General features: G+C 66.5%; 53 protein-coding genes (2 of these 53 running past the window's edge). 27 read left to right on the forward strand and 26 right to left on the reverse strand.

What is annotated here, in order from left to right; translation table 11 throughout:
• On the forward strand, positions 1-605 hold the 3' portion of the coding sequence (locus tag LVB87_RS12710) for a DUF2167 domain-containing protein (RefSeq protein WP_232898323.1). It extends 250 nt beyond the left edge of the window; the window shows 605 of its 855 coding nt (coding positions 251-855); its start codon lies off the left edge, out of view; its stop codon occupies positions 603-605.
• Between the two features lie 14 nt (positions 606-619).
• On the opposite strand, the gene LVB87_RS12715 is transcribed toward LVB87_RS12710, so the two are convergent.
• Positions 620-2,779: a hypothetical protein gene (locus LVB87_RS12715; protein ID WP_232898324.1), complete on the reverse strand. Its 2,160-nt coding sequence runs from the start codon at positions 2,777-2,779 to the stop codon at positions 620-622.
• A 119-nt stretch (positions 2,780-2,898) separates the two neighbouring features.
• Here LVB87_RS12715 and LVB87_RS12720 point away from each other — a divergent pair, with 119 nt between their 5' ends.
• The 3 genes from LVB87_RS12720 to LVB87_RS12730 are packed head-to-tail and all read left to right on the forward strand — an operon-like array spanning position 2,899 to position 4,744.
• On the forward strand, positions 2,899-3,753 hold the full coding sequence (locus LVB87_RS12720) for a DUF2167 domain-containing protein (RefSeq protein WP_232898325.1): 855 nt from the start codon (positions 2,899-2,901) through the stop codon (positions 3,751-3,753).
• Positions 3,750-4,412, forward strand: coding sequence for a hypothetical protein (locus LVB87_RS12725; protein ID WP_232898326.1), 663 nt, complete (start codon positions 3,750-3,752; stop codon positions 4,410-4,412). The genes LVB87_RS12720 and LVB87_RS12725 overlap by 4 nt, the downstream gene beginning before the upstream one ends.
• Positions 4,409-4,744 (forward strand): J domain-containing protein, encoded by a 336-nt coding sequence (locus LVB87_RS12730; RefSeq protein ID WP_232898327.1) that lies wholly within the window; start codon positions 4,409-4,411, stop codon positions 4,742-4,744. Before LVB87_RS12725 ends, LVB87_RS12730 begins: the two co-directional genes overlap by 4 nt.
• A 52-nt stretch (positions 4,745-4,796) precedes the next feature.
• Here the strand turns inward: LVB87_RS12730 and LVB87_RS12735 are convergent, their stop codons facing one another.
• Positions 4,797-5,591, reverse strand: a complete 795-nt coding sequence (locus LVB87_RS12735; protein ID WP_232898328.1) for an OmpA family protein — start codon at positions 5,589-5,591, stop codon at positions 4,797-4,799.
• A 449-nt stretch (positions 5,592-6,040) separates the two neighbouring features.
• Between LVB87_RS12735 and LVB87_RS12740 the strand changes: the two genes are divergently transcribed.
• Both LVB87_RS12740 and LVB87_RS12745 read left to right on the forward strand, forming a co-directional pair.
• Positions 6,041-9,550 carry a cytochrome c peroxidase gene (locus LVB87_RS12740; RefSeq protein WP_232898329.1) on the forward strand — a complete coding sequence of 1,170 codons (3,510 nt, stop codon included), beginning with the start codon at positions 6,041-6,043 and terminating at the stop codon, positions 9,548-9,550.
• Positions 9,547-10,134: a hypothetical protein gene (locus LVB87_RS12745; RefSeq protein WP_232898330.1), complete on the forward strand. Its 588-nt coding sequence runs from the start codon at positions 9,547-9,549 to the stop codon at positions 10,132-10,134. The genes LVB87_RS12740 and LVB87_RS12745 overlap by 4 nt, the downstream gene beginning before the upstream one ends.
• Before the next feature lies 1 nt (position 10,135).
• Here the strand turns inward: LVB87_RS12745 and LVB87_RS12750 are convergent, their stop codons facing one another.
• Positions 10,136-11,164, reverse strand: coding sequence for a diguanylate cyclase (locus tag LVB87_RS12750; protein WP_232898331.1), 1,029 nt, complete (start codon positions 11,162-11,164; stop codon positions 10,136-10,138).
• A gap of 229 nt (positions 11,165-11,393) precedes the next feature.
• Here LVB87_RS12750 and LVB87_RS12755 point away from each other — a divergent pair, with 229 nt between their 5' ends.
• Positions 11,394-13,499 (forward strand): M13 family metallopeptidase, encoded by a 2,106-nt coding sequence (locus LVB87_RS12755; RefSeq protein ID WP_232898332.1) that lies wholly within the window; start codon positions 11,394-11,396, stop codon positions 13,497-13,499.
• A 78-nt stretch (positions 13,500-13,577) separates the two neighbouring features.
• On the opposite strand, the gene LVB87_RS12760 is transcribed toward LVB87_RS12755, so the two are convergent.
• From LVB87_RS12760 to LVB87_RS12805, 10 genes are all read right to left on the reverse strand, one after another.
• The gene (locus LVB87_RS12760) at positions 13,578-14,258 is read right to left on the reverse strand and encodes an OmpA family protein (protein WP_232898333.1); all 681 of its coding nucleotides are present in this window, start codon (positions 14,256-14,258) and stop codon (positions 13,578-13,580) included.
• Between the two features lie 127 nt (positions 14,259-14,385).
• Positions 14,386-15,801, reverse strand: a complete 1,416-nt coding sequence (locus LVB87_RS12765; protein WP_232898334.1) for a wax ester/triacylglycerol synthase family O-acyltransferase — start codon at positions 15,799-15,801, stop codon at positions 14,386-14,388.
• 76 nt (positions 15,802-15,877) lie between these two features.
• Positions 15,878-16,588 (reverse strand): hypothetical protein, encoded by a 711-nt coding sequence (locus LVB87_RS12770; RefSeq protein WP_232898335.1) that lies wholly within the window; start codon positions 16,586-16,588, stop codon positions 15,878-15,880.
• A gap of 63 nt (positions 16,589-16,651) precedes the next feature.
• The gene (alr, locus tag LVB87_RS12775; RefSeq protein WP_232898336.1) at positions 16,652-17,743 is read right to left on the reverse strand and encodes an alanine racemase; all 1,092 of its coding nucleotides are present in this window, start codon (positions 17,741-17,743) and stop codon (positions 16,652-16,654) included.
• 19 nt (positions 17,744-17,762) lie between these two features.
• Positions 17,763-17,951: a hypothetical protein gene (locus tag LVB87_RS12780; RefSeq protein ID WP_232898337.1), complete on the reverse strand. Its 189-nt coding sequence runs from the start codon at positions 17,949-17,951 to the stop codon at positions 17,763-17,765.
• 47 nt (positions 17,952-17,998) lie between these two features.
• Positions 17,999-19,411, reverse strand: coding sequence for a replicative DNA helicase (locus tag LVB87_RS12785; protein WP_232898338.1), 1,413 nt, complete (start codon positions 19,409-19,411; stop codon positions 17,999-18,001).
• Between the two features lie 209 nt (positions 19,412-19,620).
• Positions 19,621-20,073, reverse strand: coding sequence for a 50S ribosomal protein L9 (gene rplI / locus LVB87_RS12790; protein WP_232898339.1), 453 nt, complete (start codon positions 20,071-20,073; stop codon positions 19,621-19,623).
• A 14-nt stretch (positions 20,074-20,087) separates the two neighbouring features.
• A complete protein-coding gene (gene rpsR / locus LVB87_RS12795) occupies positions 20,088-20,318 on the reverse strand; it encodes a 30S ribosomal protein S18 (RefSeq protein ID WP_036164458.1) in 231 nt (76 codons plus the stop codon).
• 12 nt (positions 20,319-20,330) lie between these two features.
• Entirely contained in the window at positions 20,331-20,747 is a 417-nt protein-coding gene (rpsF, locus tag LVB87_RS12800) for a 30S ribosomal protein S6 (RefSeq protein WP_232898340.1), read from the reverse strand.
• A 165-nt stretch (positions 20,748-20,912) separates the two neighbouring features.
• Positions 20,913-21,251: an iron-sulfur cluster assembly accessory protein gene (locus LVB87_RS12805; RefSeq protein WP_232898341.1), complete on the reverse strand. Its 339-nt coding sequence runs from the start codon at positions 21,249-21,251 to the stop codon at positions 20,913-20,915.
• 111 nt (positions 21,252-21,362) lie between these two features.
• Between LVB87_RS12805 and asnS the strand changes: the two genes are divergently transcribed.
• Genes asnS through LVB87_RS12855 form a run of 10 tightly spaced genes read left to right on the forward strand, consistent with a single transcriptional unit; the run spans position 21,363 to position 28,772 of the window.
• Entirely contained in the window at positions 21,363-22,760 is a 1,398-nt protein-coding gene (gene asnS, locus LVB87_RS12810; RefSeq protein WP_232898342.1) for an asparagine--tRNA ligase, read from the forward strand.
• A gap of 9 nt (positions 22,761-22,769) precedes the next feature.
• Entirely contained in the window at positions 22,770-23,075 is a 306-nt protein-coding gene (locus LVB87_RS12815; protein ID WP_232898343.1) for a hypothetical protein, read from the forward strand.
• Entirely contained in the window at positions 23,068-23,397 is a 330-nt protein-coding gene (locus LVB87_RS12820; RefSeq protein WP_232898344.1) for a hypothetical protein, read from the forward strand. Before LVB87_RS12815 ends, LVB87_RS12820 begins: the two co-directional genes overlap by 8 nt.
• A gap of 6 nt (positions 23,398-23,403) precedes the next feature.
• Complete coding sequence (locus tag LVB87_RS12825; protein WP_232898345.1) at positions 23,404-24,027, forward strand: FMN-binding negative transcriptional regulator; 624 nt, start codon at positions 23,404-23,406, stop codon at positions 24,025-24,027.
• A gap of 2 nt (positions 24,028-24,029) precedes the next feature.
• The gene (locus tag LVB87_RS12830) at positions 24,030-24,815 is read left to right on the forward strand and encodes an SDR family oxidoreductase (protein WP_232898346.1); all 786 of its coding nucleotides are present in this window, start codon (positions 24,030-24,032) and stop codon (positions 24,813-24,815) included.
• Positions 24,816-24,824: 9 nt separating this feature from the next.
• A complete protein-coding gene (locus LVB87_RS12835; protein WP_232898347.1) occupies positions 24,825-26,246 on the forward strand; it encodes an aldehyde dehydrogenase in 1,422 nt (473 codons plus the stop codon).
• Positions 26,243-26,908, forward strand: a complete 666-nt coding sequence (can, locus tag LVB87_RS12840) for a carbonate dehydratase (RefSeq protein WP_232898348.1) — start codon at positions 26,243-26,245, stop codon at positions 26,906-26,908. The genes LVB87_RS12835 and can overlap by 4 nt, the downstream gene beginning before the upstream one ends.
• Positions 26,905-27,333 carry a RidA family protein gene (locus LVB87_RS12845; protein ID WP_232898349.1) on the forward strand — a complete coding sequence of 143 codons (429 nt, stop codon included), beginning with the start codon at positions 26,905-26,907 and terminating at the stop codon, positions 27,331-27,333. Before can ends, LVB87_RS12845 begins: the two co-directional genes overlap by 4 nt.
• Positions 27,334-27,337: 4 nt before the next feature.
• Positions 27,338-27,868: a 3-hydroxyanthranilate 3,4-dioxygenase gene (locus LVB87_RS12850; RefSeq protein WP_232898350.1), complete on the forward strand. Its 531-nt coding sequence runs from the start codon at positions 27,338-27,340 to the stop codon at positions 27,866-27,868.
• 13 nt (positions 27,869-27,881) lie between these two features.
• The gene (locus tag LVB87_RS12855) at positions 27,882-28,772 is read left to right on the forward strand and encodes a hypothetical protein (protein WP_232898351.1); all 891 of its coding nucleotides are present in this window, start codon (positions 27,882-27,884) and stop codon (positions 28,770-28,772) included.
• A gap of 7 nt (positions 28,773-28,779) precedes the next feature.
• Here the strand turns inward: LVB87_RS12855 and LVB87_RS12860 are convergent, their stop codons facing one another.
• From LVB87_RS12860 to LVB87_RS12895, 8 genes are all read right to left on the reverse strand, one after another.
• Complete coding sequence (locus LVB87_RS12860; protein WP_232898352.1) at positions 28,780-29,664, reverse strand: hypothetical protein; 885 nt, start codon at positions 29,662-29,664, stop codon at positions 28,780-28,782.
• A gap of 74 nt (positions 29,665-29,738) precedes the next feature.
• Positions 29,739-30,788, reverse strand: coding sequence for a sulfate/molybdate ABC transporter ATP-binding protein (locus tag LVB87_RS12865; protein ID WP_232898353.1), 1,050 nt, complete (start codon positions 30,786-30,788; stop codon positions 29,739-29,741).
• Between the two features lie 6 nt (positions 30,789-30,794).
• Positions 30,795-31,637 (reverse strand): sulfate ABC transporter permease subunit CysW, encoded by an 843-nt coding sequence (gene cysW / locus LVB87_RS12870; protein WP_232898354.1) that lies wholly within the window; start codon positions 31,635-31,637, stop codon positions 30,795-30,797.
• On the reverse strand, positions 31,630-32,484 hold the full coding sequence (gene cysT, locus LVB87_RS12875) for a sulfate ABC transporter permease subunit CysT (protein WP_232898355.1): 855 nt from the start codon (positions 32,482-32,484) through the stop codon (positions 31,630-31,632). Before cysT ends, cysW begins: the two co-directional genes overlap by 8 nt.
• Positions 32,484-33,506, reverse strand: coding sequence for a sulfate ABC transporter substrate-binding protein (locus LVB87_RS12880; RefSeq protein ID WP_305067740.1), 1,023 nt, complete (start codon positions 33,504-33,506; stop codon positions 32,484-32,486). Before LVB87_RS12880 ends, cysT begins: the two co-directional genes overlap by 1 nt.
• Before the next feature lie 77 nt (positions 33,507-33,583).
• On the reverse strand, positions 33,584-34,027 hold the full coding sequence (locus LVB87_RS12885) for an Rrf2 family transcriptional regulator (RefSeq protein ID WP_232898356.1): 444 nt from the start codon (positions 34,025-34,027) through the stop codon (positions 33,584-33,586).
• Positions 34,028-34,089: 62 nt separating this feature from the next.
• The gene (locus LVB87_RS12890) at positions 34,090-36,732 is read right to left on the reverse strand and encodes a LuxR C-terminal-related transcriptional regulator (protein WP_232898357.1); all 2,643 of its coding nucleotides are present in this window, start codon (positions 36,730-36,732) and stop codon (positions 34,090-34,092) included.
• 39 nt (positions 36,733-36,771) lie between these two features.
• The gene (locus tag LVB87_RS12895) at positions 36,772-37,263 is read right to left on the reverse strand and encodes a nuclear transport factor 2 family protein (protein ID WP_232898358.1); all 492 of its coding nucleotides are present in this window, start codon (positions 37,261-37,263) and stop codon (positions 36,772-36,774) included.
• Positions 37,264-37,438: 175 nt separating this feature from the next.
• Between LVB87_RS12895 and LVB87_RS12900 the strand changes: the two genes are divergently transcribed.
• Complete coding sequence (locus LVB87_RS12900; RefSeq protein ID WP_232898359.1) at positions 37,439-40,003, forward strand: adhesin; 2,565 nt, start codon at positions 37,439-37,441, stop codon at positions 40,001-40,003.
• A gap of 771 nt (positions 40,004-40,774) precedes the next feature.
• On the opposite strand, the gene LVB87_RS12905 is transcribed toward LVB87_RS12900, so the two are convergent.
• Positions 40,775-41,005: a hypothetical protein gene (locus LVB87_RS12905; protein ID WP_232898360.1), complete on the reverse strand. Its 231-nt coding sequence runs from the start codon at positions 41,003-41,005 to the stop codon at positions 40,775-40,777.
• A 385-nt stretch (positions 41,006-41,390) separates the two neighbouring features.
• Between LVB87_RS12905 and LVB87_RS12910 the strand changes: the two genes are divergently transcribed.
• Positions 41,391-42,905 (forward strand): arylsulfatase, encoded by a 1,515-nt coding sequence (locus tag LVB87_RS12910; protein ID WP_232898361.1) that lies wholly within the window; start codon positions 41,391-41,393, stop codon positions 42,903-42,905.
• 205 nt (positions 42,906-43,110) lie between these two features.
• Complete coding sequence (locus LVB87_RS12915; RefSeq protein WP_232898362.1) at positions 43,111-43,419, forward strand: hypothetical protein; 309 nt, start codon at positions 43,111-43,113, stop codon at positions 43,417-43,419.
• 202 nt (positions 43,420-43,621) lie between these two features.
• Here the strand turns inward: LVB87_RS12915 and LVB87_RS12920 are convergent, their stop codons facing one another.
• Positions 43,622-45,133: an arylsulfatase gene (locus LVB87_RS12920; protein ID WP_232898363.1), complete on the reverse strand. Its 1,512-nt coding sequence runs from the start codon at positions 45,131-45,133 to the stop codon at positions 43,622-43,624.
• 251 nt (positions 45,134-45,384) lie between these two features.
• Between LVB87_RS12920 and LVB87_RS12925 the strand changes: the two genes are divergently transcribed.
• Positions 45,385-45,801, forward strand: a complete 417-nt coding sequence (locus LVB87_RS12925; RefSeq protein WP_232898364.1) for a hypothetical protein — start codon at positions 45,385-45,387, stop codon at positions 45,799-45,801.
• 183 nt (positions 45,802-45,984) lie between these two features.
• On the opposite strand, the gene LVB87_RS12930 is transcribed toward LVB87_RS12925, so the two are convergent.
• A complete protein-coding gene (locus LVB87_RS12930; RefSeq protein ID WP_232898365.1) occupies positions 45,985-47,601 on the reverse strand; it encodes a sulfotransferase in 1,617 nt (538 codons plus the stop codon).
• A gap of 149 nt (positions 47,602-47,750) precedes the next feature.
• Between LVB87_RS12930 and LVB87_RS12935 the strand changes: the two genes are divergently transcribed.
• From LVB87_RS12935 to LVB87_RS12960, 6 genes are all read left to right on the forward strand, one after another.
• Complete coding sequence (locus LVB87_RS12935) at positions 47,751-49,424, forward strand: M4 family metallopeptidase (RefSeq protein WP_232898366.1); 1,674 nt, start codon at positions 47,751-47,753, stop codon at positions 49,422-49,424.
• A gap of 189 nt (positions 49,425-49,613) precedes the next feature.
• Positions 49,614-49,946: a hypothetical protein gene (locus LVB87_RS12940; protein WP_232898367.1), complete on the forward strand. Its 333-nt coding sequence runs from the start codon at positions 49,614-49,616 to the stop codon at positions 49,944-49,946.
• Positions 49,947-50,169: 223 nt separating this feature from the next.
• Positions 50,170-51,402 carry a site-specific integrase gene (locus LVB87_RS12945; RefSeq protein ID WP_232898368.1) on the forward strand — a complete coding sequence of 411 codons (1,233 nt, stop codon included), beginning with the start codon at positions 50,170-50,172 and terminating at the stop codon, positions 51,400-51,402.
• A gap of 84 nt (positions 51,403-51,486) precedes the next feature.
• A complete protein-coding gene (locus tag LVB87_RS12950; protein WP_232898369.1) occupies positions 51,487-51,864 on the forward strand; it encodes a hypothetical protein in 378 nt (125 codons plus the stop codon).
• Positions 51,864-54,101 carry a phage/plasmid primase, P4 family gene (locus tag LVB87_RS12955; protein WP_232898370.1) on the forward strand — a complete coding sequence of 746 codons (2,238 nt, stop codon included), beginning with the start codon at positions 51,864-51,866 and terminating at the stop codon, positions 54,099-54,101. Before LVB87_RS12950 ends, LVB87_RS12955 begins: the two co-directional genes overlap by 1 nt.
• 100 nt (positions 54,102-54,201) lie before the next feature.
• Positions 54,202-55,965 (forward strand): hypothetical protein, encoded by a 1,764-nt coding sequence (locus tag LVB87_RS12960; protein ID WP_232898371.1) that lies wholly within the window; start codon positions 54,202-54,204, stop codon positions 55,963-55,965.
• A 96-nt stretch (positions 55,966-56,061) separates the two neighbouring features.
• Here the strand turns inward: LVB87_RS12960 and LVB87_RS12965 are convergent, their stop codons facing one another.
• Positions 56,062-57,120, reverse strand: coding sequence for an alpha/beta hydrolase (locus LVB87_RS12965; RefSeq protein WP_232898372.1), 1,059 nt, complete (start codon positions 57,118-57,120; stop codon positions 56,062-56,064).
• A gap of 104 nt (positions 57,121-57,224) precedes the next feature.
• On the reverse strand, positions 57,225-57,350 hold the 3' end of the coding sequence (locus LVB87_RS12970) for an aldo/keto reductase (RefSeq protein WP_232898373.1). Its footprint extends 954 nt past the window's final position; 126 of the gene's 1,080 nt are visible here — the last part of the coding sequence; its start codon lies beyond the right edge, outside the window; the stop codon is at positions 57,225-57,227.

Genomic DNA, 57,350 nt, shown 5'->3' on the forward strand with positions numbered 1-57,350 from the left:
AGGACAACCAGTGGATCGCGTTCTTCTCCTTCAGCGACGTGGGTTACGTGAAGGACGAAGACAAGCTCGATGCCGACGATCTGCTCAAGAGCACGACCGAAGGCACCGAGGTATCGAACAAGGAACGCAAGGAGAACGGCTGGCCCACGCTGCACGTCACCGGTTGGGCGTTCAAACCGCAATACGACAAGGACCTGAAGTCGCTCGAGTGGGCGATCCGTCTCAAGGGCGAAGGCCAATCGGAGGAAAGCATCAACTACAACACGCGCCTGCTCGGTCGCCGCGGCGTCATCGAGGTGTTGGTGTTGACCTCGCCGCAGGACCTGCAGGCGAGCGTGGTCGACTTCAAGACCAAGCTTCCGGGCTTCGCCTTCAATCCGGGCGAGAAGTACGCCGAGTTCCGTGATGGCGACCGCATCGCCGAGTACGGGCTTGCGGCGCTCGTCACCGGCGGCGCGGCGGCGATGGCCGCAAAGAAGGGACTGTTCGGCGTGATCGGCCTGTTCCTGCTGAAAACGTGGAAGCTGGCGCTCATCGGCATCGTGGCGGTCGGCGCGATCGTGATGAAGCTCTTCCTGAAGAAGAAGCCGGGCACGGTGGAGTGAGCGACGGCACCGCGCTAAGGCATCAACGACAAGCGCTCTGCCGCCAACGTTTTTGCCAGCCCCTCCCGCTGCGCCCGGTACATCCGATGCAACTCCGCATTCCGCGCAACGATGCGCGGATCGTCCGCGATCCCCAACCAACGTTGCCGCGCTTCGCGACCCACTTGTTCGGCGTACGGCGCGGCGATCTCGGCGCGGACCAGCGCTTCGCGATCCGAACCCAGGAACGCGAAATACCGTGCATTCCATGGCTTGCGCATCCACGTCTCGCCTCTGAACGCAGTCACGGTGGCCAGCAACTCGGCGCGTCGCGCGTTCCAGTCGCCCGGATCGGCCAGGCACGGCGCCAGCGTCGAGAGTCGCCGGATCTGGGCGTTGACCGAAACGCCATTGGGGACCAGTGCACGAAAGCCGGCCACGTCGTAGTGCGCAGGCAACACGCCCGCCCGCACGAGCGCCTGGCGCATGTCCTCCGTCCGCCCGAGTTCCACCGATGCCAGGCAACCAGCACCCACCGCGTCGGTCCAATCCCAGCGACGTTCTTCGGCGGCGCGCGGGATCAGCGCGATGGCACCGTCATACGCCGCCTGCGCGTGACCGCGCGAGTGATCGAGCACCACGCGCGTGCTCTCCGCGAACAGGTTGCCGGGCGCGAGGCGCTGCGACAGCGCGAGCCACGCATCGGCGGCCGCGGGCTCCCCCAGGTCCTCCAGCGACGGCGCCATGTCCGCGGCGATCTCGTGGTCGTCCGGGTCGATGCGATGGGCGATCAGCGACCAATGGACGAACCCGGCGGGATCGTTCCGGAATGCCGCGACGTTCCCCATGGACGTCGCGGCATTCGGATTCCGGGGTTGCAGTTCCCAGGCGCGCTGCGCGCTGGCCTGCGCCTCGTCGAGCCGCCCCATCCACGACAGTGCACTGGTCTTGAAGAAAAGCAGCGAACCGTTGAGCGGATCCAGTCGCACCACCGACTCGATCTCCGCGAGCGCCGCTTCGAACTCCATGTCGTACATGTGCAGCCGCGCCTGGGACATGCGCAGCCCCATGTCGTTGGGCGCACGCGCGATCGCCTGCGCCAACAGGCGTCGCGCGAGGTCGCCGTCGCCCGCTTCTTCCGCCTGCACGGCCCGGAATCCGAGCAACTGGCCGTTGTCCGGATCGATGCGTGCGATGCGATCGAGCCAGGGCCGCGCACGCAATGCGGCGGTGCGCCGCGAAATCTTGCCGGTCTGCGCCATCGACATCCACACGCGCACCAGGCCGACCATCGCGTCCAGGTAATTCGGATCGCGCGCGAGTGCCTGTTGCATCGCGCGCTCGGCGATGTCGAGCGAACCGAAACTGTCGATCGCGATCTGTTGCAGGCCGTGGACGTAGGCATCGTAGGCGGCCACGTCATGCGTGCCGCCCTGCACGATCGCGGCGCGCTCGCCCGGCAGCACCTCGCCCACCAGCGCCCTGGCGACCTCCGAGGCGATCTCGTCCTGGATCGCAAACAGATCGGACATGCGGCGGTCGTAACTGCGCGACCACACTTCCGAGCCATCATCGGTGCGCACCAATTGCGCGGTGATGCGGACCATCTCGCCGGAACGTTGCACGCTGCCTTCCACCACGGTCGCCACGCCGAGCAATCCGCCGATGTGGCGCACGTCATCCTGCTTGCCGCGGAAGGAAAACGAGGAAGTGCGCGCAGCGACCTTGAGCTTCGGCACCTGCGCGAGCTTGTGCAGCAGGGTCTCGCTCAACCCATCGGAGAAGTATTCGTCGCCGGGGCGCGAGGACAGATTGAGGAACGGCAGCACGGCCGTGGACGCGTCGCCAAGCCGCGCATGCGATCCGCGCAGGCCGACGTCGCCGGACAGCACATGCACGAACCAGCCAAGGGTCGCGGCGACCAGCAGGGCCGCAATGCCGAACACGCGCTTGTTTCCTTTCGGCGCACGCTCGAGCCGCAAGCCACCGGGCGTCAGTTCCATCAGCCACGCGAGCACCACCGCCACCGGCAGTCCCAGCAACGCGAGCAAGGTGATCAGGCGCGGCACCCAGTCGGGCAAGCCCAGCTGCGGCGCCACCGTCGCGCCGACCTGGATGACCAGCCAGGCGACGACCAGATAGCCCGCCGCGACCTTGAAGACCTTGCGACGCCTCAGCTCCGCGAACAGCGACATCGCGCTCTCCGGCCCGGGTCAGGCGCGGGCGGCCTCTTGTTCCAACGCGGCGCGTCGGTGGGACCGGTCCTGCTAAAATCCCTCCACCGGCCGTGGGGACGGCCGAAGAAGGGAATCCGGTGATCAAACATTTGATGGCGGCCACGCTGGCCGCTGCGTGCCTGTTCGTGTCCACGGTGTCCGCACAGGAAAGCAATCCCATCGACGCGCTGCCGTGGCAGGCCGGTCCGATGACGGGGAAGATCGGCAACAACGCCACGATCGAGGTGCCGGCGGGCTACAAGTTCCTCGGCCCGGCGGGCGCGAAGGAGTTCAACCGCCTCACCGAGAACCCGAGCCCGGACGTGGATGAGTACCTGCTCGCCAAGCAGGACTACCAGTGGATCGCGTTCTTCTCCTTCAGCGACGTGGGGTACGTGAAGGACGACGAGAAGCTCGACGCCGACGACCTGCTCAAGAGCACGACCGAAGGCACCGAGGAGTCCAACAAGGAGCGCAAGGAGAACGGCTGGCGCCCCGTGCACGTCACCGGTTGGGCGTTCAAGCCGCAATACGACAAGGGCCTGAAGTCGCTCGAATGGGCGTTCCGCCTCAAGGGCGAGGGCCAGTCGGGCGAGAGCATCAACTACAACACGCGCCTGCTCGGTCGCCGCGGTGTCATCGAGGTGTTGGTGCTGACTACGGAACAGGACCTGCAGGCGAGCGTGGCCGACTTCAAGACCAAGCTTCCTGGCTTCGCCTTCAATCCGGGCGAGAAGTACGCCGAGTTCCGCGACGGTGACCGCATCGCCGAGTACGGCCTCGCGGCGCTCGTCACCGGCGGCGCGGCGGCGGTGGCCGCGAAGAAGGGACTGTTCGGCGTGATCGGCGTGTTCCTGCTGAAGATGTGGAAGCTGGCGCTCATCGGCATCGCGGCGGTCGGCGCGGCCGTGAAGAAGTTCTTCCAGAAGAAGCAGCCGGGCACGGTGGAGTGATCGACGGCACCGCGCTCGCGCTCGTCGCCGGTGCGATCGCGTTGTACGTGTACGACGCGAGCCTGATGTTGTTCCGCGACGAGGTCGTGTTCACGCATGGCGCGCGCGGTTGGCGCGCCACGCTGGGCAGCGGGCTCGTGCTCGGCGGGCGTTACCTGGTCGTGCCGGGCGCATGGGCGCCCGGGCGGCCGATCTTTCGCGCAGGCTGGTCGGACACGGTGCCGCGCGACCGCCCGCGTGCGCCCATGCGCGCGGTGTTGCAGGCGCTGCGTCCGTTGCAATGGGCGAGCCGCACGCTGGCCGTGTTGCTGTTCGTCGGCATGCCGCTCGGCTTGTTCCTGCAGGTGGGCCCCAGGTGGATGCTCGCGCTCCTCGTGGGCCTGTACGGCATCGCGGCGGCGTGCGTTGCGTGGACGTGGCGATGCCGGCGTGTGTTCGGCCTCGACCGCAAGGCCTTCGCCGCACTCGCCTTCGACGTGCTCGCCTGCCCGCCGTTCGCGATCAACATCGTGATGAAACTGACCCTGCACATCGGCTTGCCGAATCCGCCCGGGGATTTCGCGCGTCGCCTGCTGCCCGCGACCGATTGCGCGGCGCTGCTGCAAGCGGCCCACGCGCGCATGTACCCGGATGCATCGAACGAGGAGACACTGCGATGACGTTCACCGAAGGCGGCGCGATCGTGAGCGGTCTGGTCGTCGGGTATTGGTTGATCTCGGTGTTCCTGCCGAACGTGCGCGACGAGTCGGATGCGTCGTCGGACGACGTCGACCCGCCCACCCCGGCCCCACCGGCCTGGCATGACGTGCTCAACGTCGCGCCGCACGCCTCGCGCGCGGAGATCGACCTGGCGTATCGCCGCGCGATCGCGCAATACCATCCCGACCGCGTCGCCAACCTCGGACCGGAGATCCGCGCCGTCGCCGAAGCGAAATCGCGACAGATCAACGAAGCCTACGACCAGGCGATGCGCAGCACGGTCGAACTCTGACGCAACGAAAAGCCCCGCCGAAGCGGGGCTTTCATCGAGCGAAGCGCGAAGCTTACTTCGTGTCGCCAACGACGCCCTTGCTGACGACGACCTTCACGTCCACCTTGCGCGCATTGGCATTGCTGCCACTGCCGGCATCGGCCGCGACGCCCATGCCATCACCCTGCTGCACGCGCCCGGGCTGCAGGCCACCGGTGGTCTGCAGGTAGTGCGCCACGGCATCCGCGCGCGACTTGCTCAGGCGCTGGTTGGTGGCGGCGTTGCCGGTGGAGTCGGTGTAGCCCTGCATCACGACGACGTAGTTCTTCACGTCCTTCGCTTTCTTCGCGAGCGCATCCAGGTCGGACTTGCCCTTCGAGGAAATCTTCGTGCTGCCCGAGTCGAACAACACCGAGGCCTCGGCGACCGCTTCGAGCTTGCCGAAGTCGTCCATGCGCTTGCCCATCGCATCGACCTTCGTCGACGTCGGCGCAACGCCGGCCTGCACCTGCTGCGCCGTGCGGAAGTCATCCGAACGGAACGAGATCGCGGTGGCCTGCTGTTCTTCGCCCTGCGCGACCAGGTCGGCCACGATGGGCAGCCCCGGAATCAGCGAACTCGGCTGCATGCGATCGAAACGCACGGCCGCCAGACCTTCTTTTTTCTTGATCTCGGTGGTCGAGGTCAGGGTGACCTTGTGGTCGACGTTGTTCGCGTCACGCACGGTGACGACGTTGCCGTCGATCGCGGTGATCAGGCCCTTGACCGTGCTCTTGTCGCCATCGGCGGCGAGGGCGGAGAACGCGGCCAACAAACCGAACAACGCGGCGATCCACAGCGAATGCTTCGTACGCTTCCTGTCGGACATGGCCAGAGCCCTCCTGGCTGGGATGGGAGGGCAAGCGTCGCGCGCGCAAGCGGCGGCGGCAATTGGACGTTCGGGACACGGCGCCGCGAATGGATGAGCTTCGCTTGCGCCCTGCACTCGAATGGACCACCGCGAGTACTTCGCACATCTCGAGGCGGCGCGCGAGCGAGACGATCGCGACGTTGTGCAGGTTGGCGAGCGAAGTAATCCCGCAGCGTGTTCATGTTGCTCAGCAGCGCTACATCGTCACGACGCAACGATCACCCTGAATTGCACGCGACGAATTTTTTACGTTTTGACCGACGAAACGCGTCGCCGACGTTGCATGCATCAGGACATGTCGTATCACGACGACGACACATTGCTCACTCGCAGCGGAATAGCGTCGCCTCCCGAGGAATCGGATGTCGGACGACACCGACTGCAACGATGCTGAATGGCGGTGCCGCATGAACGCTCGACGTAGTTTGGTGTTGTTCGCGGTCGGCGTGGCGTCGGGCACGTTGCTCGCCGCCGCGGGGGACATCATCGTTTCGCCGACGGCGGGCATCGCGCCGGAGTTCGCCTTCAAGGCGGACGTGCCCATGCAATCGCTGAAGGACGTGCCGACCTGGCCCGAGATCGAGCAGATGCTCGACAACCCGTATGCCGTCGGCGCCTGCCCTGCGGATGGCTCCGGGCAAGCGTCGCTCGGCAACGGACAGGGCTTCGCTGCACTGTGCTCGACGGCGGCGCGCCGGCGCTCCTTCCTGCCGCACGGCTGTACTTACGATCCCACGACGGGTCTGCCGCCCTGCAACGATGCATTGCTTCCGCGCTTTGCGGTGCATCCGCTCAACTACAACCCGCTGACCGGCGAGCAATTGCGCGTGCTCGATCCTGCTTTCCCGGGCGTGGCGAACTTCGCGAACCGCGGGGCGATTTCCTCCGGTGCCTCGCGCATTGCCGCAGGCGCGATGCCTGCCATCGACTACAACAGTCCCCTCGCCTCCGACGGCTCTGATCCGGGCGAACCCGCCGGTTACGCGGTGGCGGCGGTTTGCGGCAACGACCCGCGCCTGGGCTGGGTGGAAACGCGCCCCGGCTGCGCAAACAACATCGGCCGCCTGTTCGATCCGACGTTCCGCGCCGGCACGACGCAACCGCGCGGTGTAGTGTTGCGCCTGGCCAAGCCTTCGATCGGACAGGCCTATTTGTTCAATTCGCCCGGCCAGATCGGCGCCGCGCCGCAAAACCTGCGCCCGTCCATCCCGAGCGATTACATCCGCAACCGCGCCTTTGCCCAGGTGCTGGGCAAGGCGCTGTTCTGGGACATGCAGGTGGGCAGCGACGGCGTGCAGGCCTGCGCGACCTGCCACTTCTCCGCCGGCGCCGATACGCGCCTGCGCAACCAGATCAACCCGGGCATCCTCGCCGGCGACACCGAACTCGGCATCTTCCGCAACCGCCATCCGGATACGCCGCCGAACACCACCGACGATGTCGACGTCAACCGCGACCTCGCCGCGAGCGACTTCCCCACGCACCGGCTGACCAACAACAGCCTCCCCGGCGAACCGCTGCTCAATCCGGGCAACGTCACGCGCGACACCAACGATGTCGTGTCTTCGATGGGCGTGCGCCTGCGCCGTTTCATCGACATCCCGACGCCGGGCACCACTGCGTTTGGCGGCGCGAACAACGGCGTGCGCGCGCTGCTACCGGACCAGGGCGCCTTCATCCTCGACGAGATCCCGATCTATCGCGGGCGCCGTCGCGTCGAACCGCGCAATGCGCCCTCGATGATCAACGCAAGCCTGAACTACGACAATTTCTGGGACGGCCGCGCGCGCCACGACTTCAACGGCGGCAGCGTGTTCGGCGCCTCCGATCCGCAGTTCCATGTCTTCGTCGACAACGGCGGTGCACTCGTTCGCACGCGCCAGCTCATCCGCTTCTCGAGCATCGCGTCCTTGATGGTCGGCCCGGCGATGTCGGATTTCGAAATGTCCTTCCGCGGGCGCAACTGGGACAAGCTCGGCAAGAAACTGCTGCAGGGCGACGGCAGCGCCGCGCGTCCGAACGTGGTGCCGCTCGCCAACCAGTTGGTGTCGACCAGCGACAGCATCCTCGGGCCCTGGTCCAACCAGGGCGGCTCGCAGTGCGTCGCGCTCGGTCGCCCCACCGCAGTCGGCCGCCCCGGCCTGTGCCTGAGTTACCGCGAGCTCGTGCAGAACGCCTACTTCCCCACGCTGTGGCAGAACGGCGCGCAACACCTGACCGGCTTCGCGGCACCGTGCACGAGCGCGGTGGACGGCGTGCTGACACCCACGGGATGCGATCCGTTCGACGGCTTCGTCGAAGCAGTCACCAATGGCGCAGCGGTGCCGACCGACCGCAACCAGTTCACGCAGATGGAAGCGAACTTCAGCTTGTTCGCGGGGCTGGGCATGCAGGCCTATGCCGACCTGCTGATTTCCGACGACACGCCGTTCGATCGCTTCCTCGACGCGAACCCGCAGGCCTTCCGCGCCTTCAGCGGCGCCGCGATGCCGCTGTGCACGACCACCGGCAACCGCCAACCGTGCCTGACGCAGGTCGAAGGCTTCAACCGGCCGCTGCCCCCCGACGGCGTGCCCGATCGCCTGCTCGGCCTGGACATGTTCTTCGGCACCAACCTGAGCAACCGCAACACGAGCTTCCGCTCTGCGCGCTGCGGCAATTGCCATTCCGGCGGTACGCTCACCAACAATGCCCTCGCGCTGGCCTCGCGCATCATCGAGCCCGACTTCGAACGCGAGTTCAGCACGCCGGGCACCAAGCTGGATCGCAAGCCGCTGGGCGAACCGCGCGTGGTGACGGGCTTCATGCTCGAAGCGATGGTCAACAGCAACGCGCAGGGCGCGGTACAGCGCCAGTTGATCTCGCCGCGGATCCTCGCCACGGGCGGGCTGTCGACGCCGCAAGGCGCGGCCTTCTTCGACATGGGGATGTACAACATCTCCGTGCGGCCGTTCGACGAAGACCTGCTGCGCGGCGGCAACGACGCGTTCGGTTGGCCCTTGTCGCTCGCCGCGCTGGGGCTGAAGAACCTCGGTGGCGTCGCCATGGTGCCTGGCACGCGCCTGCCCACCTTCAATCCGAACTTCAGTGCCGCGTGCTCACCCCGTTGCACGACCGGCGGGCTGTTCGCACCCACGGCGCAGGACCAGCGCATCAATCCGGGCGCCAGTGCGCGCATCCTGCGTCCGCTGCTGCCGCCCTCGCTCGCGCCGTGGATCCCACCCTTGACGCTGGGTCGCGCACATCCCGAACTCGACGAAGTCGAAGGCGGCTTCAACACGCAAACTTCGGTGCCGGTGATGGACAGCCTGCTCGACCAGACCGGCCCGTTCAATCCGAACGCGCGGCTCAACCAACAGTTCAACGCAACGCAAGGTCCGCTGCTGGGCACCTTCCCCGCCGTCAACCGCATCGGCGAGATGGGCAGCGCGAAGGTCCCGCAATTGCGCAACGTCGAACTCACGGGCCCCTACATGCACAACGGCGGCAAGCTGACGCTGCGCCAGGTGGTGAACCTCTACGCGCACGGCACCGATTTCCCGCGCACCAACATCAACCATCGCGATTTCAACGCGATGGACCTGGACCGCTCCGGCGACGTGGTGCTCTCGACCCGCCACCGCGTGTCGCTGACCTCCTTCATGCTCGCGCTCACCGATGAGCGCGTGGCGCGCGAACAGGCCCCGTTCGATCGTCCGGAACTGTTCCTGCCGGTCGACGGCCGTGCGCCCGACAACACCGGCGGCCGCAGCGGCTTGCTGTCGCAGAGCGTCAACACGAGCACCTGCGGCACGGCGCTGTGCTTCCGTCGCCTGGTGCCGGTCGGCGCCGGCGGCAACGCGGCGCGCCTGCCTGCCTTCCTCAACGTGAGCAACACGCCGCGCAACGGCACCAACAACGACCACTTCGACCAATGAACCGTGCAGCGCTGGTCCTGGCGGGCGGGATCCTGGTCGGACTGCTGGCCACGATGGCCTGGCGCCACGTGCACGAGCGCACCGGCGCGGCGGCGTCGGACGAAATGCCCATTACGAGCGCGACGCCACTGCAGGCGACGGACGACGACGAAGAGGATGCGTCGCCTGCAGGGAGCGAGGATGGCGCGGCCGCAGGCATGGGAACGCCGAAGACACCGGCGACCAAGCTGGTCGTCGCGTTCAAGATGGATCCTGCGATCACGCGCGGCTTGTACCTCGGCGATCGTTGGGTGTCGCCACCGAGCTATGCGTTCTCGCAGGAAGGCGACCGTTACGTGGTGCGCGCGCGTGCGCAACTCGTCGATGGCAGCACCGGCGAACGCGTGGACCTGGACACGGCGCAATGGGCCACGACGGATCCGGACATGGTCGGCATCACGCCGGGCAGCAATGGCGAGGTCGAGATCGCCGTCGATCGCCCGGGCACGGCGCAGCTGCGCATCAAGGCGGCCGGCGAAGAGAAGATCGTCCAGGTCGCGTCGAAGAAACTCCCCGACGCGATGGAAGTCGATTTCAGGCAGTAAGTCAGGGGCGCGCGGGGCTGCGCGGCCGGCGGATGCGCGAGCGATTGCTGCGCAAGGCCGCCACCGCCTTCGGCAAGGCCCCACCCCGCTCGCGCTCGCGTGCGAACGCGACGACGCGATCGCGCCCGCGCGACTTCGCGAGATAGCACATCTCGTCCGCGCGATAGAGCAGTTCGTAGGCGCTGAGCTTCCCGTCGGCGAACTCCAACTGCCCGATGCTGGCGCCGATGCGGAAGATCTCGCCCTGCCATTCGAACTGGTAGTTGGCGATGCCGCGCCGCACCTTCTCGGCGACGTAGGCCGCCTGCTCCGCCGTCGCATCCTCGAGCAGGATGCCGAACTCGTCGCCGCCGAGCCGCGCGAGGGCATCGTGTTCGCGCAATTGCGTGCGCAACAGCTTGGCGAGCTGGCGCAGCAACTCGTCGCCCGCTGCATGGCCCGCGGTGTCGTTGACCGGTTTGAAGTGATCGAGGTCGAAGTACAGCAAGGCGTGGCGGCAGCCCTGTTCCTTCGCCGAGATCACCGCACGACGCAGGCGGGATTCGAAGGCGCGCCGGTTCGGCAGGCCCGTCAGGGGATCGTGGTGCGCCTGGTGCGTGAGCTCGTCGGTGAGGCGCTTGGCCGCGGTGACGTTGCGGAAGGTGATCACCGACCCGAGCACGCGGCGTTGTTCGTCCACGATGCTCGACACGCTGCCGTCCACCAGCACCACGTGGCCGTCGCGCCGCCGCAGCATGGTGAAGTGCCAGCTCGCGTCGGGCGCCAGCGGGTCGATGCCGTTGCCCTGCTCGTCGACGATGCGCACGACATCGCCCAGCGGACGTTCGAGCGATTCGCCCTCGGTCCAGCCGGTCAGGTGCGCCGCCACCGGGTTGAGCAGGACGACGTTGCCCTCCAGGCTGACGATGACCACGGCGTCGGAAATCGCGCGCAGCGCGGCATCCGCGAACCGGCATTGCTGCCGGCACGCGGCCAGTTCGCGCTGGGCCAGGCTCAGCGCGTCGTTCGCCGCGTCCTGCGGCGCAGCCATCTCTACTTCCACGGTTCGGGGGATCCGGGGGCTGGTCGGTGGTCCGAATCTAGGGACGGCAATGCAAAGGTCAGGTGACGTTCATGCCGATCAAAGCGCCAGTGGGTTCACATGGCGCCCCCTTCACATTCCCGACTGGGGAAACGATGCGGCCCATGACGATTGGTCCATGCATTTCCCCTGCCGCTGCGCGCTATGTTGGCGCCTCCTCGACCCCAGAGCTCCTCCAATGCAGCGCAATGCCCCGCTGATCCCCTTGGTCCTCGCCTCCGCGCTCGTCGTGGGTTGCACCCAGAAGGCGCCCACCGCGCCCGAAGGCGGCACGAAACCCGCGGCCGCCACCACCGCCAATGCCACGCCCACCATCGGCGTCGACCTCGTCGGCGTCGACAAGAACGTGAAGCCGGGCGACGACTTCGAGGAATACGCCAACGGTGGTTGGCGCAACAAGACCGAGATCCCGGCCGACCGCGCGGCCACCGGCACCTTCCTGACCGTGTTCGAACTGGCCGAGAAGCGCAACGCCGAAATCATCCAGAACATCGGCAAGGACAATCCGGCCGCCGGCACCGACGCGCGCAAGATCGCCGACTTCTACGCCGCCTACATGAACGATGGCGCCATCGAATCGCGCGGCCTGGCCGCCATCGACCCCGACCTCAAGGCCATCGACGGCATCGCCGACAAGACCGCGCTCTCGCGCGTGCTCGGCGAACAGGTGCGCGCCGACGTCGACCCGCTCAACTCCACCAACTTCGACACCGAGCACCTGTTCGGTGTGTTCGTCGCGCAGAGCATGAGCGAGCCGAACACCGTCGTGCCCTACGTGCTGCAGGGCGGCCTCGGCATGGGCAACCGCGATTACTACCTCGCACCCGACAAGGAGATGCAGGCCAACCGAGACGCCTACCTGGCCTACGTGCAGAAGTTGCTCGAACTCTCCAACACGCCGGATGCAGCGGCCAAGGCGAAGTCGATCCTCGCCCTGGAAATGAAGATCGCCAAGGCGCAGGCGGACCTGATCACCAGCGAAGACGTGCACAAGGCCAATAATCCTTGGGCCGCGGCCGACTGGTCGAAGAAGGCGCCGGGCATCGACTGGCCGGTGTTCTTCGAAGCCGCCGGCCTGAAGGGCCAGCCGATCGTGTACGCGTGGCAGCCGGAAGCGACCGCGAAGCTCGCCGCGCTCGTCGCGTCGGAACCGCTGGAGACCTGGAAGGACTACCTGCGCTTCCACACGATCAACCACGGTGCGGGCCTGCTGCCCAAGGCCTATGCGGATGCTTCGTTCGACTTCTACGGCAAGCAGTTGCAGGGCACGCCGAAGCAGCAGGATCGCTGGAAGCGCGGCATCGCCGCGACCAACAACGACCTGGGCGACGCGGTCGGCAAGATCTACGTGGACCGCTTCTTCCCCGCCTCGTCGAAGGCCGAAGTCGAAAGCATGGTGAAGGGCATCGTCACCGCGTTCGACGAACGCCTGGCGGGCCTTGACTGGATGACGCCGGAAACCAAGGCGAAGGCGCGCGAGAAGGTCACGCACATGCGCGTGATGGTCGGCTATCCCGATAGCTGGCGCGATTACTCGACGCTCGAGATCAAGCCCGACGACGCGCTGGGCAACCGCCTGCGCGCTGAGAAGTTCGAGTACGAGCACCAGCTCGCGAAGCTCGGCAAGCCGGTCGATCGCAACGAGTGGTGGATGACGCCGCAGACGGTCAACGCGGTGAACCTGCCGCTGCAGAACGCGCTGAACTTCCCCGCCGCGATCCTCGAAGCGCCGTTCTTCGATCCCAAGGCCGACGCCGCTGCGAACTACGGTTCGATCGGTGCCGTGATCGGCCATGAGGTCAGCCACAGCTTCGACAACACCGGTGCGGAGTTCGACGCCGAAGGCGGCCTGCGCAACTGGTGGACGAAGGAAGACATGGCGCACTTCAAGGCCGCGTCCGATCGCCTCGTGAAGCAGTACGACGCGTACGAGCCGCTGCCGGGCATCCACCTCAAGGGCCAGCAGGTGCTGGGCGAGAACATCGCCGACGTCGCGGGCCTCACCGCCTCGTATATCGCCTACAAGAAGTCGCTCAATGGCAAGGAAGCGCCGGTGATCGACGGGCTGACGGGCGACCAGCGTTTCTTCCTCGCCTTCGCGCAGGCCTGGCGCACGAAGGTGCGCGACGCCGCGCTGCGCGCCGCCATCATCGGCGACGGCCACGCGCCCGCCCGCTACCGCGCGCAGACGGTGCGCAACATCACGCCGTGGTACGACGCCTACGGCGTCAAGGCCGGCGAGAAGATGTACCTGGCGCCGGAGGATCGCGTGCAGGTGTGGTGATCGCACGCGACAGGCAATGAAAAAACGGGCCGCGCGAGCGGCCCGTTTTCGTTTCGGCGCGTTCGACGCGAGGTGCGATCAGCTGCCCTGCTCGACCGGCACCAGCGTGATTTCCACGCGGCGGTTCTGCGCACGGCCCGACTCGGTGTCGTTGCTCGCGATCGGGCGCGATTCGCCCGCGCCAACCGTCATCACGCGCTGCTGCATCACGCCGTGCGAACCGAGGTAGCCGGCAACCGCATTCGCGCGACGCTGCGACAGCGCCTGGTTGTACGAATCCGAGCCGACGCTGTCGGTGTGGCCGGCCACTTCGATGACGGTCTGGTTGTACTGCGTGAGCGTGGACGCGACGTTGTCCAGCACGGGCTGGAACTGCGGCTTCACCGTGGCGCTGTCGAAGTCGAAGGTCACGTTGCCCGGCATGTTGAGCGTGATGTTGTCGCCTTTGCGCACCACGTCCACGCCGGTGCCGGCCATCTGGCGGCGCAGTTCGGCTTCCTGGCGATCCTGGTAGGCGCCGACGGAACCGCCCGCGAGGGCACCGATGCCTGCGCCGACGAGCGCGTGCTGGCGGCGTTCCACTGCGTCATCGCCCGTGAGCAGGCCCGCGGCCACGCCGATCGCCGCACCGATCAGTGCACCACGCTGCGTGCGGTTCGGATCGTCCGGGGCATTGGTCTGGCCGGTATAGCTGGCGCAACCGGAAATGGTGATCGCAAGGCCGGCCGCGACGAGGCCGGCGATCATGGACTTCTTCATTACGTAACTCCTTGGCGAGGGGGTGCCCTTGTTCGAACAGGCTGAATACGGTCGCCAAGCTAATGCAGTTGTGCGTGCAGAGGCAGTGGTCGCGCACTCGCGCGTTCAAGCGCGAGTCAGTCGACGATCACACGATCAATGCATCCGCGGCGACGGAGCTGAGCTCGTTGTCCCAATCGCCCATCAACGCGAGATACAGCATCTTTTCGAACTCGGGCCCGAACCGGCGGATCACGTCGTCCGGATCCGGAATGAGCTTCGCATCCGCGATCAACCCGAAATGCACGCGGCCGTTGTAACTGAGGATCGAAACGCCGAGGCCGATCGACCCCGTCTGCGGCACCCAGAACATCATCTCGCGCACGGTGCAGCCGGCCATGTACAGCGGTTGCTGCGGGCCGGGCACATTCGTCGCGACGGCCGTCGCCTTGCGGCTGAACAACTCCAGCGCCAGCGATTGCACCGCCGGAGGTGCGACACCCAGCGCGGCGAGCAGTCCGTACGCGACGATCGCCTGGCGCGACGCTTTCAATTGGTGCATGCATTCGCCGACGAACTCCAGGCGGCGAATCGGATTGGATTCGCCCACCGGCAGGTCGAGGAACACCAGACCGAAGTGGTTGCCGAGTTTTTTCGCGTGTTCCAGCGGGCGCAGGTTGACCGGGACGGTCGCGCGCAAGGTGACGCCCTGCAGGTCCGCGCCGCGTTCGAGCATGTAGCTGCGCAACGCGCCGGCGGCCGCGGCGAGCAGCACGTCGTTGACGGTGAAGCCGCAGGCGCGTCCCACCGCTTTCACTTCATCCAGGTCGAGCGGTTCGGCCCACGCCACGCGCTTGGTCGTGCCCAGCGCGCCACGCAGCAACGACGGCGGATCGTCCGGCAAGGCGAGCGCCTGCAACAGTTCGCGCGCGATCTCGCCGCCTTCCTTCGCCAGCAAGGCACCAAGCGAAGGATCGCGATAGATCGCCATGCCCTGCCCCACGAGCTTGCCGCCGAGTTTCATCGCACGCTCGGCTGCGCCCACGCGACGCGCGACGGGCGCGGCCTGTTCCTTCAGCCAGGCCTTGGACAATTCCTTGCCCCTGGTCGGCGCGGTGTCGGTGAGCGAGAGCAACACCTGCACCAGGGCCATGCCGTCCGCATAACTGTGGTGGATGCGCGCGATGAGCGCGGAACCGCCGTCGTACTTTTCAACGAGATGGAATTGCCACAGCGGCTTGCCCGCATCCAGCGGACTGGATGCGAGCTGGCTCACAAAGCGTTCGAGCGCGCGCTTGTCGCCCTTGCCCGGCAGCGCGGTGAGCTGCACGTGCCAGTCCAGGTCGAAGTGTTCGTCGCGCTGCCAGTACGCGCCCGCGGGCGTGTCGATCGGCTTCTGCCGGAAGCGCTTGTAGGCGAGGAAGCGTTCCTTCACCACCTGCCGCAGCGCCGCCAGCGACATCGGCTCGGCGAACATCAGCACGCCGGTGATCATCATCGGGTTGGTGCCGCGTTCCATGCGCAGCCACGCGGTGTCGACCCGCGACATCGGTTCGCGACGCATGCGCCTGCGCGCTGTCTTCGCCATCGGCGGGCCCTCACGTGGGGGCCGCCAGTGGATCACGGGGCCTCGATAAGGGTCAACGCGTCGCGGCGAGCGCGGCGGTCGCGCGTGACCGGCGCGCGGCCCACCCGCAGGCCAGCACGAGCAACGCGGCCACGCCCGCTTCCACCGCCCAGACCGACCACGGCACGCCAAAAAACGCCGGCAGGGACTGCGTGCCCGCGATCCAGTCGCCATAGAGCGCGCGATCGACGAAGGGCACGGGCAACACGGGCAGCATCGGCAACAGGAACGCGCCCGCAAAGACGCGGCCGCGATGGCGCGGCGCGAGCGCGCGCCAACACACGATGCACGGCGGCAGCGACAAGGCGATGACGGTGGCGGTCGCGATCCAACGTCCGGCATCCGGCGATACCAAATCCCACAACACACCTTCGTCGCCGCCGCCCATCGCCGCCGTGAACAGGCGGAGGAACGGTTTGTTCGCGATCACGAGCGCGAATCCCCACCAGGGATCGCGCCCATTTCGCATGGCCGCGATCACCCAGCCCATGCCGATCCACATCAGCAGGTAGCTCAAGGCGGGCCCGACCGCGGTCGTCCAGGGCCAGCGCGTCCCGCAGTCCGCGTCGTTGGCGAACAGCGACAGGCTCATGCGCCCTACCTGCCCGCAGATCAGCGCGCCGCTCGCGTGGTGCGAGAACTCATGGGCGAAGGACGCCAGCCAGGCCAGTGCGACCAGCGCGACGAAGTGCCGCGCATCGAAGGGAAAGCGGTACGAGCCCATGGCGCGTCCATCCGGTGGGAAGCGACATCGGATGCGGCGACCACGCCCGCGGTTGCGCCCGGCTCAGGCCTCGGTGAAGCGCACGCGCCGCGTGATCGAACAGACGAGTTCGTAACCGATGGTGCCGGCGCGGGCGGCCACGGATTCGACCGGCAGGCCTTCGCCCCACAGCACGACCGGGTCGCCGGGCTTCGCGTCGGGCTGGCCGCGCAGGTCGAGCGTCATCAGGTCCATCGACACGCGACCGATGATGTCGGTGGGCTTGCCGTTCAACAGCACCTGCGTGCCCGAGGGCGCGTGGCGTGGGTAGCCGTCGCCGTAACCGATCGCGGCCACGCCGATGGGCATGTCTTCCGGGCACGTCCATGTCGCGGAATAACCGATGCGTTCGCCCTTGCGCACGCGGTTCACTGCGATCAGGCGCGTGCCGAGCGTCATCGCCGGGCGCAGGCCGAAGTCGCCGCCGGTCGTGCCGTCGACCACGGAGATGCCGTACAACGCACCGCCCGGGCGCACCCAGTCGGCATGCGCATCGGGCCAGCCGAGCACGGCCGCGGAATTGGCGAGCGAGCGCTGCCCCGCGAGGCCCGCGGTCGCATCGGTGAACACCTGCATCTGGGCTTTGGTCTGCGCACCGGCGCCCGGCCCGTCGGCGAATTCGTCGGAACTGGCGAAGTGATTCATCAGCACGATGTCGTCGGCCACCGAGGGCATCGCCTGCAGGCGCGCATACGCATCGCGCACGGCCTCGGGCGCGAAGCCCAGGCGGTGCATGCCGCTGTCGACCTTCAGCCAACAGCGGACGGGATCGCCCTCCGGGGCCTGTTCGAGCATCGCGAGCTGGGTCGCGTGGTGCACGACGGTGTCGACGTTGAGCCGGCGCAGCTGGGGAATGTCGTCGGCGGCGTCGAAGCCGGAGAGCAGGACGATCGGTTGCGAGAGACCGGCGGCGCGCAGGCGTTCGGCGTCACCGAGGGCGGCGACACCGAAGGCGTCGGCGCCCTGCAGCGCGCGCGCGACGCGCTCCAGGCCGTGGCCGTAGCCGTCGGCCTTGACCACCGCCATCACCCGGCTGCGCGGCGCGCGGGCGCGCACCTGCGAGAGGTTGTGGCGGAGGGCGTCGTTGTGGATGGTCGCGGAGGTGGGTCTGGCCATCCGGCAATTCTACCGGCGCCTAGACGTCGAGCCGAACCACCTTGCACAGGTCGATGCGTTCGGCATCGACGAAGGGGTCCTGCAAGGCGAGGAGCTGGCGCGCGAGTTCGACCGCCTCGTAGCGGTCGTCGGCGAGGATGTGTTTTCGGATCGGATCCGAGACATGGGGTGCATCGAACAGGAATTCGACCGTGTACACGTGTGCCATCGCCGGCGCCTCCTCGTGTGGAAACAGAGCCCCTGGAAAAACGTTCGCTACTCGAAGCTGCCCACCGAATCGTGGGCCAGGTTGTCGAAACGGGTGTACTCGCCGAAGAACTTCAGCTTGATCGAACCGGTCGGACCGTTACGCTGCTTGCCGATGATCACTTCGGCCAGGCCTTTGTCCGGCGAGTTTTCCTTGTTGTAGTAGTCGTCGCGGTAGATGAAGACGATCACGTCCGCGTCCTGCTCGATGGCGCCGGATTCGCGCAGGTCGGCCATCACCGGGCGCTTGTCGGTACGCGTTTCCAGCGAGCGGTTGAGCTGCGAGAGCGCGATCACCGGGACGTTGAGTTCCTTCGCCAGGCCCTTGAGCGAGCGCGAGATCTCCGAGATTTCCGTCGCGCGGTTCTCGTTGTTGCCCGGCACCGCCATCAGCTGCAGGTAGTCGATGACGATCAGGCCCAGGTCGTGCTCGCGCTTCAGGCGGCGCGCCTTGGCGCGCAGGACGTCGGGCGACAGGCCCGGCGTGTCGTCGATGAAGATCTTCGCTTCGCGCAGCAGGCGGATCGCGCTGGTCACGCGGCTCCAGTCTTCGTCTTCGAGCTGGCCGGTGCGCAGGCGCGTGGCGTTGACGCGGCCGCAGGAGGAAATCAGGCGCAGCGCGAGCTGCGAGGCCGACATTTCCATCGAGAAGACGGCGACCGCCTTCTTCGTCTTCATGGCCGCGAACTCGGCCATGTTCAGCGCGAGCGTCGTCTTGCCCATCGCGGGGCGCGCGGCAAGGATCAGAAGGTCCGTGGGCTGCAGGCCCGCGGTCATTTCGTCGAATTCGGTGTAGCCCGTCGGCAGGCCGGTGACGCTGCCGCCGTTCTCGTAGCGCTTCTGCAGCACGTCGAAGGCTTCGGACAAGGCGGTGGTGACCGAGGTGAAGTCGGTGCGGCCGCGCGCGCCGGCTTCGGCGATGGCGAAGACGTCCTGTTCGGCCTTGGCCAGCAGTTCCGCGGAGTCGCGGCCTTCGGGCTGGAAGCCGTCGTTGACGATGCCGGTGCCGACGTCGATCAGCTGCCGCAGCACGGCCTTGTCGCGCACGATCTCGGCATAGGCCTTGATGTTCGCGGCCGAGGGCGTGGTGCTGGCCAGTTCGATCAGGTACGCGCCGCCGGCGACCTGTTCGGACAGGCCCATCGACTCGAACCATTCGCCAAGCGTCACCGCGTCGTAGGGCCGGTTGCGTTCGGCGAGTTCGCGGATCGCGCGGAAGATCAGCTGGTGGTCGCGCCGGTAGAAGTCGTTCTCGACGAGCGCGTCGGCGACTCGGTCGTAGGCATCCGGGGCGAGCATCAAGCCGCCGAGCACCGCCTGTTCGGCTTCCACCGACTGCGGCGGCACGCGCAGTTGTTCGACCTTGTGGTCGTTGCGCGTTGCAAACGCGCTATCCGAACGCATGCCCTGGCGTACGCTCATCGACGATCCTGCTCCCCTGTCCTGGTCGGTGATGCTAGTCGCGCACGGGCGACGACCGTTGCAGACAACTCTGTGGATAACCGGTGCAAATCGCACGGGTTGAGACGGAAGCGCGCGCTCTGCGCACAATCGCGCGAAACGTTCGCAAATCCGGGCGAAAAAAAACGGGCGCCCGGTGGGCGCCCGTTCGTGTTGCGTTGCTGCCTGGCTTAGGCGGCTTCGGCGACGACCACGACCTTGACGGTCGTTTCGATGTCGGCGTGCAGGTGGACCAGCACGTCGTACTCGCCGATGTTGCGGAGCGGGCCTTCGCCCATCACCACTTCCGACTTCTCGACCGGCATGCCGGCGGCGGTCAGGGCTTCGGCGATGTCGCGCGGGCCGACCGAACCGTACAGCTTGCCTTCGGTCGACGCGTTGGCGGCGATCTGCACCGACGCGCCTTCCAGCTTGGCCTTGCGGCCTTCGGCGCCGTCCAGCGAGGCCTTGGCCTTCGCTTCGTATTCGGCGCGCTTGGCTTCGAACTCGGCGACGTTGGCGGCGGTGGCCGGCACGGCCTTGCCCTGCGGCACGAGGAAGTTGCGGCCGTAACCCGGCTTCACCTTGACCTTGTCGCCGAGGTTGCCGAGGTTGGTCACCTTCTGCAGGAGGATCAGATCCATTTCTATTTCCTCCCTCAGGCGTTGTGGTTGTCGGTGTACGGGATCAGCGCGAGGAAGCGGGCGCGCTTGACGGCCGACTGCAGCTGGCGCTGGTACTTGGACTTCGTACCCGTGATGCGGCTCGGCACGATCTTGCCGGTCTCGGTCAGGTACTGGCGGAGCGTGTTGAGATCCTTGTAATCGATCTCCTTGACGCCCTCGGCCGTGAACTTGCAGAACTTGCGGCGGCGGAAGAACTTGGACATGGGTGCGGTTCCTTAGGCGGCTTCGGCGGTGTCGTCGTCGGCGGTGCCCACGGCACCGTCGTCGTCGCGGCGGCGACGCTCGCCACGCTCGGGCTTGTCGCCCTTCTCGTCCTTGTTCTTCATGATCAGCGACTGCTCGCTGACCGCATCGTCGCGCTTCATGACGAGGTGGCGGAGCACCGCATCGTTGAAGCGGAAGGTGTCGACGAGTTCGTTGAGCACGTCCTGGGTGGCCTCGATGTTCAGGAGCACGTAGTGCGCCTTGACGAGGTTTTCGATCGGGTAGGCCAGCTGGCGGCGGCCCCAGTCTTCCAGGCGGTGGATCTTGCCGTTGCCGTTTTCGATGAGCGACTTGTAGCGCTCGATCATGGCCGGCACCTGTTCGCTCTGGTCCGGGTGGACCAGGAACACGATTTCGTAATGACGCATTGTCGTTCCTTGTGGATGTGGCCGATATGCACGGCCGGACAGCCCCCCGGGGAGTGGTGCGAGACAGCCACCCGGTGGAGCAAGGGTCCCCGCAGGCGGCCATGGCCGTTTGCGAGGGCGCGAAATTATGGGGGAATCAGGGGGTTAGGGCAACCCCGCCGACGCTCAGGCGGCGTCGGCCCGCGTCGTGAAGCTTTCCCCGCAGCCGCATTCGGCGGTCGCGTTGGGGTTGTCGAACACGAACTGCTCGTTGAGGCCCTGCTTCAGGAAGTCGATCCGGGTGCCGTCGACGAAGGCCAGGCTCTCGGCGTCCACGTAGATGCGCACGCCGCCGGATTCGAAGACGGTGTCGCCTTCGCGGGCGTCCTTCGCCAGGTCGGCGATGTAGCCCCACCCCGAACAGCCGGTCTTCTTCACGCCGAAACGCAGGCCCAGCGCGGCCGGCGCGGCGTCGAGGAAGCCACGGACGCGTTCGAGGGCGGCGGGAGCGAGGGTGATGGCCATGCGGGAAAACTCCTTCAACGTGCGTGCATTGTAATCGTGCCCGGGCGGCGGCATCGCTCCGGTACACTTGCCGGTTCAGGAAGTGCGCCCGCACGAAAGAGGAATCAAGGCATGACGGTGGTCAGCGTCGAACACGCGCTCTCGGGCAAGATGCCCGCCGGTGGCGAAGTCACGGTCCGCGGCTGGGTGCGCACCCGGCGCGATGCGGGTCCGCTCAGCTTCGTGCACGTCAGCGACGGTTCCTGCTTCGCGCCCATCCAGGTGGTCGCCACCAATGCCCTGCCCAATTTCGAGAGCGAAGCCCGCAAGCTGACCGCCGGCTGCGCCGTCGTGGCGCGCGGGACCCTGGTCGCCTCGCAGGGCAAGGGCCAGTCCTACGAGATCCAGGCCACGTCCCTGGAAGTGGTCGGCTGGGTCGAAGACCCGGAGACCTACCCCATCCAGCCCAAGGCCCACTCGCTGGAATTCCTGCGCGAGGTCTCGCACCTGCGCCCACGCACCAACCTGTTCGGCGCGGTCACCCGCATCCGCCACTGCCTGGCGCAGGCCGTGCACCGCTTCTTCCACGAGCAGGGCTTCTACTGGGTCAACACGCCGATCGTGACGACCTCCGACGCCGAGGGCGCGGGCCAGATGTTCCGCGTCTCCACGCTCGACATGGCCAACCTGCCCCGGGACGCCGCCGGCGCGGTCGACTTCACGCGCGACTTCTTCGGCAAGGAAACCTTCCTCACCGTTTCCGGCCAGCTCAACGTCGAAGCCTTCTGCCTGGCGCTGAGCAAGGTCTACACCTTCGGCCCGACGTTCCGCGCGGAGAACAGCAACACCACGCGGCACCTCGCCGAGTTCTGGATGATCGAGCCGGAGATCGCCTTCGCCGACCTCGACATCGACGCGCGCCTGGCCGAGGACTTCCTCAAGTACCTGTTCCGCGCCGTGCTCACCGAGCGCGCGGACGACATGGCCTTCATCGCCGAGCGCGTGGAGAAGAGCGCGATCACGCGCCTGGAGACCTTCGTCAACGCGCCGTTCGAACGCATCGACTACAGCGAAGCGATCCGCCTGTTGCAGGCCTCCAAGGTGAAGTTCGACTTCCCGGTCGAATGGGGCCTGGACCTGCAGACCGAGCACGAGCGCTGGCTCACCGAACAGCACGTCGGCCGCCCGGTCGTGGTGATGAACTATCCCGAGCACATCAAGGCCTTCTACATGCGCCTGAACGACGACGGCAAGACCGTCGCCGCGATGGACGTGCTGGCCCCGGGCATCGGCGAAATCATCGGTGGCTCGCAGCGCGAGGAACGCCTGGACGTGCTGGATTCGCGCATGGCGCAGTTCGGCCTGGATCCGGCGCATTACGGTTGGTATCGCGACTTCCGCAAGTACGGCACGGTGCCGCACGCCGGCTTCGGCCTCGGCTTCGAGCGCCTGGTGGTGTACGTCTGCGGCCTGTCGAACATCCGCGACGCCATCCCCTACCCGCGCACGCCGGGCCATGCGGAGTTCTGACGCCGCACGATGATCCTGTTCTTCGCCCTCCTCTTCGTCGCCATCGCCATCGCGGGCGCGACTGCTTTCGTCATCTTCTGGCCGCTCGCGCTGGTGCACGTGCGCGACCGCCATCCGCAGGTCGCCGAGGAACTCGGTACCGGCGCGTTCCTCAAGCCGCACGCGCTGGGTTGGCTGTTGCGCAAGGGCTATCGCGACGCGCGCGATCCGCAGCTGAGCGGGCTCGCGGGGCCGGCGCGCATTTCCTTGATCGTGATCCTGACGGGCCTCGCGCTCGCGGGCCTGCTGTGGCTTTGGGCGAAGGCCTATGGTTGAAGACGACGACATGTTGGAAGAAGCGGGCCGCCCGCACTGGTGGCTGGCCACGCTCGGCCGCACCATCGTCTGGGCCCGCATGCGCGTGCGCGATGCCGGCACGGCGGAAGTGTTCGACAGCGACGGCAACACCCTCGTGTACGACAGTCCCGACAGTGCGCGCGCCGCGTTGATGGACGCCGAGTTCATCGAGTACGAAGGCCTTGACCGCGAGGATGCGATGGACCGCGGCTTCGACCTCGATGAAGTCGTGCCGCCGCGCGCCGACAGCGACGACGCGCTGCGCATGCAGATGGTCCGGCAACTCTCGCCGAGGCACTGAGCCCGCATGTACCTGCCGCGCCACTACGCGTCGCACGACCCACGAGCGCTCGATGCGCTGATCGCCGCCGATCCCTTCATCACGTTGATCACTGTGCGCGATGGCGCGCCGACCGTGAACCACCTCCCCGTGCTGTTCGCACGCGAGGGCGACCGCGTCGTGTTGCGTGGCCACTGGGCCAAGGTGAATCCACAAGCCACGCACGCCGGCGAAGCGCTCGCCATCGTGCATGGCCCGCACGCCTATGTGTCGCCGTCGTGGTACCCCGACAAGATTCCGCAGTCGCGCGTGCCGACGTGGAATTACGTCGTGGCGCACCTGCACGGCACGCTCGAACTCCTCGAAGACACCGAGTCGCTCGCCGCCATCGTCTCCGACCTGAGCGACCACAACGAACCGCAGGTCGGCCAGGGCTGGCGCTACGTGGACGACGATGCGCATCGCAGCCAGCTGCGCGGCATCGTCGGCTTCCGCATGGTCGTCGATCGCTTCGACGTCAAGGCGAAACTCAGCCAGAACCATCCGATGCACAACCGCGAGGCCGTGATCGCGCGCCTCGCCGCGCAGGCGAGCGACAACGCGCGCGACGTCGCACGCCTGATGCGCGACACCCTCGTCCAGGACGACTGAACATGGATCTTTCCCTCAACGGCAAGCACGCGCTGGTCTGCGGCGCCTCCGAAGGCATCGGCCGCGCCGCTGCGCACGAACTCGCCTTGCTCGGCGCCGACGTCACCCTCCTCGCCCGCCGCGCCGACGCACTCGAAGCGCTCGCCAAGGAACTGCCGCGCAAAGCGGGACAGGAACACGGCTGGCTCGCCTCCGACGTGCTCGACACCGAACGCCTGCGTTCGCAGGTGCAGGCGCTCGCCGCGGGCAAGCCCGTGTACATCCTGGTGAACAACACCGGCGGCCCGCCGGGCGGGCCTGCCAACCTCGCCAACAGCGACGCCTTCGAACGCGCGTTCCGCCAACACCTGCTCGCCAACCAGGCGCTCGTGCAGGCGGTGCTGCCCGGCATGCAGGCTGCGCACTGGGGCCGCATCGTCAACGTCATTTCCACGTCGGTGAAGGAGCCCATCGCGGGCCTGGGCGTCTCCAACACGATCCGCGGCGCCGTGGCCAGTTGGGCGAAGACGCTCGCCGCCGAACTCGGCGGCCATGGCATCACCGTCAACAACGTGCTGCCCGGTTACACGCGCACGCAACGTCTCGACCAGATCCTCCGTGACCGCGCACAGGCCACGGGCCAATCCGAAGACGCGATCGCCAAGGGCATGCTCGCGACGGTGCCCGCGGGGCGCTTCGCCGAAGCCTCGGAGCTCGGCGCCGTGATCGCCTTCCTCTGTTCCCCCGCGGCGGGCTACGTCAACGGCATCAACGTGCCGGTCGACGGCGGCCGCACCAAGTCGCTGTAAGCTAACGCGATGCGCCTCACCCACTGGATCGACGGCGAATCGCGCGACGCATCGAGCGGCCGCTGGCTCGATGTGCACGACCCCGCCACCGCGCAACCTTACGCGCAAGTCGCCGCCGGCGACGCGCGCGACGTGGACGCCGCCATCGCCGCGGCGCAACGCGCCTTCCCCGCCTGGTCATCGCTGCCCAACAGCGAACGCGCGCGCTGGATGGAACGCCTGGCCGATGCGCTCGAAGCGCGCCTGGATGATTTCGCGAAGGCCGAAGCGCGCGACGGCGGCAAGCCGCTGAAGCTCGCGCGCGACATCGAAATTCCGCGCGCCGTCAGCAACCTCCGTTTCTTCGCGCACGCCGCCACGCAATTCGCCAGCGAATCGCACCACGGCCAGGCCGGCCTCAACTACACCCTGCGCCAGGCGCTCGGCGTCGTCGGCACCATCTCGCCGTGGAATCTGCCGCTGTACCTGTTCACCTGGAAGATCGCGCCCGCGCTCGCGGCCGGCAACACGGTGGTCGCCAAGCCATCGGAGATCACGCCGGCCTCGGCGGCGATGCTCGGGGAACTCGCGGCGGAGATCGGATTCCCGAAGGGCGTGCTGAACATCGTGCACGGCCTCGGGCCTGACGTGGGCGAGCCGCTCGTCATCGATGCGCGCACCAAGGCCATCTCGTTCACGGGCAGCACCGCGGTGGGCAAGCGCATCGCCACGCTCGCCGCACCCTTGCTGAAGAAGGTGTCGCTCGAACTCGGTGGCAAGAACCCGACGATCGTCTTCGCCGACAGCGATTGGGAACGCAACCTCGACACCATCGTGCGCTCGGCCTTCCAGAACAGCGGCCAGATCTGCCTGTGCGGTTCGCGCCTGCTCATCGAACGCCGCATCTACGCCGAGTTCCGCGACGCCTTCGTCGAACGCGCCACCGCGCTGAAGATCGGCGACCCGATGGAAGCCGACGTCGACTTGGGCCCGCTCGTCTCGCAGGCCCACTTCGACAAAGTCGTCGGCGCCATCGAACGCGCGAAGCAGGAAGGCGGGCAAGTGCGTTGCGGCGGACAGGCCTTGCAGCGCCCGGGCTGGTTCGTCGCGCCGACCGTGATCGACGGACTCGGCCCCGATTGCGCGACCAACCGCGACGAAATCTTCGGCCCGGTGGCGACGCTGCAGTCCTTCGAAGACGACGACGACGCCCTGCACCGCGCGAACGCCGGCGATTACGGTCTCGCAGCCTCGGTGTGGACGCGCGACCTCGCGCGCGCGCACCGCTTCGCAGCGCAGCTGCATTGCGGCATCGTCTGGATCAACACCTGGCTGATGCGCGACCTGCGCACGCCGTTCGGCGGCATGGGTCAGTCGGGCCTGGGCCGCGAAGGCGGGCTCGAGGCGATGCGCTTCTTCACCGAACCCCGCAACGTAGGAATCGCACTATGAGCCGTCGCCTGGACGACCTGTTGCGGAACAACAAGGAGTGGGCCGAACAGGTCCGCCGCGAAGACCCGACCTTCTTCAAGCGCCTGTCCGCGCAGCAGTCGCCGAAGTACCTGTGGATCGGCTGCTCGGATTCGCGCGTGCCCGCCAACCAGATCATGCGGCTGGATCCGGGCGAGGTGTTCGTCCACCGCAACATCGCCAACGTCGTGGTGCACGCGGACCTCAACTGCCTGTCGGTGATCCAGTTCGCGGTCGATTTGCTGAAAGTCGAACACATCCTGGTCACCGGCCACTACGGCTGCAGCGGCGTGCATGCAAGCATGACCGGCGCGCGCGTGGGCCTGGCCGACAACTGGCTGCGGCACGTCGGCGATGTCGCGATGAAGCACGCGGCGCTGCTGGAAGAAGTCGAGCTCGAAAGCCTGCGCCATGCGCGCCTGTGCGAACTCAACGTGATCGAACAGGTCGTCAACGTCTGCCAAACCACCATCGTGCAGGACGCCTGGGCGCGCGGGCAGAACCTGACCGTGCACGGCTGGTGCTACTCGCTGCTCGATGGCCGCGTGAACGACCTCGACATGGGCGTGGCCGCACCCGACGAACTCCAGGCGGCGTACGAGAACGCCATCGCCCGCACCCGCATTTCGAAGGCCCGCGCATGAGCGATGTGATCCAGGCGTCGTCCGCACCCAAGCCCGTCGGCGTGTATCCGCATGCGCGCCGCGTCGGTGACCTGCTGTTCCTCTCCGGCATCGGCCCGCGCGATCCCGCAACGAATGCAATCGCCGGCAACGAATATTTCGCCGATGGCCGCGTGCGCAAGTACGACGTCCAGGCGCAGGCGCGCGCCGTGTTCGCCAATGTGCGCACCGTGCTGGAAGCCAGCGGTGCGCAGTGGGAAGACCTGGTCGACGTGACCGTCTACCTCACCGACATGGCCCGCGACTTCAAGGCCTACAACGCCGTGTGGGCCGAACATTTCTCGGATCCCGCGACCGCGCCGTGCCGCACCACGCTGGGCATCACCGCGCTGCCGACGCCGATCGCCATCGAACTCAAGTGCGTGGCCGCACTGCGCAAGGGCTGACCCCATGCTTCCGAACCCCCTCGACCTGCAGGCCTGGATCGAAGAGCACCGCCATCTGTTGAAGCCGCCCGTCGGCAACAAGTGCGTGTACGACGGCGATTTCATCGTGATGGTCGTGGGCGGCCCGAACGCACGCACCGACTACCACTGGGACGAAGGCGCCGAGTGGTTCTACCAGCTCGAAGGCGAAATGATCCTGCGCATCCAGGAAGACGGCGCGGTGCGCGACATCCCGATCCGCGCCGGCCAGACCTTCCTGCTCCCGCCGCGCGTGCCGCACTCGCCGCAGCGCATGCCCGATTCGGTCGGCCTGGTCATCGAGCGCAAGCGCCTGCCGCACGAACAGGACGGCCTGCTCTGGTACTGCGAGCAGTGCAACACCAAGCTGTACGAAGAGTTCTTCACGCTGCAGAACATCGAGCAGGATTTCCCGCCCGTGTTCGATCGCTTCTATTCCTCGCGCGAACACCGCACCTGCAAATCCTGCGGGCATCTGAATCCCGCACCCGCCAAGTATGTGATGCCCGATACCTGATCGGAGAGTCGCCATGCCCGCAGGCCAGTCCGTCCAGACCACGCGACGCGGCGAATTCCGGCGGATCATGCGCGCGCTCGAAAACAAACCCGCGCTGCGCGCGCGCACGCCGGTGGTGTTCTGCGAAGGCGATTCCTGGTTCTCCACGCCGCTGGCGATGAACCTGCTCGACTGGCTGGTGTTCCCCACGCCGCAGGAAGAAGCGCGCGGCGTGCCGATCGTGGGCCAAGGCGGCCTGTTCTTCCGCGCCGAGCACAGCGGCGACCTGGCGCTGGACATCTTCAAGCCGCGCAACTTCAACGACCTGATGCGCTGGTATGGCGGCTTCGACTTCGACATCGCCCTGCTCAGCGCGGGCGGCAACGATTTCGTCGGCACGTTCCTGGAGAAGACCTTCGCGCGCCTCGGCCCGATGACGCCGCAGGCTGCGTTCGACGTGGTGCGTACGAAGACCACGCGCTATGCCGACGTGCGCAACGCTTACGCGTCCGGGCTCGCCCGCATGCTTGCGGTGCGTCCGAACACGCCGATCATCGGGCACACCTATGCGTATCCCTTGCGCATGGGCGTGGCCGCGGAACTCACGCTCGCCAACATCGGCGCCATCGCATTGATGAAGGACGACATCGGCCCGTGGATCGGACCGCCGATGAAGCACGTGTTGCCGACCGTCGCGGAGCAACGCCAGTTCGCCAGGCTGCTGATCGATGGCTTCGTCGAACTGGTGCTGGAACCGCTCGCGCGCGACCCGCGTTTCGCGGGCCGCTACCGCTTCATCGACCTGCGCACGCAGGCGCCGAACGTAAGCGACTGGTTCGACGAAATGCATCCGACCGGCGAGACCTTCCATCGCCTGTCGAAACCCTTCGCGGCGGAGATCGCGGCCGCCGCGCCGGGCGCCTGATCGGGGATCAGGCGTAGGTTTCGGCCATCGCGGGCGGACGCGGTTGGCCGCAGACATCGCGCCAGAAGAAGTACATCACGCCGGTCGTCAGCGGATACATCACCAGCAGCAACGCGACGTACACCGGAATGACCAGGACCAGCGCCCAGGCGCTCTGGGCGACCAGGGTGGCGAGCGTCCCCACGATCGCCACCAGGATCCCGAACACGATGCCGATGACGAGAGCCAGCACGATGCCCGCCAGCATGAGCACGACGAGCGGCACGACGTTTTTGATGGTGCCGGCCGCGCCGTCGCGAATGCCCTCCAGGGGACCGCGCCCTGCGATGGCGACCTGTGCGTAACCGAGGGTGTGCACGCCCATCCAGAACAGGGCGAAGGCAAAGAGCATCAGGAACATCGGCCAGAAGTGCGTCGGCATGGCGAGCCGACCAGCGGCCTGCGGATTCGTGGCCACCGTCGCGTACGACTCGAAGATTCCAGGACCGAAACCCACGACGATCACAGCGACGACGGCGACGGTCAGCAGGGCCATCAGGAGGAGGGAAAACCCGATCAACGGCAGCGCCAAGCCTTGGCGATAGGGCCCGAAGACGTCGGATGCCCGTGCCGGCTCACCGCGCTCGATGCGATCGACCATTTGCAGGTAGCCGCCCATCAACGGCGCGAGTGCGATGCCGGCCAGGAGCGACAGGGCAAGCGTGCCCCAGAACACCGGCATGGAATTCGGGTAGGCCAGGCGCAGCGGCAACGAGACGCACGTCGGCACGAGCGAGAGCAGGAACACGATGAGGCCCGCCCCGATCAGCGTCTTGGGCCGCTTGCCAAGCAGTTGGAACGAATTCTTCAGCCATGAAATGCCCGCAAACGGTGCGGCAGTGCGCGTCGTCATGTAGTCCCCAGTCGATCGATGGAATCCCCGAACGCGATTCAGCCACGGCGAGGGTCCACGAGGCAAGCGCCGCGTCAGGCGTCCGCGTCGGGGTAGAGCGATGCCTCCAACGGCCGCACATGCACCCTGTCGCCGACCCGCGGGAGTTCGGACGCCTCGTCCAGGTCCATCTCCAGCGTGCGCGCCTGCCCTGCGCACTCCAGTTCGGCGGTGATGCGATCGGCGCGTCGGAAGAAATCCACGACACGCGCTTCGAAGCCTTCGCCCTCGCCCACCAGTTCCAGGTCGTGCGGCCGCGTCATCAACACGGCAGGCCCTTCGAAGTCGCCGCTTTCGACGGGCAGTCCGCCTGCATCGCCCTCGAGGAAGAAACGCCCATCCCGCACGCGTCCTTCCAACCGGTTCGCACGCCCGATGAACTCGAACACGAACGGCGACGAAGGCGCGCGATGGATCTCCTCGACCGTGGCCACTTGCTCGATGCGCCCTTCGCGCATGACGACGACGCGATCGGCCAGCTCCAGCGCCTCCTCCTGGTCGTGCGTGACGAACACCGTCGTCTGCCCGGTCTGCTCGTGCAGGCGCCGCAACCAGCGACGCAACTCCACGCGCACCTTCGCATCCAGCGCACCAAAGGGCTCGTCGAGCAGCAGAACGCTCGGATGGATCGCCAAGGCACGCGCCAGCGCCACGCGCTGCTTCTGGCCGCCGGACAACTGGTCGGGATAGCGCGTGCCGAGCTCGGGCAACTGGATCAGCGTCAGCAACTCTTCAACGCGCTTGTTGATCTCCGCGCGCGGCGGCCGATGGCGACGCGGCCGGCTGCGCAGGCCGAAGGCGATGTTCTCCGCCACCGTCATGTGCCGGAACAACGCGTACTGTTGGAACACGAAGCCGACGTTGCGCTCGCGCAGGCGCATCTCGGTGGCATCCGTGTCGCCGAAGTGCAGCGTGCCCGCATCCGGATGCAGCAGGCCCGCGATCACGCGCAGCAAGGTGGTCTTGCCCGATCCGGAAGGCCCGAGCAGCGCGACGAGTTCGCCCGATGCGATGTGCAGGTCGACGTCGTCCAGCGCCGCCACGCCGGGGTAATGCTTGGTGATGCCGTGCAGGTGCAGGTCCATGCGCGCTCAGTGTCTCCGGTGGGCGCGTGCGAGCGCATCGCCATGCCGCGCCTCCAGCCAGAAGCGCACGACCAGCGTGACCAGCGCAAGCGCGGCCAGCAGCGAGGCCACCGCGAACGCCGCGGTCGCATGGAATTCGTTGTAGAGGATCTCGATGTGCAGCGGCAGCGTGTTGGTCAGGCCGCGGATGTGGCCCGACACCACCGACACCGCACCGAACTCGCCCATCGCGCGCGCGCCGCACAGCAATACGCCGTACAACAGCGCCCACTTGATGTTGGGCAGCGTGACGCGGCGGAACACATGCCAGGCGCCCGCGCCCAGCGAACGCGCGGCCAGCTCCTCTTCCGCGCCCTGCTGTTCCATCAACGGGATCAGCTCGCGCGCGACGAAGGGAAAGGTGATGAACAAGGTCGCCAACACGATCGCGGGCGGCGCGAACAGCACCTGCACGTTGTAGCGCGCCAGCAGATCGGCGAACCACCCTTCCCGCCCGAACAGCAACACCAGGCACAGGCCCGCCACCACCGGCGACACCGCGAACGGCAGATCGATCAGCGCCAGCAACACCTGCTTGCCGCGGAACTCGAAGCGCGTGACCGCCCACGCCGTCGCCATCCCGAAGAACGCGTTCAAGGGAATCACGATGGCTGCCGTCACCAGCGTCAGCCTGAGCGCGGCGCGTGCATCCGGCTCCACCAGCGCGGCGAACCACACGCCCACGCCTTCGCGAAACGCGGCGCCCAGCACCATCGCCAGCGGCATGACGAGCAGGAAGGCGACGACCAGCATCGCGAGTGCGATCAAGGTCCAGTGCACCCAGCGCGGCGCTTGCAAGGGATCACGCATCACGGCGCTTCCTGGCGAACAGACGCGGGATCAAGGTGTTGATCGCCAGCAGGCAGAGGAACGACGTGGCGAGCAACAGCGCCGCGATCGCCACCGCGCCGTCGTAGTCGTACTCCTCCAGGCGGATGATGATCAGCAGCGGCGCGATCTCCGTCTTGAACGGCAGGTTGCCGGCGATGAAGATCACCGAACCGTATTCGCCCACCGCACGCGCGAACGCCAATGAAAAACTGGTGAGCAGCGCAGGTGCGAGTTCCGGCAGCACGACGCGGCGGAAGGTCGTGAAGCGGCTGGCGCCGAGCGACATCGCCGCTTCTTCCTGGTCGCGCCCCAGCGTTTCGAGCACCGGTTGTAGCGTGCGCACCGCGAACGGAAGTCCGACGAAGATCAGCGCGATCACGATGCCCGGCGTGGCATAGGCGATTTTCACGCCGAAGGGCTCGAACACGCGCCCCACCCAACCGTTCTGCGCATAGATCGCCGTCAGCGCGATGCCCGCCACGGCCGTGGGCAATGCAAACGGCAGGTCGACCAGCGCGTCCATCAGCCGCCGCCCGGGGAATCGATAGCGCACGATCACCCACGCGACCAACGCGCCTGCGATCGATGCGATCACCGCCGCAATCGAAGACGCGCCGAAACTCAACGCCAGCGACGCCCGCACGCGCGGATCGTGCAACACGTGCAGCCACCCTGCCGTCCCGAGCCCCGCCGAGCGCACGACCAGCGCGGCGAGCGGCAACAGCACGATGAGCCCGAGCCAGGCCATCCCCAGCCCGAGGCTCAGCCCGAAACCGGGCAGCGGATTGCGCATCCGCCGCCGCAGGTCGGTCGCGATCGTCGACATCAACCCCCCGGTCGATAGATGCGATCGAAGAAGCCGCCGTCTTCGAAGTGCGTCTTCTGCGCCTTCGCCCAGCCGCCGAACGCGCTGTCAATCGTCACCATCGGCACCTTCGGAAACTGCGCAAGCAGCGCCGCCGGCACCTGCGCCGGTTCGGACGGCCGGAAGTGATGTTTGGCGACGATCTGCTGGCCCTGCGGCGAATACAGGAAGCGCAGATAGGCTTCGGCCTGCTTGCGCGTGCCGTGCGCATCGACGTTCTTGTCGACCCACGCCACCGGGGGCTCGGCCTTGATGCTGATCGACGGCACGACGATTTCGAACTTGCCGCGCGACTGCGGATCGGCCTGCGCCAGCAGCGCTTCGTTCTCCCACGCAATCAGCACGTCGCCGATGCCGCGTTCGACGAAGGTGGTCGTCGCACCGCGCGCACCCGTGTCGAGCACGGGCACGTTGGCGAACAGCTGCTTCATGTAGCCGAGCACCTTGTTGCCGTCGCGGTACTGGCGCGAGGCCCATGTCCAGGCGGCGAGGTAATTCCAGCGCGCGCCGCCGGAGGTCTTCGGATTCGGCGTGATCACCGCGACGCCCGGGCGCACCAGGTCGTTCCAGTCCTTGATCCGCTTCGGATTGCCCTTGCGCACCAGGAACACGATGGTCGACGTATACGGCGCGCTGTTGTGCGGCAGGCGTGTCTGCCAGTTCGCCGGCAGCAGCTTCGCCTTGTTCGCGATCTGGTCGATGTCGGCCGACAACGCGAGCGTCACCACGTCGGCGCCGAGGCCATCGATCACCGCGCGCGCCTGCTTGCCGGAGCCACCGTGCGAGCTGCGGATCTCCAGGGTTTCCCCCGTCTGCTGCCGCCATTGCGCGATGAACGCGGCGTTGACGTCTTCGTACAACTCGCGCGTGGGGTCGTAGGACACGTTGAGCAGCGGCGGTGTCTTCGCCGAAGCGACACCGGCCAGCATGCCGACGGCGAGCGTCGCGCAGAACGCGAGCGACAACGGGAGCGAACGGAGCATCGGATTCCTTCCAGCAGGCGCACGGTCGGGCAGGCTCGTCTGCGGGATGTTCGCTGGACGTGATGGCGAGGCGACGGTCATGCGGAAACTCCGGGGCCTTGGGGGGACTGTGTCCGGTCCTGCAATGCCTGCAACGTGCAGGTATCCAGCACGGAGGCGAGCGCTTCGCGCGCTTCGCGCATGAGGCCGCGCACCGCGCAGCGCTCGGGATCGATGCAGTCGGCGCACGGCGCGTACGCGGTGACGCTCGCGCATCGCACGGGGGCCAACGGACCGTCGATGGCGCGGATCAGATCGCCGACGAGGATCTGGTCGGCCGGCTTGGCGAGTGCATGGCCACCGGCCTTGCCGCGTGCGCTTTGCACGAAACCGGCGCGGCGCAGATCGACCAGGATGGCTTCGAGGAACTTCGGCGGCACGTCTGCCTGCGTGGCGATCGCCCTCGCCTGCAACCACTGCCCACGCGCCGCCGCCAGCGCGCACATCGCCCGGAGTCCGTACCTGGCCTTGTTGGTGAGCATTTCCTATATCAATGATAGGAAATAAAACCGCTGTCAATCCCGAGGCGATGGACGGCGCCTCCTCAGGCCACGAGTCCGAGCATGCGGGCCCGCTCCACCGCGTGTCGGCGCGACCCGGCGGAGAGCTTCGCGAACAGGTTCTTCAGGTGCCACTTCACGGTCTCGCCGCTCACGTCGAGCGCGCGTGCAATGGCTTTGTTCGGCAGGCCCTTCCCCAGCAGGTCGAGGACTTCGGCCTCCTTCGAGGTGAGCATCGCGATGCGTGACTGCGGACTGCGCACGGACGCTGCCGGCTCGGGACGCGCGTTGCGCTGTGCATCGGCGAGCAGCTGCGCGGCGAGCGGATGGGCGTCGGCCGCCAGGCGCACGTGGCCGGCGATCGAGGCGAGATCCTGCGCCTCGTGCAGCAAGGACATCGCCGTGCGTTCGTCGCCCCGCTTCCAGGCCGCGACACCACGCAGCACCTTCACGCGCTGGATGTCGTTGCCGCAGTTGAGCGCTTCGGCGATGGCATCGGCGTCGGCCAGGTGGAGTTCGGCGGCGTCGAGGCGATCGTCCGCGAGTGCGGCGTGGGCGCGGGCGATGGCGGTGGCCAGGCGGTATTCGGCACGCAGCGGACGCAGGTCCGCATGGTCGAAGGCCGGTGCGAGGCCATCGATCGCATCGAGCAGGCGCACCACGGTTTCCCGGCGCGCGCGCGCGGCATGCACGCGCACCTGGTCGGCGAGCGCGATCGCGCGCAGGCGCGGCAGGTCGCGCCGCGCACCGAGCGCATCGAGGCTTTGCAGGATCGCGAGCGCGGCGTTCTCGTCGCCTTGGGCGAGCGAGGCCGACGCGAGCGTGCGATAGGCCGACAACAGATTGTCGGGAAAACCGCAGCGCTCGATCACGTCGAGGCGATTGGCGAGCAGCGCCTGCGCTTGTGCGATGTCGCCGCGTTCGTAACGTGCACGCGCCACGATCGACGCATGCAGGCTCGCGATCATGCCGCGGCGGTTGTCCCGCTCGGCGTGCAGCAGCGCGGGCAGCAGAGAGGCTTCCGCGCGCGCGGGATGTCCGTCCCACAGATGGCTGAGTGCGCCGATCATGCGACCGAACGCGGCCGCCAGGCGCAGGTTGCCGGCATCGCCGAAGGGCGTCTGCTGCGCGACGAGCGCACGCACCTGCCCCGTTTCGCCGTGGTGCAGCGCGAGCATCGCGCGCGTGCTGAGGGCGGCCAGGACATAGAGCGGCCCGCCGCCTGCCTCCGTGGGACCGGGCCACTGCTCCAGCAGCTTCGGCAACAGGCCCAGGCGATCGGCGAAGATCGAAGAGCCCGCGCCGATGCGCAGCGCGATCGCCCGCGATTGCGGCGTGGTGTCGCGCTCGTGGAGGACATCGCGCGCGATGACGATGGCTTCGGCGTTGCGATCGCCGAGCGCCAGCACCGAAGCGGCGACCAGGCGCAGGTCCGTATCGCCGTCGAGCATCTGCGCAGGCAGGCGATCCAGCCATTCGCGTGCTTCGGCGACCTTGCCTGCCGTGGCCAGCGCCCACAACGAGCGCGCAGCGTAGGACTGCGCAAGCGTTTCTTCGCCGGCGGCGAGCGCATGCGTGGCCGCTTCGTGGAAGCGTTCGCGCTCGGCGTACCAGCGCGAGGCGCGCAGGTGCAGCCCCGAGCGCTCGCGTGCCGACAGCGCTTCGAAGCGGCTGAGCAGGAAGTCGCGCGCGAGCGGATGCAGCCGCATCCATTGCGTGTGCTCGCCGGTGGTCATCAGCGGCGTTTCGCGCACCAGGCGTTCGAGGACCGCGCGCGGTTGGCGGCAGCCGGTCACGGTCTGGAACAGGTCGGAATCGAAGTGCTCGAGGATGCAGGCACGCACGAGGAAATCGGCGACATCCGGCGGCAGGCGCGACAACAGGGAGGTGACGAAGTATTCCTGCAGCTTGCCGTGGCGCGCCGACAGCCCGCGCGCGGCGCGCGCCGCGTCGGGTTCGCGTTCGATGGCCGAAATCGCCAGTTGCAGGCCGATGGGCCAGCCTTCGGTGGCGTCGTGCAAGTGCGCGCGGTCGTCCAGCGAAATGCGATCGCCCAGCACAGAGGCCAGGATCGCAATCGATTCCTCCAGCCGCAGCCGCAGGTCTTCGGTGGCGAGCGTGCCGCACTGGCCTTTCGCCGCGAGTTCCGACAGCAGCAAGGGCAACGCGATGCGCGTGCCGATGGCGATGTGCAGGTTCGCCGGCGCGTTGAGCAACAGGTATTGCAGCGCGCCGCGCACGCTGCCTTCGGGCAGGCGCTCGGCTTCGTCGATCACCAGCCCCACCGGCGTGCCGCGTTCGGCGATGGCGGCGAGCAGCGAAGTCAGCGCGGCGTAGGCATCCGATGTGCTGGCCGAGCCCTCGTCCGGCAGTTCGTCGAGCACCCCGCCCACGCGGAAGGCGTGGCCGAGCGCCAGCGCGAAGCGCGCGGGATGGTCGGACTCGCCCGCGTTGAACCACGCCACGATCGCGCCACTGTCGAGCCACCAGCGCCGCCATTGCAGCAGCAGCGTGGTCTTGCCGAAACCGGCCGGCGCCGTCGCCGTGAAGACGGTGCGGTCGTGATGGCTGCGCCAGGCATCACGCAGGTGCGCGCGCTCGAGGACGGCGCGCGGCATGCGGGGCGGCGTGGCTTTGAGGACGAATTCGGACACGTTCATCTCGTCCGAATCGACGCGGACGCCCATCGGAATCGGTCATGGGGGCGCACGCGGCGCCCGGCGAAGTCAGCCGTGCCGGCCCGACCAATGGATGTGCGTGATCTTCCAGCCGCTGGCCGTACGGGCCAGGACCATGGTTTCGATCACGGTTTCGGAAGGCCCGTTTGCGGTAGCGGCCATGGGGCGGAGGCGTTTTTCGCTCAGGATCCAGGCCACATCGTTGCTGCCGCGGACGTCGCGGCGCACGAGTTCGCGCTGGACGCTGCGCAGCGCGGTGGAATCGCCCCTGGCCGCACCGTCGATATAGACATCGCGCAGGCCGAGCACCTGCCCGTTCGACATCACCACCGCTTCGGGCGTCATCAATTGGCGCGCCGTATCGAACTGCCCATTCACGAGCGCGGACATGAAGCCGTCGACGACTTTCGCGGCCTCGGCCGCGGCAGGCGAAACGCTTGCGGTACTGGCGGCGGGAGAAGCGGCAGGCGGCTGCGCAAAGGCGCTACCCGCGGTCACCGTGGCGACGGCGAGGGAAAGGGAAAGCAGCAGGGAACGCACGTGGAATCCGGATTACGGGGGATGGCGCCATTGGGGACTTTTGCCGTCCGCGGCGCACCCCCCAACGCGGGGGGGAGTCGGCACTCCGGGTTCTGCGCAAAGTCGGCCGGTTGGCGCGTCAGGCCCAACGCTCATCGGCCGCCGCCGAACCGACCATTCCAGGGGAAATTTTTTCGTGAAAACCGCTCGTCGTCATGCGCGCAACAAGACCCTCAACCGCGCGCACCTCACCGCCTCCTTGCTGATGGCCATGGGCCTGGCACCCACGATCGCGATGGCGCAGGACTGCGCCACCGCCACGCCGGGCCAGACCCAGTGCGTCGGCGCGACCGCGACCGGTGCGTTCGCCACCGCCGTCGGCAACCTCGCCACCGCCAGCGGCGCGAACAGCTCCGCCTTCGGCGTCAACGCGAAGGCCACCAATGCCAACACCGTGGGCGTCGGCAACAATGCCACCGCCAGCGGCCTGAACGCGGTGGCCATCGGCAACAACGCCGCGGCCACGGGCAACAACAGCAACGCGATCGGCAACGGCGCAAAGGGCGTCGGCATCTACACCAACGCCTTCGGTTACCTCGCCAACGCGCAGGGTTCCTACAGCAATGCGATCGGTGCGTACACCAACGCCACCGGCAGCAGCAGCTCGGCGTTCGGCAATCGCGCCACCGCGAGCGGCTCGGCGTCCACGGCCCTCGGCCGTTCGTCGACCGCCTCCGGCCAGAACACCGTGGCCGTCGGCGATCGCGCCAATGCGGCCGGCGCCTACGCCACCGCCGTCGGCGCCCGCTCCTCCGCGGCCGGCATCTGGAGCACGGCGATCGGCAAGCAAGCCAATGCAAGCGGCGCGTACGGTCTCGCCGTCGGTGCCAACACGAAGGCGACCGGCATCCTCTCGACCGCCGTCGGCGCCTGGGGTGCGGAAGCCGCCGGCAAGTACTCGATCGCGTACGGCAACGACTCGCATGCCCTGCAGCAGAACTCCCTCGCCATCGGTTCGTATGCCCGATCGCTGGCGAAGTACGCCATCTCCATCGGCACGGGCGCCTACACCACGGGCGCGTACTCGATGGCGATCGGCAACGAAGCGTTCGCCAACGGTTGGGACGCGACGGCCATCGGCTACAGCGCCGCCGGCATCGGCGACGAGTCCGTTGCGATCGGCTCCTACTCGTGGGGCGCGGGCAAGAACGGCGTTGCCATCGGTCTGCTGTCCACCGCAGCCGACGATTACGCCACGGGCGTCGGCGCGTTCGCGAACGCCTACAGCTTCGCCAGCACTGCGATCGGTACGTACTCCAACGCGTTCGGCCAGTTCAGCAACGCCACGGGCGCGTACGCTTGGGCGGCCGGCGATTTCGCCAGCGCCACCGGCGCCTACGCCACGGGCCTGGGCAAGATGAGCACGGCCGACGGTGCGTATGCGCAGGCGCGCGGCGAAGCGAGCGTTGCCAACGGTGCGTACAGCATGGCAGTCGCCGATTTCAGCACGGCCGTGGGTCCGCTCGCCGTTGCCGGTGGTGTGTCGAGCGTCGCGCTCGGCGACACGTCGGCGTCCGTCGGCGACTACAGCGCCGCGCTCGGTGCGTACAGCACCGCGATGGGCAACAACAGCGTCGCGCTGGGTTCGTACTCGGTGGCCGACCAGGACAACACGATCTCCGTCGGCTCCGTCGGCAATGAACGCCAGATCGTCAACGTCGCCGCCGGTACGCAGGACACCGACGCGGTCAACGTCGGCCAGCTCAACAACGCGCTGGTCGCCGCGGGCGCCAGCAGCGCCGCGCAGCTCGACACCGTCGCGGCCGCGCTCGGCGGCGGCGCGTCGATCGACTACAACGGCCTGCTCGCGATGCCGACCTTCGGCGTGCAGGGCAGCAGCTACTACAACGTGGGCGATGCGTTCACCGCGATGGACGGCTACATCAGCGACCTCACCACGCGCGTGACCTCGCTGGAATCGACCCCGGGCCTCGGCCTGCCGGTCGGCACGGGCAGCGGCCTGGCGCTCGGTTCGGGCAGCAATGCCACCGACACCACCGACACCGCGTTCGGCGCGAATGCGAACGTCGGCGCCGACAGCGGCACGGCGATCGGCAGCGGCGCGAGCATCGCGGCGGTGGCGACGGATTCGGTCGCGGTCGGTGCGAATGCCAGCGTGACCTCGGCCTCCGGTACTGCGATCGGCCAGGGTGCGAGCGTCACGGCGAATGGTGCGGTTGCGATCGGCCAGGGCTCGGTCGCCAACCAGGCGAACACGGTCTCGGTCGGCAGCGCCGGCAACCAGCGTCGCGTCACCAACGTCGCCGCCGGTACGGCGCCGACGGATGCGGCGAACGTGGGCCAGGTCAATGCGGGCGTGGCGACGGCAAATGCGTACACCGATGCGTCGTCGGCGCAGACGTTGAACACGGCCAACGCTTACACCGACAGCCGTTTGAAGGCGTCCAACGATGCATTCACGCAGTTGGCCGATGACGTTGGCCAGCGTTTGCACCACCAGGATCAGCGCATCGATCAGGAAGGCGCGATGAACGCGGCCATGATGAACATGGCGATCAATGCGGCGAATGCGCGCAGCGATCGTGGTCGCCTGGGTGTCGGCGCTGGTTTCCAGAACGGTGAGGGTGCGTTGTCGGTCGGTTATTCGAAGCAGATCGGTGAGTCGGCTTCCTTCAGCATCGGCGGTGCGTTCAGCAGCGACGATTCGTCGGCGGGTATCGGCTTCGGTATCGATCTGTAAGTAACAGCATTGCGGCCCTATCCGGGGGGACAGTGCCGCGCAGCGACGCCGTGTCGGGGTTCCGGCACGGCGTTTCTGTTTCTGTGGTGATTGAAGAGCGAAGAGCCTCGGCTCCGGAGGGTCGGACCGCCACGCCCTCGGTTATCGCGCCTGTCGGGTGGCCTACAAGCCGCATCCCTGCCACCGGACACCCGCCCGCCTCGCCATCCGTGGCGGGGCTTCAGTCGCGACAACCGAGGGCGTGCCGGTCCTTCACCGCGATTTGCCGGGGTGCTGCGTTCGCCTGATGGTGCAGCCAAACCGGGCGAACGGGGTGACCGCTTTCGACCCAAAGCGGACGTTCGGTGTGCGACAGTGACTCTCCATCTAAGGCGGAGTCGACATGGACCACAAGCGGCATTGCGTTGCCTGACGCCAAACCCGGTTGGTCTTTGGAGGGCCATCTGCGCTTGGTCAACGGCAAATGGGCACGCTTCCGGGTTGACGCTGAAGGCCCCGTCCACACCAACAAGTTTGGCGAACTAAAGCGATGGCGCGAGATATTCGGTGGATATGACTGCGAGGAGAGTGCACGGCGCTACATGCAGGAGCACTACGGCCAAGACCCGTTCAAGGGAAGCCCTGAGACGTATTGAAAAACCCCGATTGCGAGGTCAGTCCATCCCCACCGAAATTTGCCGCTGCTTGATTAAACGCGACACGTTCGAGCACTGGGCCACTGTTGCGTCCACTTTTGGCCGATAGCGGACACGCGGCGGCCGGCACCGCACGTCACGCGTGCGTCAGCCCCTCCGGTTCCGGCAACGCCTCGGAGGACGGGTCGAAGTCGATGATGGCCTGCAACTGCTCGCTCTTCGGGCAGAAGTGCGGATACACCTTCAGCACCCGCCAGTTCCCGGCATCCCATGCGTAGGTGTACAGAGGGCACTGGGTGCCGCCGTACAAGTCGCAGGACACCAGCCAATCCCCCTGGTCCTCGGGTCCGAATGGATCGGCCGGCATGGCCCGGCCCACGATCGTCCCCGTGCTTCCTACGAGGTCCTGGAACACTTGATTGCGTACGAACAGGATTCGTACGCGGCAGCCTACGTAAAGCACTCCGCCCCCTCAAAAAACGCGTCTGTCCCCGCGTGCCTTATGGCCCATTCCGCGATTGTCTTCAATGACGTGCCGCACAGAAAGCGGTCCTGATTGGGCTTGCGGAATTGAGTGACCGCTTTCGACCCAATGGTAACTGCGCTGCAACTGCCCAGCTTGAGGAAAGCAACCGCGCGGTACGACGGTGTGTGCCAAATCGAAAAATTACTGGCCGGTGGGGCAGCGATTTTTCGGATTCGGCCATGCCCGGCGCGAGCTAACGTGGCTCACCCTCGCGCGGAGCCCCTCCATGGCTGCCAAGAAGTCCCCTCCGAACATCCTGTTCATCATGGCCGATGACATCGGCTGGTTTAACCCGAGCTGCTACCACGGCGGCGTCATGGCGTACGAAACGCCCAACATCGACCGCATCGCGAAGGAAGGCGCGCGGTTTACCGACTTCTATGGACAACAAAGCTGCACCGCCGGCCGCGCAGCTTTTATTACCGGGCAATCACCCATCCGCACAGGCCTGACCAAAGTCGGCATGCCTGGCGCGACGCTCGGCCTGAGCTTCGAGGATCCGACCATCGGCCAGTTCCTGAAGGGCTTCGGTTACGCGACCGGCCAGTTCGGCAAGAACCACCTCGGCGACCGCAACGAGCACTTGCCCACGGTGCACGGGTTCGACGAGTTCTTCGGCAACCTCTACCACCTTAACGCGGAGGAGGAGCCCTACTACGAGAACTACCCGAAGGATCCGGCGTTCCGTGAGAAGTTCGGTCCGCGCGGTGTGCTCAAGTGCAAGGCGAGCGACAAGGACGACGCGACCGAAGACAAGCACTTTGGCAAGGTCGGCAAGCAGACAATCGAAAACACCGGCCCCTTGCCGAAGGAGCGTATGGAAACGGTGGACGAAGAGTTCCTCGCCGGCGCGCTCGATTTCATCGATCGGAAACACAAGGAAGGCGTGCCGTGGTTCTGCTACTTCAACTCCACGCGCATGCACATCTTCACGCACCTCAAGCCGGCGTCGAAGGGCAAGACGGGCTTGGGCCTGTATCCCGACGGCATGGTCGAGCTCGACGGCTACGTGGGCCAGTTGCTGAAGAAACTCGACGATCTCGGCGTCGCCGATAACACCATCGTCGTGTTCACCACCGATAACGGCGCGGAAGTCATGACCTGGCCCGACGGCGGCTGCACGCCGTTCCGTGGCGAAAAGGACACGAACTGGGAAGGTGGCTGGCGCATTCCATGCGTCATGCGATGGCCCGGCGTGATCCAGCCCGGTCGCCTGATCAACGAGATCTGCTCGCTGCAGGATTTCATTCCAACGTTCGCCGCGGCCAACGGCGAAGCGGATCTCGTCGAAAAAGTGAAGAAGGGCTACAAAATCGGCGACAAGACCTACAAGGTGCACCTCGACGGCTACAACCTCATCCCGTTCCTGTCCGGGAAGGAGAAGGAGAGCCCCCGCAAGGGCTTCATTTACTGGAGCGACGACGGCGACTGCATGGCGATACGGCTCGGGCGCTTCAAAGTGGTGTTCTCGGAACAACGCTCCACAGGCCTAGACGTGTGGCGCGAACCGCTCTCGCAGATGCGCGTTCCCAAGTTCTTCGATCTGCGCGCCGATCCTTTCGAGCGCGGTGAGGAGAGCTTCAGCTACGACCAATGGTTCGTCGAGAACAACTGGCTGCTGTACTCGGCGCCACCGGTCCTGATGGAGTGGCTATCCAGCTTCAAGGAATTCCCGCCCCGCGCGAAGTCGGCGAGCTTCACCATCGATCAGGCGGTGGAGGCGCTAATGCCGAAATCCTGAGATCGGCCACTTAAGAAGACTTGCGAGTATCTCGAAAGGCGAGTGTCCGCTTTTGGCCAGAATCGGACAGGCACCCCATACAAATTGCTGAGCCGATGGTTTCCTAAAGGATTCAGGCCTGCCGTCACCGCGAAAGGGGAGAAGGTTGAACCCCCCGCAGGTTAGTGCTGCAATTGGCTTCTGCCTTATGCGGTCGGATTCCGTCGTGTCGCGCAAACGCTTCTCCATCGACATCCAGCCCATCGACCCGCAGGAACTCGACCTGCTGGAATGCCTCGTGCGCATCGATCAGGGGGCGACTTTGGACATGCGGGCGGAATCCCTGCTTGAGCGTCTCGTCGATGCAGGGATGGTGGACCGTTCGGAGGACGGCGTTCTTGCGCTCACCCGCGCCGGTGTCGACAGGTGCCGCTCGATCCATATGCGCGTAGCGTCGGACGCCGAAGCCACCAAAGTGCTTGAGGATCGCGGGATCGCGCTGGCTGCGCTTCGCGCAGCGGCACGAGAAACTTAGGGCACCCACCAGGTCGAACCAAGTGTCCGTTTTGGGTCGAAAGCGGTCACTCAAGCGCGCGCGGAACCCGCCGAAGTCGGTCGAGTGTCTGCTTTCTCGGGCAATAGCGGCCTTTTGCGACCAAGCAACCTAACAGTCATGAAGCAGCAAAAAGCCCGCGATGCGGGCTTTTGCGTGTTAGCGGTCGGTTGCGCGCGGCGTCTTACGCGCTGCCCGACGCAGCCTCTTCCATCTTCGCAAGTACCTGGTCGAGGTTGAAGCTGGCCGCCTTCTGCCGTGGGGGGAAGTCCTTGAACGTCGCGATGAACTCTCCCACCATCGCCTGCGCAGGCACGAGCATGTAGGCGCGACGGAAGAACCAATCCCAGTACGTGTTCGAGGTGATCTCCGCGCGTTCGTAGGGGTCCGTCCGCAAGTTGAATGTGTAGGGCAAGCGCAACGGGACGAATGGCGTCTGCCAGACCCTGAGGGTGCCCGGAGTCGTCTGCTCCAGGAACAGCATCTTCCAGTTGTCGTAACGGATCGCCGCAACGTCGCCTTCGTCGGTGAAATAAATGAACCCCTTGCGCGGGCTCGTCTTTTCCTTGCCTGTCAGATAGGGCAGCAGGTTGAAGCCGTCGAGGTGGACCTTGAAGGTCTTGTTTCCCACCTTGTGGCCCTTCACCAGCTTTTCCTTGATGTCCGGTTCGCCGGCAATCGCGCAGATCGTCGGGAACCAGTCGAGATGGCTGACGATTTCGTTCGACTCCGATCCGGCCGGAATCTTGCCGGGATAGCGGACCAGGCACGGAATGCGGTACGCGCCCTCCCAGCTCGAGTTCTTCTCATTGCGGAACGGCGTGTAGCCGCCATCCGGCCAGGTGTTCATGTGTGGCCCGTTGTCGGTGCTGTACTGCACGAACGTGTCGTCCGCGATCCCGAGCTCGTCCAACAAGTCGAGCATCTTGCCGATGCAGTCGTCGTGGTAAAGCATCGTGTCGTGGTACTCCGACTGCCAGCGACCCGCCTTGCCTTTCCAATCCGGATGCACATGCGTGAATGCATGCATGTGCGTCGTGTTGAACCATACGAAGAACGGCTCGCCGGCCTCGTGCGCGGCCTTGATGAACTTCATGGCCGCTTCCATGAACTCCGTATCGCAGGTTTCCATCCGCTTCTTGGTCAGCGGGCCGGTGTTTTCGATCTTCTGCCCGCCCTTGCCGTCGGCCCAGCAATGCAGCACGCCACGGGGGCCGTACTTCTTCTTGAAGTCCGGGAAGTCCTTTTCGTTCGGGTAGTCCTCGTGCTCCGGCTCTTCTTCGGCGTTGAGGTGATAGAGGTTGCCGAAGAACTCGTCGAACCCGTGCATGGTCGGCAAGTGTTCGTCGCGGTCGCCCAAATGATTTTTGCCGAATTGACCGGTCCGGTAGCCCAGCCCCTTGAGCGCCTCGGCGACGGTGATGTCTTCAGGTTGCAGCCCGAGTCCCGCGCCGGGGAGACCCACCTTGGTCATGCCCGTACGCAGGCCGCACTGGCCCGTAAGGAAGGATGCGCGCCCGGCGGTGCAGCTCTGCTCCGCGTATGCGTCGGTGAAGAGCATCCCTTCCTTCGCGATGCGGTCGATGTTGGGTGTGCGATACCCCATCATGCCCCGGGTGAAGCAACTCAAGTTCGCCTGGCCGATGTCGTCGCCCCACATCACCAGGATGTTCGGCTTCTTTGTCTTGGTTGCCACGGTGTCACCTCATCCTGAGTGTTGCTGAACCCTCAGAATCGGATCTGCGCCACCCGCCGCTCAAGCGTGGAAATTCGGTCCCGGAGTAGGTACTTCTACTGCTCGCGGCTGCCGTTTCAACTCAGCAAGTCCCAAGGCTTGGCTTCCGTCCAGCGGGATTTCAAACAAGTTGAGCGAATGTCTGCTTTGGGTCGAAAGCGGTCACCCAATCTGGGGCCCAAGCTCATCAATCGGGTCTCCCGGGCCTGCAAATGGCTCGCGACGCACTCGAACGCGTCGCGGACGTCTCCGAGTGGGTCCGGAACCCAATCGAACGCGTCGCCGACGTCTCCGAGTGCGTCCGGAACCCAATCGAACGGGTCGCCGACGCAATCGAGTGCGTCCGGAACCCAATCGAACGCTTCGCCAACCCACTTGAGTGCGTCCGGAACCCAATCGAACGCTTCGCCAACGCACTTGAGTGCGTCCGGAACCCAATCGAACGCGTCGCCGACGTCTCCGAGTGCGTCCGAAACGCACTCGAACGCGCTCGCGACCCGTTTTTGGCGCACTCGCCGGAGCTGCGGACATTGCCAGTCCGCTTCAGGACGTATCCGCCTGACGTCGTGCGCTCCCGTCCAGTAGGGATGCGCGAACGCAACGCAGAACTCCGGAGCCACACCGACTAACGCAGCGCACGCCCCGATCGCGGTGAAGGACCGACACGCCCTCGGTTGTCGCGACTGCAGGGCGGCCATGGATGGCCACCCGGGCGGAGCTCCGTTTGCATGGATGCGGCTTGTAGGCGCTCCGACGGGCGCGATAACCGAGGGCGTGGCGGTCCGCCCCTCCGGAGCCGAGGCTCTTGGCGGTCAGGCCGCCGAAGCTTCGGCGAGCAAGACACCTTCGTACTCGGCGACCAGATCCGCCAGCAACGCCTCCACCGGCGCCATCCCGGCCGCATAGCGCTTCCACCCACCCACGTTGCGCGTATGGATCGGCTGCCGCAGCTGCAGCGTGCTGGCCGTCGTCGTCACCGACTTGTTCGCCAGGATGTCCGTGACACCCTCGACCTCAGGCAACCCCAGATAGGCCTGCACGCGACGCGCCTCCACATCCGCCTGCGACACCAGGTCCTCGTAACGCACATCGAGGATGCGCCCCGGCGCGATCGCATGCCAATGCCGCATCAAGCGCGCGTAATTACGGTAATGCACCGCCAACTCATCCAGCGCATAGCTGTACGGATAGTACTTGTGCGCGAACAGCTCCTTCAGGTTCGAGAAGCAACTGTCCATCGGATGCCGGCGCAGGTGGATGATCTTCGCGTGCGGCAGCGCCTTGAGGATCGCACCGCACCACTGGAAATTCATCGGATGCTTGTCGACGAAGAACGCCGCACCCTCGGCGCGCCACGCGGACTTCGCCAGGTAGCGACGACCGAGCAGCGCCGGATCCAGGCGCGCCACGTATTCGCCGATCCACGGCTCCAGCGTCAGCGACAGCCGATGGTTGTTCACCCACTGCATCTGCTGGCGGAAATCGTTGAGCTCGCCGCAGGTCCTGATCTGCGGATGGTTGCCGAGGATGCGCTCCAGCAGCGTGGTGCCGGTGCGCGGCATGCCGACGACGAAGATCGGCGTCGCGCCCCCCAGCACTTCCCCGCAGCCATCGAGGAAGCCCGCCGGCGTCGACGCGATCAGCGCGTCATAGGCGGCCGTTTCCTGCGCGACATCGTGGTGCGTGACGCTGCGCCGCGCACGGGCACCGTCCATCAGCGCTTCCCACGCCGCTTCGGTGTCGCCGAGCGTGTCGAGTTCCTTGAACAACGCGAAGTGCAGGAACGTCGTGTCGTCGTGGCCAAGCTCGGGGTGCGCGAGCGCTGCACGCATGCGCGCGACGCGCTCCCGCCCGCCTTCTTTCCTGCCGAACTGCGCACAGGACCAATGGGCGTGGCCGAAGTTCGGGGCCTTGGCGACGCTTTCCTCGCAAGCCGCCACCGCCGCATCGATCGGGCCGGTGAAGCTCCGCACGATGCCCAGGACGTGTGCGGTGAACGCATCGTCGGCACCGTTGGCGCGCGCCAGTTCGACGCAGCGCAGGGCGCTCGGCTGGTCCTCCAGATTGCTGTACAGGCGCGCGAGTTCGAGCAGCACACCGGCGTTCGCCGGGTGTTCGTGGTCGATGAGACCGAGCGTGGCGTGCGCGAGATGGTGCTCACCCACTTCCAGCAGGCCCTGGACGATCTCGAGGATGTCCCCCGCCGACGCGTTGTCGGCGCGCTGGCTGGCCGAGAACGCATTGAGCGTGGCCTCGCGGGTCAGTCCCGCCAGATGGCAGGTCCTGGACAACATCGCGTAGGCCAGCGGCGCGTGCGGGGCGGCCTGGATCAGCTGCACGCACAAGGCCTCGGCCTCGGGGTAGCGCTGCTCGCGGAAGTGTTCGACGGCCTGCTGCCACACGGCCTGGAGATCGGGTTGCTGTTGCATGACGGACTACCGGGGGTAGTCCGCAGTTCACCACCCCACCCTGCCCCACGCACCCCCCGACGTGGGGGGTACCGGCCGCCGGTCGACTAGCCCGAGTCTTGCCCGGTCGCGTCCTTCGCGTCGTCCGAAATCTTTACCTAGGGGAAACCATGTCGCCGCTTGCCAAGGCCCTGTCCGTGGCCATTTTCATGTCTGCCGCCGGCCACGCCGCCGCGGCCGACACCGCTACTCCCGCCACCCGCGCCCTTGGCGTGATCCGTTCGAATCCGGCGGCCACGCGCCTGTCGGCTTATGACAATTTCCAGGTGCGCGGCGTCATCGTCGATCGCGACGGCACCGAGCACGTGCGCATGGACCGCACCTACCAGGGCCTGCCGGTCGTCGGCGGCGACCTGGTGGTGCATTCGAAGGCCGGTGTGCTCAAGCGCACCAGCGTGACGCAGGCCGCGCCGCTCAACCTGTCGGTTACGCCGACCATCACGGCGCAGTCCGCCATCACCGCCGCCGGCGTGCAGTTCGGCACCAAGTTCGACACGGTGCCGAAGTCCGGCCTGGTCGTCTACGCGCGCACCGCCAAGCCGAAGCTCGCCTATGAAGTGCTGTACACCGGCACGAAGGCCGACGGCACGCCCACGCGCATGCACTACTACGTCGACGCCGCCAACGGCGCGATCCTCGAGAAGTTCGACGACATCGAAACCGGCACGCTGCCGGGCACCGGTGCGCAGACGGGCACGCCGCCGACCACGCCGGTCACCACGCCGGCCATCGGCCCGGGCAACTCGCTGTTCGCGGGCAACGTCACGCTGAACACGCAGTTCAATGCCACGCGCCACATCTACGAGCTGACGGATACCACGCGCGGCAACACGCACATCAACGATATCGGCAACGGCTACCGCGGCGCGGGCACGCTGATCGTCGACGCCGACAACAAGTGGGGCAACGGCGCGACCAACGACCGCGTGAGCGCGGCCGTCGATGCCGCCTACGGCTTCGCGAAGACCTGGGACTTCTACAAGACCGCCTTCGGCCGCAACGGCATCCGCAACGACGGCGTGGGCGCGTACGGCGCCGTCCACTACTCGGTCAACTACGTCAATGCGTTCTGGAACAATGGCTGCTTCTGCATGTCCTTCGGCGACGGCAACGGCACCACGGTGCGCCCGCTCGTGTCGATCGACATCATCGGCCACGAAGTCAGCCACGGCGTGACCGCAGCCACCGCCAACCTCGTCTACAGCGGCGAATCCGGCGGCCTGAACGAAGCCACGTCCGACATCATGGGCACGATGGTCGAGTTCTTCGCCAACAACCCGAACCAGCCGCCGAACTACCTGATCGGCGACGAGATCTTCATCACCCCGGCCTGGAACAACTACATCCGCGCGATGTTCAAGCCGCGCCTCGGCCCCGACAAGACCTCGCCGGACTGCCTCCCGAGCGCGACCACGCCGTCGAACGGGATCACGTACCAGAACTTCACGATGATGGATCCGCACTACAACTCGGGCGTGGCGAACCACTTCTTCTACCTGCTCGCCGAAGGCGCCGTGGTGCCGGCCGGTTACGAAGCCGGCACGCCGGCCAACCTGGGCCCGAGCAACCTGGTGTGCAACGGCAACGTCGGCCTGGTCGGCATCGGCCGCGACAAGGCCATGCAGATCTGGTACCGCGCGCTGACGACGTACTTCACCTCGAGCACCAACTACGCCGCCGCGCGCGTGGCCACCGTGAACGCGGCCGGCGATCTGTTCGGTGCGGGTTCGGCGGAACAGAACGCTGTCACCGCGGCGTGGGACGCCGTGTCGATGTCGCCCTGATAACAACAACAAGCCCCAAGGCATCGCCCACGTGCGGGGAGGCACGTGGTCGATGGTGGATCGTCGACCGGTGACGACGCCTGGCCCGCCTCTACCTGAAGGGAGGCGGGCCAGCTTTTTATCGGAACACCGCGCTCGGGTAACCTGCGCCCCGGGGGCCGCGTGACGCGGCCAGGGGGAGAGACGGGAATGCTGGGATTGCTCGCGGTGCTGTTGGTCTTCGCGCTGGTCGCGGTCGTGCCCGTCATGATCGGTGCGCGCATGGTCGGTGCGAACAACACCGGCTTCGGGTCGGCGCTGTTCGGCGTGATCATGCTGGCCTGTCTGTCGGGCGCGGTGAAGCTGTTCGGATTCAGTGACGTGCTCGCCTTCGTGGTGGGCGCCGGCGTCGGCGGGCTGTTGTTGTCGGCCATCCTGGGCACGACGTTCTGGCGCGCGTTGGGTGTGTCGGTGATCGCGACGGCGATCCAGGTCGGCGCGATCGTGCTGTTTGCGGGGGCGCTTCTCGCCAGCAGAGCCTGAGGGCGGCCGCTGGGCAGGCCGAATCGACCGGCGTCCGGTAATCTGTACGGATGCTCAAGATCGACACCCACGCCCATTTCTGTTTCCACGTGCGTCTGCAGGTGTCCTGAGCCTTCGCGCAACCCTATTTTTACAGCGTTTTTCGACGCTACACGTGTCCCACCGCTCCATTGCATCAACCCGCAAATAGGGGTGACAATCGGGGTGAAACAGGGGACACACCATGCCGCTTTCCGACACTGCGATTCAAGCGTTGAAGTGCCGCGCGGGGGCGCGTTTCACGAAGTACCACGATCGAGACGGCTTGTTCGTCTATGTGTTCCCGTCGGGTACGAAGTCGTTCGTCCTTCGCTACCGAATCCACGGCGCCGAACGCTCGTTCTCCCTGGGCCGATACCCGACGGTGACGCTTAAGAGGGCCCGTGAACGCGCCACCGCGATCCGTGGGCAAATCGCAGACGGTGTCGACCCGGTGCAGGACAAGCGTCGCCGGATGGCCGCTGCGGCAGCGCACGACGCGGCGCGCTTCACTGCACTCGCCGACGACTGGCGCAAGCGCCAAACGTGGACGTCCGCAGTGCGGGCGCAATACGACCGCCTCTTCGAGCGAGACATCCTCCCCGCTCTCGGTCGCCTGCCGGTGGCTGACGTCGCAATCGACGACGTGCAATGCCTCGTCGATAGCGTCGCTGAACGGGGCAAGGTCGTCGCAGGCCACGTGCTGCTGTTGGTCCGCGGGGTTCTCAAGCACGCCGTCGCAAAGAAGCTGGCCCCCTACAACGTAGCCAGAGAGGTCCAAGCGCCGAAGCGCGAGCGCGGGGCGAAGAAGTCGTACCGACATCTTGAAGCAACGGCCGACGTTCGCATGCTCATCGAGCGCATCGAGGGCTACAACGGAAACCTGGAAACGAAGATCGCGTTGATGCTGCTCGTGCTGACCTTCGTACGGCCGAGCGAGTTGCGCGAAGCCACATGGCCGGAATTCGACCTGGATGCAATCGACGCCGATGGACAGGCCGCGCCGTCCTGGAGCATCCCCGGCGAACGAATGAAGCGCGGCCGACCCCATGTCGTGCCGTTGAGTACGCAGGCCGTTCTGTTGCTTCGCAACTTGAAGGAATTGACGGGCCATGCCCGCCACTTGTTCCCGAACGCCCGTGACTCTGACAAGCCGATGGCGCGGAATACGTTCATCCGCGCGCTGCGGGACTACATGCGCATCCCGACGACCGCTCACGGCGTTCGTCATTTGGCGAGTACGACGCTCAATTCGCAGGGTTGGAACCGGGACTGGATCGAGCTTCAGCTCGCGCATTGGAACGAAGGCGTGCGCGGGGCCTACAACAAGGCGCAATGGCTTCCCGATCGACGCCGCATGATGCAGGCATACGCCGACTGGCTCGACCGGGTTCGCACCATCGAGCCGAACGTTATCCCGCTTCGACGAGCGAGCTGACGTTACACCCGACATTCTTGCGCATTTTTTTTGGCGCTCCCTACAGCGTGTCGGGTGTCGCGAGGACGTGTTTCGCGTAACTCCTTGATTCTGTTCGCCGACATTCTGTCGGGTTCCCGATTCGAGATGCGTGTGTTCTGTTTCGCACGTCGAAACACACACAGGTACGTCATGCAATCGCTTCCCGAATACGGCTTCGTCCGCCTCTCCCAGATCATCGGCCGCTGCGAGGTCACGCAGGAGAAGGCCGATGCAAATCGCGCTTCCGGCAAGGGCCGCCAACGCGCATGCAGCGGCATCGCGCCCATCATCCCGCTCTCGGCGACAGCGTGGTGGCGCGGCGTGAAGAGCGGTCGCTTCCCGAAGCCGATCAAACAGGGGAAGTCGACGCTCTGGAACGTCGCGGAGATCCGAGACCTTGTCGAACGCCTCGCCTCCAACGACGCTGAGGCGCACCGCTAATGTCGGCCGAGAGTTCGAACCCCCTGCCGGATGCCCCGGCCGCAGCGAAGATGGCGCTTCTTGGGACGCCGATGGATGTGGCGCTCTACTACGCGAGCCTCGGATTCCGCGTACACCCGCTGCGTGTCACCGGCGACGAAAAGAACATGCGCGCGCCCCGACTGCCGGAGTGGCAGAAGCATGCAACGACTGATGTGCAACAGGTGGCTTCGTGGTGGACCGAAACGCCGGGCGCAGGTATCGGCATTGCCACTGGTTGCGTGCACGGTCTCGTCGTCCTCGACGTCGACATGAAGAACGGGAAGGACGGAGAAGCTGCCCTCTTCGACCTGGTCGCGCAGCACGACCACCTGCCTAACACGCTGACGGTCTGCACGCCTTCCGGTGGCCGCCACCTGTACTTCGTCGGCGGAATGGGCTTGCCCAACAGTGCGAGCAGCGTCGGCGTCGGCTTGGACGTTCGCGGCGACAACGGCTACGTGATCGCCCCCTCGCCCGCCGTCATCGGTCGCGACTACGCCTGGTCGAATTACCATACGCTTGCGACGGCCCCCGAGTGGCTGATCGAAATCGCGCGCCGTCCGAAGTCGAAACGTGATCAAGCCCGCACCCCGAGCGAGGGCATCCTGCCCTTGGGCAGCCGCAACGACGCACTCTTTCGCGAGGGTTCGCGCCTTCGCCGCGTCGGCGCTGGCGTCCACGAAATTGAGATGCATCTCAAGTCGGTGCCCGTCGAGGGGGAGATGGATGACGGCGAGATCGAGCGGATCGCGTCGAACGCCGCCCGTTATGCGCCGGTCTCGTGGGCCGGAGCAAACGACCCGTGCACGGACCTCGCGAATGCGTATCGTCTGACCAACCTCTACGGCGATCGCCTCTTGTACGTCGAGGGTATTGGTTGGCACGTGTGGAAGGAGGGGCGCGGACCCTGGCGGCACGATGATCTCGGGGCACGCAACATCGCCCATGGGCTCGGCGCAGTCATCGCGAGCGAAGCCGCGGACATGGCGCATTGGGTGGCAAGCGCGTCGGACGATGTCACGCGCGGCGCTCGCCAGCGACAGATGGACAACCTCTTCCGCTGGGCATCCCGAACTGAATCCGCGCAGGGCATCGAGAACGCCATGAAGATGGCGCAGGCGAAACTTGCGTGCAAAGCGGAGGAACTGGACGCCAATGCGATGCTGCTCGGCTTGCCGTCCGGAGTGCTGGAACTCGACACGATGGTGCATCGCGAACATCGCCAAGCCGACCGGCTCACGCGCGTAACGGGCACCGATTACGATCCCGGGGCCCTCGCGCCGACCTGGCGTCAGTTCATCGCCGAGACCATGTGCGGCAACGACGCGCTTGCGGACTACCTGCAACGACTCTTCGGCTACGCGCTGTCGGGTCGCCAAGGCGAGCACCTGCTGCCGATCCTGCACGGCAACGGTGCAAACGGAAAGAGCACCCTCCTCGGGGCACTGCAACTGATGATGGGCGAATACGCGAGCACCGCCGCGCCCGGCCTGTTGATCGCGAAGAACGGCAACGAACATCCGACCGGCCTGGCCGACCTGCAAGGCCGACGCTTGATCGTGGTGAGCGAAACGGGCGAAGGCGGTCGCCTGAACGAAGAGCAGGTCAAAGCATTGACCGGCGGCGACCGCATCGCAGCCCGCCGAATGCGCCAGGACTTCTATCACTTCGACCCGACGCACCTGTTCGTGATGCAGACCAACTACAAGCCCCACGTCGCAGGCACGGACAACGGCATCTGGCGCCGCCTCCGGCTGATTCCGTTCGACGCGCAGATCCCGCCGGAACGCCGCGATGCCGCTCTGCCGGAAAAGCTAAAGGCGGAACTGCCCGGCATCCTCGCGTGGGCGGTCGAGGGGTGGCGAAAGTATCGCGACGGCGGCTTCGAAACCCCGGAAGTCGTAACCGCCGCAACGAACGAGTACCGCAGTTCGTCCGACCAAATCGGCGCTTTCATCGACGAATGCTGCGAAACTGCCGACTGGCTGACCGCCACGTCGCACGACCTCTATCGCGCCTACAGCGAGTGGTGCTCGGACGTCGGAGAGTACGCGCGCTCGAACCGCGAATTCGGCGTGCGTCTGGGCGAGCGGGGATTCAAGCAATCGAAGGGCACTGGCGGCGTGCGCCGTTGGCGCGGGCTATCCGTCGGTGCAGCGAATGGGGTGAACGGGACAAAGTCGGCAAGCTCCCGTTACTACCCTGCCCGGCTGTAGTCGGCGGTGTTGGCACGAACCGCCGCGCCGGCTACGGGCGGTGGGATGCACACGCCCCCGATGTCCGTATTAGATTGTCGGCGGACATCGGGGGAACGACATGGATCAAGACTGGTTCGAAATGCGGGCGGAGCGTCGGCGCCCCCACTCCGGCCAAACGTGGATTCCGTTACGTGCGTTGCTCAGCCGCGCGCAGGGCGACGTGGGCCAGCTTGGATACCTCGAAGACTTCAGCGGGGCACTGTCGATCGCCGTGCCCTCGAACTTTCGAGCCGCCGCAGAAGAGTTGGAATGGGGCGATTCGGGCCTCGCCAATTCGCACGGCGCGTACGCTTCCCCCGACGGCAGCTACAAGACCGTGGACACCTTTCAATTCGACGACGGCGTCGATGCAGGCGTCCACCTTGTGCTCGCCCAGCGCAACCCGATTGGCGACGACGTCTGGCATCTGAACCAAGACCTCGTGCTGGCGCTCGGGCTGATCGAAGATGGCGACGCTTGGGTGCAGCCGGACGAGAACTTTGCGGTGGTCGCCAAGCGGGTTCGACGCGCCGACGCAAGTGTCGCCGCGATACTCATTCGAACTGACTTCTTGTGCGATTACCTGTGCGCTCGTGGTCTCGCATTGCGTCTATTGACGTATCGCGATCGTGTGTCGATCGAGGCCAGCGCCGGCCACATTACATGGCCGGGGGGGCAACAAAACGACGCGCTCGCAGATGGGCGATTCACAGGCCGCGTGGACCGCATTCATCCTGGAGGCGACCGAGAGGGCGCCACTGTGGCTGTCTTCCATTCATGGCGCACCGACGTCGACGTTGAGGCCGATGTCCCAATTATGGGACCGGAGACAGATGACGGCACGGATCACACGCACCGGCGTTTTACGCGAGCAGGCCCCGTTCTACACCGGATTTCGGGTGAGGTGTGGCGTTGTGAGTGGATCGAGCCGGCGGCCCGGAGCCCGTGCGTGCGCGGCGATCACGTGCCTTCGTCGACCTCGTTTATTGTGAACGCGGCCGGAGACCGTCGAGGCGCCGACGAACTCAATGACGAAGACATCGGCCTATGGCTCTGGTTCGACGCTGCCATCGTGCGAGACCTGCTCGCTCTACGCGCGGGTCGACTGGAGTGGTACACGCATGACACGGGCGGCCTCGAAGGCGAGCCCGGTTACACGATCCATTTCGGCATCAACGAGGCTGGCCTCATCAACGTGTACGCGCGCGACGTCGCGCGTCTGTCCGAGTGGCATCGCAGGTTTTGGGCAGGTCGAAATCTTTACCCCGACGGCCGCCTCAGCGCGGAGCTGGCGATGTCGCATATCGAGGCGCGAGTCGCCGACACCACTGCTCCCGAGCAACGCATCGCGGATTTGCTGACCGGCATTGACGCCGCCGCTCGCGAGTCGTGGGGGTTCCCGATTTTTCGGCAGCACGGGATCGAAAATCAGCTGCTCGCCTCGCTCCATCGTTTCCGTGGGGTAGACCGGAGCTCGCTGCTCGAACTGGCCAAGGACGTTGCGCGCCTTACGGCCGATCGCATCGACGCTGAATCACTGCAACGATTCGCGCCTCCCACCGCCCAACTCAAGGGGACTGGCTCGCTCAAGTCGCTGGAACGCGCGCTCGCCGTTCACGAAGGTGCGGCACGCGCCCGATCCATGATGGGGCCGCTGGCCGGCATCTACGATCTTCGTGTGGGTGCGGCGCACTTGCCGGGTTCCGAAATCGAAGCGGCATTCGCTCTGGCAGGAATCGACCCCAACGCTTCAAGTTACAACCAATCGCTGCAGCTTTTGACCGCCCTGGCGCAGAGCTTGGAGTCCATTGAGGCCTCTATTCGAGCCAGTGGCCGAACGTAGGTTAGCGACACGCCCCCCGAGTGACCGCTTTCGACCCAAAGCGGACATTCGACCGGAAGCAGGCGTGTGTTCTGCCTTGGAACAGCCGGTGGGCTGCTAAGGCCGACCCATAGTCCAACTGTCTACATCGACAATCGCATCGACAAAATCCTGCGGCGCTTCTTGCGGCAAGTTGTGCCCGATGCCGCCCGTGATCAGGCGGTGTTCGTACTTGCCGGTGAATCGTTTGGCGTAGCTCTCGGGCTTCGGATGCGGCGCGCCATTCGCGTCGCCTTCGAGCGTGATCGTGGGAACGGTGATAGCCGGTCCCTCGGCCAACGTCTTTTCCGCGGCGTCGTACTTCGCCTCGCCTTCGGCCAGGCCGAGCCGCCAGCGATAGTTGTGCACCACGACGGCGACGTGATCCGGGTTCTCGAAGGCCGCCGCGCTGCGATCGAACGTCGCGTCGTCGAACGCCCACTTCGGCGAGGCCAGCTTCCAGATCAGCTTCGCGAAATCGTGGGTGTACTTGGCGTAGCCGGCGCGGCCCCGGTCGGTCGCGAAGTAGAACTGGTACCACCACTGCAGCTCCGCTTCGGGCGGAAGAGGCGTTTGCGCCGCCTGCTGGCTGCCGATCAGATAGCCGCTGACGGACACAAGCCCCTTCACGCGCTCCGGATGCAGCGCCGCCACAATGCCGGCCGTACGCGCGCCCCAATCGAAGCCGCCGAAGATCGCCTGCCGGATGCCGAGCGCGTCCATGAAGGCCACTGCATCCTCCGCCAACGCGGCAGGTTGCCCGTTGCGCGGCGTGGCCGGCGAGAGGAAGCGCGTGGCGCCGTACCCGCGCAGGTACGGAACCAGCACCCGGTACCCTCGAGTGGCCAGCGGCGGCGCCACATCGACATAGCTATGGATGTCGTAAGGCCATCCATGCAGCAGCACGACCACAGGGCCGTCGGCAGGTCCTGCCTCGGCGTACGCGACCTCGAGCACGCCCGCCTTCACCTGCTTGAGCGGGGCCAACGACCCGGATGAGGTTGCCGCCGCCGGCGCCTTCGCCTGCGCGCGGGGAGCGGCCACGGCGGTTCCGAACACCGGCAATGCCATGCTCATCGCCACGCCAGCGAGCAGGCGGCGACGGTGCTCATCCACGCGCTTCGTTTGCGCTTTCATGTCGTGCTCCTCTTCGACGCGGTGTCATCGACGGCGCATTCAACGCCTGTCGTCGTCGAGACGCCGCGATAGGTGCCGAATGAGGGCCAGGAACACCGCCGCGGTCACCATGTACGCACCGGCAACCGCGTGCCGCCCGCGATCGACTGCTGGATCATGGGCGAGCGCAGCATGTCGTGCGGGAAGCCGAGCGAGATCGAACTGGCGTCTTCCAGGCGCGCCCATTGCGC

This window comes from Lysobacter sp. KIS68-7 (genome assembly GCF_021284745.1).
Taxonomy (GTDB): Bacteria; Pseudomonadota; Gammaproteobacteria; order Xanthomonadales; family Xanthomonadaceae; genus Noviluteimonas.

Coding starts and splice junctions, on each gene's coding strand:
- LVB87_RS12715 (WP_232898324.1), bottom strand. CDS start 2,779: ATGTCGCTGTTCGCGGAGCTGAGGCGTCGCAAGGTCTTCAAGGTCGCG.
- LVB87_RS12730 (WP_232898327.1), top strand. CDS start 4,409: ATGACGTTCACCGAAGGCGGCGCGATCGTGAGCGGTCTGGTCGTCGGG.
- LVB87_RS12735 (WP_232898328.1), bottom strand. CDS start 5,591: ATGTCCGACAGGAAGCGTACGAAGCATTCGCTGTGGATCGCCGCGTTG.
- LVB87_RS12740 (WP_232898329.1), top strand. CDS start 6,041: ATGAACGCTCGACGTAGTTTGGTGTTGTTCGCGGTCGGCGTGGCGTCG.
- LVB87_RS12745 (WP_232898330.1), top strand. CDS start 9,547: ATGAACCGTGCAGCGCTGGTCCTGGCGGGCGGGATCCTGGTCGGACTG.
- LVB87_RS12750 (WP_232898331.1), bottom strand. CDS start 11,164: ATGGCTGCGCCGCAGGACGCGGCGAACGACGCGCTGAGCCTGGCCCAG.
- LVB87_RS12755 (WP_232898332.1), top strand. CDS start 11,394: ATGCAGCGCAATGCCCCGCTGATCCCCTTGGTCCTCGCCTCCGCGCTC.
- LVB87_RS12760 (WP_232898333.1), bottom strand. CDS start 14,258: ATGAAGAAGTCCATGATCGCCGGCCTCGTCGCGGCCGGCCTTGCGATC.
- LVB87_RS12765 (WP_232898334.1), bottom strand. CDS start 15,801: ATGCGTCGCGAACCGATGTCGCGGGTCGACACCGCGTGGCTGCGCATG.
- LVB87_RS12770 (WP_232898335.1), bottom strand. CDS start 16,588: ATGGGCTCGTACCGCTTTCCCTTCGATGCGCGGCACTTCGTCGCGCTG.
- alr (WP_232898336.1), bottom strand. CDS start 17,743: ATGGCCAGACCCACCTCCGCGACCATCCACAACGACGCCCTCCGCCAC.
- LVB87_RS12780 (WP_232898337.1), bottom strand. CDS start 17,951: ATGGCACACGTGTACACGGTCGAATTCCTGTTCGATGCACCCCATGTC.
- LVB87_RS12785 (WP_232898338.1), bottom strand. CDS start 19,411: ATGAGCGTACGCCAGGGCATGCGTTCGGATAGCGCGTTTGCAACGCGC.
- rplI (WP_232898339.1), bottom strand. CDS start 20,073: ATGGATCTGATCCTCCTGCAGAAGGTGACCAACCTCGGCAACCTCGGC.
- rpsR (WP_036164458.1), bottom strand. CDS start 20,318: ATGTCCAAGTTCTTCCGCCGCCGCAAGTTCTGCAAGTTCACGGCCGAG.
- rpsF (WP_232898340.1), bottom strand. CDS start 20,747: ATGCGTCATTACGAAATCGTGTTCCTGGTCCACCCGGACCAGAGCGAA.
- LVB87_RS12805 (WP_232898341.1), bottom strand. CDS start 21,251: ATGGCCATCACCCTCGCTCCCGCCGCCCTCGAACGCGTCCGTGGCTTC.
- asnS (WP_232898342.1), top strand. CDS start 21,363: ATGACGGTGGTCAGCGTCGAACACGCGCTCTCGGGCAAGATGCCCGCC.
- LVB87_RS12815 (WP_232898343.1), top strand. CDS start 22,770: ATGATCCTGTTCTTCGCCCTCCTCTTCGTCGCCATCGCCATCGCGGGC.
- LVB87_RS12820 (WP_232898344.1), top strand. CDS start 23,068: ATGGTTGAAGACGACGACATGTTGGAAGAAGCGGGCCGCCCGCACTGG.
- LVB87_RS12825 (WP_232898345.1), top strand. CDS start 23,404: ATGTACCTGCCGCGCCACTACGCGTCGCACGACCCACGAGCGCTCGAT.
- LVB87_RS12830 (WP_232898346.1), top strand. CDS start 24,030: ATGGATCTTTCCCTCAACGGCAAGCACGCGCTGGTCTGCGGCGCCTCC.
- LVB87_RS12835 (WP_232898347.1), top strand. CDS start 24,825: ATGCGCCTCACCCACTGGATCGACGGCGAATCGCGCGACGCATCGAGC.
- can (WP_232898348.1), top strand. CDS start 26,243: ATGAGCCGTCGCCTGGACGACCTGTTGCGGAACAACAAGGAGTGGGCC.
- LVB87_RS12845 (WP_232898349.1), top strand. CDS start 26,905: ATGAGCGATGTGATCCAGGCGTCGTCCGCACCCAAGCCCGTCGGCGTG.
- LVB87_RS12850 (WP_232898350.1), top strand. CDS start 27,338: ATGCTTCCGAACCCCCTCGACCTGCAGGCCTGGATCGAAGAGCACCGC.
- LVB87_RS12855 (WP_232898351.1), top strand. CDS start 27,882: ATGCCCGCAGGCCAGTCCGTCCAGACCACGCGACGCGGCGAATTCCGG.
- LVB87_RS12860 (WP_232898352.1), bottom strand. CDS start 29,664: ATGACGACGCGCACTGCCGCACCGTTTGCGGGCATTTCATGGCTGAAG.
- LVB87_RS12865 (WP_232898353.1), bottom strand. CDS start 30,788: ATGGACCTGCACCTGCACGGCATCACCAAGCATTACCCCGGCGTGGCG.
- cysW (WP_232898354.1), bottom strand. CDS start 31,637: ATGCGTGATCCCTTGCAAGCGCCGCGCTGGGTGCACTGGACCTTGATC.
- cysT (WP_232898355.1), bottom strand. CDS start 32,484: ATGTCGACGATCGCGACCGACCTGCGGCGGCGGATGCGCAATCCGCTG.
- LVB87_RS12880 (WP_305067740.1), bottom strand. CDS start 33,506: ATGCTCCGTTCGCTCCCGTTGTCGCTCGCGTTCTGCGCGACGCTCGCC.
- LVB87_RS12885 (WP_232898356.1), bottom strand. CDS start 34,027: ATGCTCACCAACAAGGCCAGGTACGGACTCCGGGCGATGTGCGCGCTG.
- LVB87_RS12890 (WP_232898357.1), bottom strand. CDS start 36,732: ATGGGCGTCCGCGTCGATTCGGACGAGATGAACGTGTCCGAATTCGTC.
- LVB87_RS12905 (WP_232898360.1), bottom strand. CDS start 41,005: ATGCCGGCCGATCCATTCGGACCCGAGGACCAGGGGGATTGGCTGGTG.
- LVB87_RS12910 (WP_232898361.1), top strand. CDS start 41,391: ATGGCTGCCAAGAAGTCCCCTCCGAACATCCTGTTCATCATGGCCGAT.
- LVB87_RS12925 (WP_232898364.1), top strand. CDS start 45,385: ATGGCTCGCGACGCACTCGAACGCGTCGCGGACGTCTCCGAGTGGGTC.
- LVB87_RS12930 (WP_232898365.1), bottom strand. CDS start 47,601: ATGCAACAGCAACCCGATCTCCAGGCCGTGTGGCAGCAGGCCGTCGAA.
- LVB87_RS12935 (WP_232898366.1), top strand. CDS start 47,751: ATGTCGCCGCTTGCCAAGGCCCTGTCCGTGGCCATTTTCATGTCTGCC.
- LVB87_RS12940 (WP_232898367.1), top strand. CDS start 49,614: ATGCTGGGATTGCTCGCGGTGCTGTTGGTCTTCGCGCTGGTCGCGGTC.
- LVB87_RS12945 (WP_232898368.1), top strand. CDS start 50,170: ATGCCGCTTTCCGACACTGCGATTCAAGCGTTGAAGTGCCGCGCGGGG.
- LVB87_RS12955 (WP_232898370.1), top strand. CDS start 51,864: ATGTCGGCCGAGAGTTCGAACCCCCTGCCGGATGCCCCGGCCGCAGCG.
- LVB87_RS12960 (WP_232898371.1), top strand. CDS start 54,202: ATGGATCAAGACTGGTTCGAAATGCGGGCGGAGCGTCGGCGCCCCCAC.
- LVB87_RS12965 (WP_232898372.1), bottom strand. CDS start 57,120: ATGAAAGCGCAAACGAAGCGCGTGGATGAGCACCGTCGCCGCCTGCTC.